Genomic DNA, 57,671 nt, shown 5'->3' on the forward strand with positions numbered 1-57,671 from the left:
TGGTTGAAAGCACCGGTCTTGAAAACCGGCATACGTTAATAGCGTATCTAGGGTTCAAATCCCTATCTCTCCGCCACTTTTAAGAAAAACCGCTGTTCTTACAGCGGTTTTTTTGTATCTGTTGTTTTTAAACAGCCTTGCAAATAAAAGTTCTGTAACGTCTTGCTTATCAAGTAAGTACTTCTTCTAAAATTTACCTTTCTCGAATCTCTTTCTGTACATTTGCTTTCGAGTTAAGTTCTTAAGTTCGCGTCGATTCTTTTCCGTGCAATAGTTTCTTCATTGGCTAGTAAGATTTCTGTGAAGCGGTGCTTTATAGGGTCCTTAATAGCATTTTGGTAAACTTAACAGAGAGATAAAGTGTGTTACTTATTTGGAGGATGAATGAAGTTACTGTACTGGTTAGATGAATGGCGAACGTATACCCGTATTGAACAGCGGTCTAAACTACCGATTTCCGGGTTTGATTTACTTGACGATGTGTATGTTAGGTATGAGTTAGTCGACCCGAATAAGCCTTTACTGTTTACCTTTTCTCCTTCTGGTACTGATGTTCAGGTACAGGATTTAAACCCGAATTTTAAACCCTGGGGTTATCAGCTCGCAGAACAGCAAGAAGTGAACATTATTGCTTTCCAGCATTTGGGTAAAAGTAATTGGTTCCGAAGTCGTAATTTGATTTTCTTTCTTGAGCAGTTATCCGAGCTATTAGCGCCCTTTAAGTGTCGTTTGGGTTATGGTCAGAGCCGAGGTGGCTTTGCTGTTGGTGCATTTTCAGAGTTGCTAAAGTTGGACCATGTCCTGCTGTTTTATCCTGTTAGTACGAAGAATAAGACTATTGTTCCATGGGATGACAGACCTAGCACTGATTTAGCTCAGCAGTTTGACTGGGAGAGTGGCTACCATGATCGAGATTTGGGTGATGCCAAAGGTTACGTTATTTATGACCCTACCAATTGCATCGATCGTCTGCATGCAGAACGTTACCCGGAACTCACGCACTTAAAAGTTGTTGGAATGGGGCACGGAACCCAATCCAACCAATTGGATAAATTAGAATTTTTTAATTCAGTGGCGGAGGAATTTATCCGCCATCAACAGATAGATATTGCCCAATTTAATGAGCAAACCAAGACTTTGTTTTTAAAAGAGGACTGATATCAGAGCCCCCTGCGATAGGGGGAATGATCACGCACTAAAAATTAAATTTTTAATACAATTGCTAGGCGCAATTTAGATGGAGGATTAATGAAGTTACTGTACTGGTTGGACGAATGGCTGACTCTTTCTCGTAAAGAGCAGGAAACCAGACTACCAATATCCGGGGAGGACTTGCTTGATGATGTCTTTGTTAAGTATGAGTTTATTGATCTTAACAAACCACTATTGTTCACCTTTTCTCCTGCAGGTACTAACTTGCAAGTACAGGACTTACATCCCGATTTCGCGCCTTGGGGCTATCGTCTAGCCCAAAAACAAAAAGTAAATATTATTTCTTTCCAGCATCTAGGTAAAAGCAATTGGTTTCGCAGCCGTAACTTGATTTTCTTCCTTGAGCAACTGTCAACGCTGCTGGCGCCTTTCGAGTGCCGTTTAGGTTATGGACTGAGTCGGGGAGGTTTCGCGATAGGGGCATTCGCCAATTTGCTTAAGCTCGACCAAGTTCTGCTGTTTCATCCGGTTAGTACCAAAAACCAAGCACTGGTGCCTTGGGATAACAGATCCAGTACTGAAATAGCTCAACAGTTTGATTGGGATGGTGATTACCACGATCTGGATCTAGGAGATGCAAGAGGCTATATCATTTATGACCCGACGAATGATATTGACCGACTTCATGCTAAGCGCTATCCAGAGCTGAAGCATTTTCGTGTTTACGGCATGGGACATGGAACTCATGCTACGTATATGAATAAATTTGGTTTTTACAAACAAGTGGCCGCTGACTTTATCCGTCATCAACAGATAGACATTGCCCAGTTTCGCCATCAAACCAAAACACTGCGCTTAAAAGAGGATTACTACCATTGCCTAAACAAGGCGAACGCAAGCTCACAACATCGTTTGAACTTACTGAGTACTGCTCATAATGTGTTAATTGATGAGAAGAAAGAGCATGTGAAAGAGCATCAGGCGCAGATTGATATTCAGCCACTGGTAGACATTGCGCTTAAGCATGAGCATGACAATCCACAAGATACGGTGCAGCTTCTAGAGGTTGCTCAACAATTGGTTCCTGGTGATCCTTTAGTTGAACATAAGCTTCAGCAATTGACTTAATCTCTATTGCAAAGCCTCGTTAGAAATAGCGAGGTTTTCCTTTCATGTGCTAATTACATTCTTATTAGCGAGCATTTTTCCTAAGTAAGAACTAGGCCACTAACCTATTCGATTGGTAGAAAATAAAAAGCCCGAGTTTTTGGACTCAGGCTCAATATAAACGTTGCACTAACTCGAATTAAAACTCTTTTGGTGCAAAGCCAGTCATTACATCCAAACGTAGCTCTTTACCGATTTTGGTCATAGGGTGAACGATGACAAGTCCGCGCACGCGTTTTTTGAGTTTGCCAATGTCCGCTTGCTCAGCTTTGGTGATTTCACGAGAAAATGGCATATCTAGCAAGCTCTTACGCTCTTTGTTCAGCTCATAACTCTGTTTGTGTTTAAGCTGATTTAGCTTTTTGGTTAATTGCTCAACTTCGTCGGTAAACTTAGAAATCATTTCGTGATCACCACGAGAACGCGCTGCATCGAGCTTACGTTGGCAGTTATCTACGCGGTTATGCAGCTTTTGAATATCAGTTTTAATGCTCATGGTAGTTAGACTCTAATTTTCAATGGCCGAGGAGTATAGCATAGCTAAAATTCTACGCTCTACTATCCTCCTCGATTCCTTATTTAGTTGATCAGTTCATTGCCTGAAACTTGCCCAGAGAAGAATACTTCTACGTTATTTAGTGTCACTGACGCGATGTTGTTGAGCGCTTCGTGAGTTAAGAAAGCTTGATGACCCGTGAACAGCACGTTATGACATGCCGACAGTCGGCGGAAAACATCGTCTACGATAATGTCGTTTGATTTATCCTGGAAGAACAACTCTTTTTCATTGTCGTACACATCCAAGCCTAGTGAGCCGATTCTGCCTTGTTTTAGCGCTTCGATTGCTGCTACAGAATCCAATAGCTCTCCACGACTCGTATTAATGATCATCACCCCATCTTTCATTTTCGAAAATGAGTCGGCATTGAGGAGGTGGTAGTTTTCTTTACTCATCGGGCAATGCAAAGTAATAATATCCGCATTGGCGTATATATCTTCAAGAGAGCAGTAACGTGCTCCCATCTCTATTGCCAGTGGGTTTTCGTAAGGATCATGGCAAAGAATTTCCATGCCTAACCCCTTAAAAATTCTCATCGCAGCAATGCCGATTTTTCCAGTACCTATTACCCCGACAGTCTTACCAAAAAAGTTGAAGCCAACTAAACCTTCCAGAGAGAAATTCGCATCCCGGGTTCGCTGATAGGCTTTGTGTAGTCGACGGTTTAGACACATCATCATACCAACCGTATGTTCGGCAACCGCTTCTGGTGAATAGGCGGGCACACGTACCACTTGCAAGCCTAGCTTTTTAGCCGCTTGTTGGTCGACCTTATCAAATCCCGCACAACGCATCGCTATAAGCTTAGTCCCGCCCTGAGATAGCTGTTTTAAAACGGGTTCTGACAGATCATCGTTAACAAATGCACAGACGACTTCGCAGCCGTGAGCCATTTTCGCCGTCTTCGTGGTCAACCGAAAATCGTGATAATGAAACTCTAAATCCCGTTGATTTTTTACTTTGTTAAAAGAAGCTTCGTCGTAGGATTTGGCGCTAAAAAAAGCAATGTTAATCATGGTTCTCTCTCGAAATCATTGTGTTCTCTAATACCGTAATGCAACTTAGGTACAATGAATAGATAAATCTGCAATACGGGCTCTGTCATACCAAAATGCCATTAACATAGGTTTTTTACGTCCCCACGTTATAATCAGATTGCTTTGTCATCATCAACTGACTAGCATATCCCTTCTCTTCTTTCCTTGTTGGCTTCTTTATTTATTAGGCGTTCTGGCGATGTCAGTAAAATGGTGTTCTTTACTTGTATGTTGTGCGTTCGTGTTCGAAGCGCAGGGTGCCGTCGATCTTGTTAAAGTCGACAAGTCGAAGCGTCGAATGTACTTGATGGAAGAAGGCGCTGTGATAAAGGAGTATCGAATTGCGCTGGGTGCTAATCCCAAAGGTCATAAACAAGAAGAAGGAGACAATCGTACACCAGAAGGTGATTATACTCTGGATTACGTGATCTATGACTCTGCTTTTTACCGTTCAGTACATATCAGCTACCCCGACCCTATTGATACGCTTGAGGCCCAGCGTCGCGGTGTCTACCCTGGTGGCAACATTAAAATCCATGGCTTAAAAAATGGAGAAACTCAAGATCCAAGCTTTATACAAAGTTTTGATTGGACCAACGGGTGTATCGCGATTACTAATGACGAGATGGATGAGTTTATTCAATTGGTTAGAAGGGGAACGCCTATTACCATTGAGTGGTAGCAGCATATCCCCCTCATGATCTAAAACAGTCTGTTACGGAAGAAACCGTGTAGGGTAATCACTGAAGATGCCATCTAAAGGTGGCAGATGTTTGAGTTTATGTGGGTTGTTCACGGTATAGCACATCACTTTATAGCCATGTTGTTGGAGTTTTTTAATCTGACGGGAGCGCACCCAATTGATGTTTAAGTTACAGCTGTAAGCGTTGACTTCTTCAAGCAGCAATTGGTCTTTTCTGGTAAGAAACTCACTCAATACACCTAAACGGTAGCCTCTGCAGTGCTCAAAGAGCGCTCTAATCACATCATGACTAAAACTAGAAAGTAAAATACTCTCTGAGGGCAGAGGGCTACCAGAAAGCACTTTGGCTAATAATTTTGCAACTGGCTCTGCGGGATGACGATCAACTTTAACTTCGATGTTTAAATTGAGGTTGTGCTCTGCGGCCAGTTCAAGAAGCTCTTCCAACGTCATGATGGTTTCACCCTTAAACTTATCACTAAACCAACCACCAAAGTCTAAGCTTTTGAGTTCATCCAATGTCAGTTCATCTATTCGCCCTTGCCCGTTACTACAGCGGTTGACCGTGTGGTCATGGCATACCACCAAAATGTTGTCTTTTGTCGGCTGAACATCGACTTCTACCCATTTCAAATCAAGGTTTATTGCAGCCAGAACGCTTATCTTTGTGTTTTCTGGGTAAGACCCTGCCACACCTCGGTGACCAATTAACAATGTATCCATGTTGTCGTTCTTCTCGTTTGGGTTGAACCCGATAGTAATCGATTTTAAGTGGTTTGGTTTAGTGGGCATCAAGTGAGGTCGATGCAACACCTTCATTTACAGCGGTATTCACAGGAATACAAATATGTTGGACTTTTACTCTATCGCAGCTCATTTTTAAAGTAGCGACTAATCTTGCAAGCGCAGAACAATACCCAGAAACGCACGGAGTTGAGCTGAGCATAAGCCTTTATGCATGTCGAAAAATTTGACGATTGGAAGGACTTGAATCCTGTATTTTGCAGTGATTTTTTAGAATTATCAGGGAGAGAAAAATGAAGATCGGTGTCATTGGCGCTGGAGCGGTTGGTGTTGGTGTTTGTAACTACTTACTCACAATGGGTAGTTTCAGCGAGCTAGTTTTATTAGATCAGAATCTGGAAAGAGCCGAAGGAGAAGTGTTCGATTTTCGTCACACAACGGCGTTAACGTTCTCTAAAAACACTCGTATTATCCCTTCGAATGACTATCTGGATTTATTAGAAGCTGACATTGTCATCGTCACTGCTGGCGCACAAATCAAACATGGGCAAACTCGTCTGGATATCGCAGAAATCAACGCCAAGATTGGGGTGGATATCGCACGTAATATAGAGCGTGTGGCACCAAATGCCATTCTTATTGTTGTCACTAACCCATGTGACATTGTTACCCATTTTATTGTCGCTAATACTGGGTTTGAAGCGAGTAAGGTGATCAGCAGTGGTTGTGTTATAGATACTGCCCGCTTGATGAGTATTGTCGCCAACCGTGTCGATCTCGATCCTAAGAATATCTTTGGTTACGTATTAGGCGAGCATGGTAGCCATTGTTTTACGCCGAAAAGCTTGATTTCTATCGCAGGCCAACCAGCGGATTATTACTGTGATACGCACAATATCAAACGAATTGATGCGGATGAGCTGTTGGAGGCGGTGAAACAAGCTGGCTATGAAATATTTCGTCGCAAGAACAATACCGTACACGGCATTGCAGCGAGTGTATTTCGGATAGTGCAGGCAGTTATCATTAACGAGCGCTCGGTGTTGCCTGTCGGAACGATGATAAAAGGGCAATATGGCGTGAATAAAGTCGTACTCAGTTTGCCAACGGTTGTGGGTAAAAATGGCGCAGACTCGGTTCTTACTCATCCATTTAGTGGTGAAGAGCTAAAAACGTTAAGAGCCATCAGTGAGAACTTACGTTCAATCGTAAAGAACGTTGCATCGTCGACCAGTTTAGAGTGTTAGCGAGTTTAAAACGGAAACCCTCGCTTAATTTCACAGAGCCTGCTTTAAAGCAGGCTTTCGTATTTTTGGTACAGATAAGTCCCTATTGCTCAGTTGTTTAACTTACAGGTGAGGAATATAATGAGAACTATTTTTATTTGAATAATAGGTTAGGCATGTCTCGAGTTTTAATCGTTGATGACGACGTTCCTCTGTGTGAACTCTTAGCGGCAGTGTTACAAGACGAAGGGTATACAGTATCTTCTGTGCATTGTGGTGAGAGTGCTCTGCAATACATGGAAAAAACACCTGTCGATTTGGTTTTGCTCGATGTTATGTTGCCGAACTTAAATGGAATGCAAGTTGCGCGTCGTGTTTGTCAGAGATTCGCTACTCCCATTCTTATGCTCACGGCTTTGAATGATGAGAACTCGATGCTTGATGGCTATCAAGCTGGAGCTGACCAATATATCGGTAAGCCATTCAATGTCGCAGAGTTACTGATGCGCATTAAAGCTATCCTTCGTCGAGTGGGTTTGGAGCGCCAACGACAAACCATTTGTAATACCGTTCAGAATATGAGTGATCAACTAAATAGCTTGCCGCTGACTAGCACTGAGGCCGAACTTTTAAGTCACCTGGTTAAAAATCAGGGAGTAGTGATCTCGAAAGCTGAGCTGCAAACGGAAGTTCTGCAAAAAGAACTCAGTCCGTTTGATCGCAATCTTGATATGCATATCAGTAACATCCGCCGGAAACTGGTTGAGGCGGGTCTTTCAAAGCAGCACATCAAAACGTTTCGTGGTAAAGGGTATAGCTATTTAGAAGCTGTGAGCATGTAATGAAGATTGTCTGCCCATCTTACATAGTAAAACGTAAAGACAGCCTTGCGTTTAAGCTGTTTAGCTACATGACGGCAATAGTCATCAGCATATTGCTTGTTCAGGACTTAACCGAACGAGCTTTGGTCAAAGCCATGCTAAAAGTCCCTGATAGTGTCAAATCAGAGATGCTAGAACTTGCCCACCAAGCAAATGAACTGATTGAATACGGTGATATGGATGAATTGGCAGATTGGGCCAACGCACAGCAATTTTACCTGTTTGTATTGAATGAGCAGCTCCAACCCATTACACATCGTTTGATGCATCCACACTTTGAATTTAAGCTTCAGTTTAAACGCAGTCTTGACTCTCAATTGGAAGACAAAGTCAATCAACCCCTTATCAATATTCCTCTGGTTAATGAACACAATTTAGTGATTGAACTCCCGCATCGTCTGCACCCTGCGAATGACTTTATCCTTTATTTTTCTATCATCAAGGTCGTGATTGCCGCGGTAATTTTGTCTTTATTCTCACTTTTAATGGCGCGTAAATTACAGCAGCCACTCGCTCGTCTCAGAGAGGCGAGTAAGAAGCTTTCTAACGGGGATTTCGACGTCAGTGTTGTGCAGGAATTAAAGTCTACCACCCGAGAGTTTAATGAGCTCGCGGAGGACTTTGACCACATGACCAGAGAGATCCACTCACTAGCGGAAAAACAACGTCTTTTGATTCGTGATGTTTCTCATGAGCTCAGAACGCCACTAGCCAGGCAAAATCTTGTGCTACACCTCTTGCGCAAGCGCGTGGGAGAAGATGAACAGGCTCTGGTTACCAGGCTCGAAGAGGAAACTAAAGAGCTAAACCACCTGATCAGCGGCATCTTAGAATTTAGCCGTCTTGAGAATGCCCGTTACGATAAAGCGACTAAACGTAATGATTTAGAAGTGCTTTTGGCACCACAAGTAGAGCGCTGCAAAATCGATCTTAAACAAGAACAAAGCTTGTCATTTGTTTCTCTTGCGACTGAGCCGAGCGCATATTGTGAAGAAACATTGGTGGTGCGTTGTCTTAATAATCTTGTTGGCAATGCAATCAAATACGCAGGCGAACGTGCCCAGATAGAAGTGGCTCTGAGCCACAAAGAAGTCAATGGCCAGCGTTATCTCGTTATGTCGGTATCTGATGATGGGCCCAGAATTGCAGAGAACAAGTTGTCCGAAATCTTTAATCCTTTTACACGCCTAGATGCATCGAGAGATAAAAACGTCGGAGGGTATGGTCTCGGGCTGGCGATTGTCAAAGAATCGATGCGAATAATGGGAGGAAGCGTTAAAGCAGAAAGCCGTCCGCAAGGTGGTTTAAACGTAAGTTTGATGTTCAGACAATAATACGACATGATGCGGCCAAGATTTTTTGTGATCTAGATCTCGTATGAATAATTCGTCATCCAATAGTTCTTTACAAAATTCTGCAAATGCAAAGAATGTAAATTTAATGCAAATGGTAATACTTATCACTTATATTCACTCGCGATATAAATAAGAGGGAATCACATTCATTGTATGTGCGACCCGAAACACAATCGGAGTGAAAGTATATGTTTACTAAGAGCCATTTGGCATTAGTGATCGGTGCGGTGTTAGCAGCACCAGCAGTGGCAGAAATTCAAACGGATGAGCATCTAGTTGTTGAAGGACGCGAGTTCGGCTACAAAGCGGATACCAACAGTACAGCGATGCGTATGGAAATGACGCAGCTAGAAACTCCGGGACAAGTTGCCGTCATTGACGAAACCGTGATTGATGAGCAACGAGCGAGTACGCTGGGTGAGGTACTGCGTAATGACGCGAGTGTAAGCGCTGGCGGCACTAGTCGTAACCGTGAACGTTTCTCGCTTCGTGGATTTGAACTAAGTAGTTCTGATGGTTTTCTAAAAGATGGTCGCCAACACTGGTCACATTACCGTCAGCCAATTGAGCTTTTAGAGCGTGTTGAAGTTTTAAAAGGTCCGTCTGGTCTGCTTTACGGTAAGTCTGAGCCGGGTGGTTTAGTCAACATGGTTTCCAAGAAGCCAACAGCCAAAACACAAGTAAGCCTGAGCCAGGACATCGGTTCAAACGAGCATTCACGTACAGTGCTTGATGTAAGTGGCTCTTTAAACGAAGCCGAGACGCTGCGTGCTCGTGCGATTTTGGCGAAGGAGAACTACAGTTCTTGGCGAACATACGGTGATGGTACAAAGCCTCAAACTGACCGTTTTGTTGGTGGTTTAGTTGCTGAGTATGACATTACCGAAAACGTTATGGTGTCAGCGCACTATGACCGTACAAAAGATGAAGGTAGCGTAGACTCAGGTGCTTACGTTGTGAATGGTAAGCCTGCGCGTGGTGACAAATACATTTGGGATGCGCAGTGGTCGAAGATCGATAACGACGTCGAAAACTATGGCATCGACATTAACGCTCAAGTAGTTGAGAACGTTAATGTCAAAGCGGGATACAACCGCCAGGACTTTGAGCGTTTTGACGTAGAGTCGTACCCGAAGTTCAATGAATACGATGCAGGTAACGTCATTGTTCACCGTGGCAACGATCGTTCAGATAACTGGGTGTTCGATACCGCTTATTTGGACGTCACGACGGGCTTTGCTCTGTTTGGTACGGAAAACACACTGTTAGTCGGCGCTAACTACTTAGATTACAGTTACGATCGCTTTATGGCGTTTCATAATGAAGCTCAGATTGCTCCGGGAGAAACGGTGCCAAAGCCTGACTATCGCAGTTCTAGAAAATGGCCAACGAATGAATACGATACTTGGGGAATCTACGCGCAAAATATGATGACCATTAACGATTACTGGCAGGTACTTGCGGGTGTTCGTTATGATGAAAAACGCAGTGATGAGTTAACAGAGAGTCAAATATCTCCGAAGTTTGGTGTGACTTTCCACCCAACATCGAATGGCTCTATTTATGTGCAATACTCTGAAAGTTTTATGCCACAAGGGCAGGTAAATGGTGAGGATTATACTAACGATGGTGAAGAACTAGACGCAGAACGCGGCATTTCTTACGAAGTTGGTACTAAGTGGGAGTTGTTTGATCAACGTCTTTACTTAACAGGCGCTTTATTTGATATCACCTTAGAGAACGTAAAGCTAACGGTGGATGCGCCAAATAATCCGGGCAAAGAGACGATTACGCAAGATGGTGAGCAAGTTCACCGTGGAGCAGAAATCCTAGCGCAGGGCTTTGTGACGGATAAGTTGTCGCTTACGGCTTCTGCAATGTATTTAGATGCAGAGATTACACAAAGTAAAAGTTACAAAGGTAATCGTCCGGCAGATGTACCTGAGTTTTCGGCGAGTGTTTGGTCTAGCTATAAAGTGCAAGACAACACTAACCTAAACCTAGGTTTGATTTATGAGGGTGATCGCTACGGAGATGCAGCGAATACCTTCGAAAAAGATGGGTATGCACGCATTGATATGGGTGTGTCATACAAGCATAAGTACGACGAAAACTTGGATATTATTGCTCGATTCAATGTAGAAAACCTATTTGATACTGAGTACTTAGCAGGTGGTGGTAGTACCGACCCTCTAGAGTATGAAGGAGCGAGCGGTGTAGTGGTTGGTGAAGGCCGAAACTACATGGCGACAATCCAGTTTAAGTACTGATAACAATCTGATTAATAAAGGGGAAGGGTCGAATTCCCCTTTAGTCGTTTTAGGAAATAGCATTTAAACTCGTATGAATCTAATTAAATCAAGTATCGCTCTGTTGATTTCATCGGTTTTGATTCCCGTTCACGCGGAAAATCTCAGCGGTGCACAAGCAGTGCAAAGTAAAACCAATCAAGCATCCGCGGCTAGTCAAAAACGCATTGATACCAGTGCGGAAAAGGCGTTGACCTTGGAGGCAGAAATCGAACAGTTGCAAGAAGAAGTCAGCAATTTAAAGATTTATCGCGATCACCTTACCAGTCTTGTGAATAGTCAGAATCAAGAAGTAAATAACTTGAATGACCAAATTGAGCAGATTGCGCACACTCGCCAAGGTGTTGTGCCGTTGATGTATCACATGCTTGACGGGTTAAAAGAGATCGTGGCGAACGATAAGCCGATTCGTAAAGCACAACGCGAAGAGCGTATTGCAAAGCTTGATTCGATGATGACTCGTGCGGATGTTGCCGATGCAGAAAAGTTTCGCCGAATCCTGGAAGCGTACCAAATCGAAATGGATTACGGCACTCGACTTGGCGTTTACCAAGGCAAGATTGATTTATCTGCGAACGAAACAGTCGAGGCCGACGTCCTTTATTTAGGTCGAGTATCGTTGATCGCACGTAGCTTATCCGGAGAAACGTTCTGGAGTTGGTCGCAACAGCAAAAAGCCTGGCAGCCACTTGGTTCTGACCAAAAAACAGAATTGGACAAAGCGTTTGCCATGGCAAACAAGCAAATCGCACCGAGCATGTTAACGTTGCCAGTGTCGCTGACCGTTGCGGAGGGCAAATAAATGATCAAAAAATGGTTATCGGTTGCATTAATCTCAGGCACTGCGTTGATGCCTCACACCACATTTGCCAGCGACACTTTGTTGCAAAAAGCGCAGCAGGAAAATCGTCAACAGCAATCACACAACGTAACGCGTGAAGCCGGCTTTAAACAATCAGAACAAGAGTTACAGTCGCTTAAAAATCAACTGGCTGCAGAGCGTGCAGCTTTACAAGCTGAAGCTGACGCTTTAAGCGCGATGTTCAGTGAAAATGAAGCTGAATTGGCACAACTTGAAGAGAAACTTCGTTTAGAGACAGGCAGCCTTGGCGAGCTATTCGGTGTTGTACGTCAGAATGCAAAAGAACTTGAATCTGAGCTTAAACATTCCGTAACGGGAGTTGACCGTAACACTTACCAGAAAGACATCGAGGCTATTGTTGCTGCGACCTCTTTGCCTACTTTGTCACAGCTTCAGGCCATGTGGCGCAGTATGGAAGAGCAGGTGAAGGCAAGTGGTGAGCTCGCGAATGTATCATTCACATTGCTTGATGGTGAAGGTCGTGAGCAGACGATTTCGGGCGCACGCCTAGGCGCGATGGCGTTACTGGATGACAACGGTTATGTGAACTGGAATGGTCAGCGTGGCGATGCGGTTAACTACCTTCGTCAGCCTGAAAATGGTCCGACAGCAAGCACACTCACTTCGGGCGAACTAGAGAGCATCGTTATTGATCCATCACGCGGTATCCTTTTGGAGCAACTTGCGAACTCGCCAACCCTGCAAGATCGCATCAGCGCTGGTGGTGTCGTGGGTAAGATCATTCTTGGCTTACTAGCTATCGGTTTAATTATTGCGCTTGTTCGTGGCGTATCGCTAATGATTGCACGTCAGAAGATCGCACAGCAACTGAAGAGCCCTGCTCAGCCACAAGATAATCCATTAGGCCGTGTTCTTGCGGTGTATCAGAAAGACAAACATCGCAGTGTGGAAGCATTAGAATTGCGTCTGCTTGAAGCGGTGGTTGATGAACAGACGCATCTGGAAAAAGGCTTGTCGATGCTGAAACTACTGGCGGCACTGGCTCCTATGCTTGGTCTGCTTGGAACCGTAACAGGCATGATCGAAACCTTCCAGGTGATCACTCAGTTTGGTAACGGCGATCCAAAAGTCATGGCTGGTGGTATTTCAATGGCGCTGGTAACGACAGTACTTGGTCTGGTTGCTGCAATGCCTCTACTTCTGGCTCACAATGTGTTGAGCTCACAAGCAGAAAATATTCGCAATATTCTTGAGAAGCAAGGCATCGGCTTAGTCGCAGAACAGGCCGAGCGCGATATGCCGAAAGGAATGAATAAAGTGAACACTGTCGCGGAGAATGCAGCGTAATGGAGCAGATCTTACTCAACACATTGGGTTTGATCAGTGAAGATTGGGCCACAACCTTGATGAGCTTTATGCAGCAAGGTGGCCAGATCTTATGGTGGCTGGCTGCCGTGGTTGCGGTGTGCTGGTTATTGGTCATGGAGCGGGTGATTTACCTGACTACGGTTTTTCCTAAAGTAAAAGCAGAGCTTCGTGATCAGTGGCTGGCAAGGTCAGAACATCACTCTTGGTACGCGCATCAAATCCGCGAAGGATGGATTGCAAAGGCGCAGATTGAATTGCGTCAGAACTTATCAACGATCAAATTGCTTGTGGCTATTTGCCCAATGCTTGGCTTGTTAGGCACGGTGACGGGCATGATTACCGTGTTTGATGTGATGGCTTCACAGGGCAGCAGCAATCCAAAATTGATGGCTTCAGGTATCTCGCTTGCCACTTTACCGACTATGGCTGGAATGGTAGCGGCGTTGGCGGGGATGTTTATTCATGCACGATTAAGCAAAGTGTGTGAACGCAGAGCCATCCAATTAGAACAATCTTTAAGGAATCAGAAGTGAGACTCGGACGCAGACCTAATCAACAAGACGAAGCTCAAGTCGATTTAACATCCATGCTTGATATCGTGTTCATCATGTTGATTTTCTTTATTGTTACTAGCTCATTTGTTCGTGAGTCAGGGGTAGAAGTCAATCGCCCGCAGGCTTCAAACGTGGTGAGCCAGAAAGATGCTGGTATTTTTATCGCGGTAACGGCAGCAAACGATGTGTATATTGACAAGCGTTTGGTCGATATCGAGCGTGTAGAAGCCTCTATCGAGCATTTGCTGCTTGATCAGCCTGATGCATCGCTTGTCATCCAAGCGGATGAGCATGCTTATAATGGTACGGTTGTAAAAGTAATGGATGCAGCAAAAGGCGCAGGCGTTAAGAACATTGCATTGGCAGCGGAGACACCTTAATGGGTAGGCTGTTACTTGCATTACCTGTGTCTTTGTTGATTTCAGTCAGCTTGTTTAGCTTTATGGCGTGGATGGTAGACAATGGCAACCAGCGTGCGCCCAAAGCTTCTGAAGCGGTTCGCTTTGACATGGTCATGGTGGAAAACGATGCAGACATACAGCGTCGTCAACGCTCGGTTCCAGAGCAGCCTGAGCCGCCGAAAGCACCAGAGCCGATGGATTTGTCTCAAGCGAACACGCAAGTTGAGCCGATGAGCCAAGTCACGCCGACCAGCGCTTTGGGCCTAAATACGGCGTTGGATGGTATTGCGATTAGTGCGCCAAATCTAAAAGGCACGATGGGTAATCAACAAGCGCTACCTCTTTATCGCGTGGAACCTCGCTATCCGAGCAAAGCTCAGAAACGTAAAGTAGAAGGTTACGTGGTGTTGCGCTTTACTATTGACGCGACTGGCCGTCCAAAAGATATTGAAGTGGTTGAAGCTGAGCCAAGTCGCATGTTTGAGCGTGAGTCGATACGTGCGCTTAGAAACTGGAAATATCAGCCAAAAGTTGAGAATGGTGTGTCAATCGAGCAGTTTGGGCAGACCGTAAGACTGGAGTTCAAGTTACCGAAATGATGAAGAAATTCCTAATTGGTGCCGTCTTATGCTTAAGCGCTTTTACGACCACCGCTAACGAGTTAAGTCAGTACACGGCTTCGCGTGTCCAGCGGGCACATGCTATGGCGCAGGAAGATAACCTCAAAGAGGCCATTTCTACACTTGAAGGATTAGATCTTTCTCGTGGTTATGATCAGGCTTTCGTCGCTCGTATGTTGGGTATTTTCTATTGGCAAAACCAGCAAATTAAGCCTGCAATTAAACAACTTGAGTATGCAGTGAACAGTGGTTTGTTGCAGGATGAACAGGCGTGGCAAACCCGTAAGATGCTGGCTGATATGCTGCTTAACGAACAACAGTTTTCCAAAGCGTTACCGCACTATTATGCGTTAAGTAAGAACGTGCCTAACAATCACAAAGCCCATGATGTTTGGTTGCGTATAGCACAGTCGCATTACCAACTAAGAGAGTGGAATAAAGTGATTTCAGCCATGGGGCGCTATGAGCAGTTTGGTCAGCCAGACAAGACAGGCCCGCTTTCGATCAAGCTTTCTGCTGAGCTGGAACTCAAAAAGTGGAAGCCAGCGATTGGCACAATAAAGCGTTTGATTGCGATTGAACCTGCACGTGTGGAATGGTGGCGTCAACTGGTCGCTTTACATCTTCGCATTAATGATAATAAGCGTGCTTTAGATTCTTTGGCTCTTGCTAAGCTTCAAGGTGTCGAACTCAGCCAGGATGATTTGAAGCTGTTAGCGCAACTGTATGCAAATCGAGGAATTCCAGAACGTGCTGCGTTGGTCTTGGATGAGCTCAATGAGATTAATTCAGACAGTAAATTGAAAGCTCAGCAAGCAACGTACTGGCAAATGGCCAAAGAGTGGGATAAGTCGATAGATAGCTGGCGCATAGCCGCGAAACTCGACTCACAGTACAACTGGAACTACTCTCAGCTACTCGTACAGGAAGGGCAGTACCAACAGGCATTGGCCGTTTTGGATGACGTTTCTGGCAGACCATCTGACGTCGCGCTTATCAAAGCTCGGGTTTATTACAAGTTGAAGCGAATTGATGATGCGCTCGCAAACGCGAAACGATCTTATGAAATGAAGCCATCCGATCAGGCAAAAAGTTGGGTGACTTATTTGTCTCAACTTCGTAAAGCAGAATCCAGTTTAAATTCTTAGATAGCTGTCAAGAACACTCAAAAAGCTCGAGGTAACACTCGGGCTTTTTTGCATTTTAACCCTCCATATTTCCAATAATCTATAGCATTTATGCAAGAGAGTTAGACTGAGTAGTCTGTACCGATCAGTAAAAATCAGCGAATTTATCTAACAAACTAGGCTGATTTCGATACAAAGCTCTGCATTGGTTAGGCAAAGATCATTAATCCAAACTCACTGGTTTTTACTTAATAACACATCATACTGCAAAGGTATCAGCCAATATTTTTCTATTGATAGAATTAAAATTAATAGATATCGGTACATTGAGAGAAGTAGCACGCAAAAAGCACAAATTTTATGCATATGAATGAAAAGTTCACTATTTTTATGTGACATTGTTCATATATTAATCAATGGGTGGATTGGTTGCATAATAAGTTGTTTGTTTTATTTAAATTTCATTACTACCTTGTTATCTGTTCGTTGCAAATGATGCAGGGTTATTCTGTTTTTGAACGAATCGGCACAAACAACTATATGGATGTTAACAATGAAAATGAAAGCTCTAGCCGTAGCAGTGGCGGCACTAGCATGTGGTACACAGGCATTCGCAGCAGAAGTTTACAACAGCGATGGTACATCTCTATCAATCGGCGGTCATGTATCTGTGGGCGTGGGTGAGTATTATGACGAGGACGTAAAGGTTCACCAAGTATCTCCTCGTATCAACGTGGCGGGCAAAAAAGACATCGGCAATGGTGTGACTGTTGATGCTAAAGGTGAGTGGGCACTTAACTACCTAAACGGTGGCGATCAGTCTTTTTCAACTCGTCTTGGCTACATTGGCGCAACGCATGAGCAACTTGGTCGTCTGGTTGTAGGTACGCAGTGGACTCCATACTACGATGTAGGTGGTGTTGCTGATTTGCCAATCGCGTTTGCGAACGACTTCCTATATTCAAACTACTACGAGCTTGGTTCTGCTCGTGGTGAAAAAATGGTTAGCTACCGTAAAGGTTTCCAATTCGGTGAAGGCTTTGCGTTCAATCTAGGTCTAGGTTGGCAAGGTCAAAACGGTGATTACGATGACCGTGGCCAAGTTTCTATCAGCACTGAGTTAGCAGGCTTCGGTCTTGGCTACGCATACAGCGGTGGTGATGTTGAATTTGGTGGTCAAACTGGTAAAGAAAACGCAAGTTCACATATTTTGTCAGCATACTACGGCTCTTACGGTTCAGGCCTTTATGCGGCAGTTGTATACGGTATGAACGAATACTTCTTTGAAGGTCTAGAAGACACTACTCAGCTAGAAGCACTTTTAGCGTACGGTGTTAACGATTGGACTTTCAGCGTGAACTACGAAGGCGTGGAAGACGATGATCTAGACACTCTTTACAGCGAAATGGCACTACAAGCAGAGTACGCTGTTACTCCTTCATTCTACACATTCGCAGGTTACCAAATTGACCTAGGTAACGACATTGATGAAGATGAGAACGACTACTGGACTATCGGTGCTCGTTACTACTTCTAATCAATAGGACAGTATCTACTGCCTAAACACAGTTATTGTGTTAGCGCCTACTTCTTGCTTTGTAAAAAGGATTAAGGGAGTAGGCGTTTTTATTTCGGCCGATTATTGTGCTGACGCTGATCGTAACAATGCCCGCAAGTGCGGGCATTGTTTTTCTGTTACTTTGTTTCTAGCAGATCTAGGAAGAAAGCATATTCCAGTGCATCTTCTTTTAGGCGTTTAAATCGACCGGAAGCGCCACCATGTCCTGCCTCCATATCGGTCTTAAACACCAGCACGTTGTTATCAGTCTTCATTTCGCGCAACTTAGCTATCCACTTCATTGGCTCAAAGTACTGAACCTGAGAGTCATGCAAACCCGTGGTGACGAGCATGTTTGGGTAATCCTGCGCTTCAATATTGTCGTAAGGCGAATAACTCAACATGTAGTCGTAATAGGTTTTGTTGTTCGGGTTACCCCACTCATCGTATTCATTCGTGGTTAATGGAATCGATTCATCCAACATCGTCGTCACAACATCGACAAAAGGTACATGCGCACCAATGCCGCGGTATAACTCTGGCGCTTGGTTAATAACAGCGCCCATTAACAGGCCTCCTGCTGAACCGCCCACCGCGAACACTTTATCTTTTGCCCCGTAGTTCTTCTCGACTAAGCCTTTCGTTACATCGACAAAATCGTTAAAGGTGTTTTGCTTTGTCAGCTTTTTACCATCCTCATACCAAGGTCGGCCGAGCATTTCAGAGCCGCGAATATGGGCAATGGCGAAAACGAAACCACGATCCAGTAAACTTAAACGTGTTGAGCTGAAGGTTGGCTCTATTGTCGCGCCATAAGAACCGTAACCGTATTGATAAATAGGATTGGTACCATCTTTGTTAAAGCGATCTTTGCGATAAACCAGCGAAACAGGCACTGACTTGCCATCACGAGCTTTGATCATGATTCGTTCAGACTGGTAATTATCTGCATTAAAGTCACCCAGGACTGGGGTTTGTTTCATGACCTCAGATTCACCCGTTTTCAGATCGAAATCATAGTAAGTACCCGGCGTGGTTAAGCTACTGTAGTAAATGCGTACTTTATTGTTATCTAACTCGTAGTTTCCAGTTAGGTACGCTGCAAATGCGCTATCGTGAAATTGGAGGGGGAATTCGTTACCGCTGGATAGTTCACGCACAGTGACCGTGGATAAGCCATTTGCGCGTTGCTCATAAACCAGATGGTCATCGAACAACTCAAAATCGACCAGCTGAGTATCATCGTCTGCCGGAATAACATCTTGCCAATGAGAACGGTCGTGCATGTTGTCTTTATGTACTTTCATCAAACGGAAGTTAATTGCCTCATAGTTCGTGTAGATGTAGTACCAGTCGCCAAGCTTTGCGATGCTGTACTCGACGCCTGTTTCGCGCGGGAAAAAGGGTTCAGCTTTCGCATTTGGGTTGTTTGCATCAAGGACTGAAACACCACTGGTTTCTGTACTGGAGTGCCAAATGTAGACCTCTTCTCCATCCTTACTCTTGCTGATGTAGGTGTAGTACTCACTATCTGTTTCTTCGTAAATCAGCTTGTCTGTACTTTGCGGGGTTCCCAGTACATGGCGATAGACTTGGTAGCCTAACAGTGTTTGTGGGTCCTTCTTTATGTAATAGAACGCTTGGTTATCGTTTTGCCAGGCAATGGCACTAGAAGCGCCTTCGATTTCGTCCTCAAGGTATTTACCCGTCTCCAGATTCTTGATTTTGATGGTGTAAATACGGCGACTTAACGTGTCTTCGCCATAAGCCAAAAGCGTTTCATCAGGGCTGACATGTAATCCACTAACATTAAAGAATTCATGACCTTTGGCCAGTTCGTTGACATCTAAAATCACTGATTTATCAGTGCCAGCAAAGTCTTTGGCACGCAGATGAACTTCATATTCGTTATCTCCAGAGACTTCACTGGAATAAAAGTAACTGCCCTTACGAACTGGAACGGAGTTGTCGTCTTTGGCTATTCTGCCTTTGATTTCTTCAAACAGTGTTTTCTGAAGCGTTTCGGTATGCTTGAGAACGGTTTCGGTATATTTATTCTCTGCTTCAAGATGCTGCAATACCTCCGAATCTTTGCGCTCGTCGTCTCGCATCCAGTAGTAGTTATCGATACGGGTGTCGCCATGAATCGTCATGGCATGCGGCACTTTCTTTGCGACAGGCGCTTGTGTTTGCTGGGCAATGAGCTGTGACTGAGAATAATGGTTCATAGTTGAAGTTCCTTGATTACTGCATCCGGCCAAAATTGCGACTGATACGGCCAACGTCGTAAGAGTAAAACGCATCTGTTTATCCTTGTATTTTATACCCAAGTCATCGTTTTTAATGGAATCTAATTGTATATGGCTTGAGCGTGCTTTCAGGTTTGTTACCGATGTTTTTGATCTTCCAGTGATCGATATGAAACTTCATTGTGTAAGCAGTTGTTATACAAAGCAAACAGTCTTTTGGAATGTGAGTACAAAAAAGGGACATACTACATAGTATGTCCCTAAGAAAATGCATATTGAGTTTGGTTATATAACCTGTGGTACTTGGTTGGAATGATCCGGCGTGCGGTTAACCCAGCGTAGCCCGAGCATTGCGATAACTGACATCGCCATCATCAAAATACCCAGAGGCATTTGGTTCTGAGCGGGGAATAATGATGCAAGTAAGGTTGCGATACCCGCGCCCAAGTTTTGCATACCGCCCAACGTCGCACCCGCAGTACCTGCATGGTATGGGAACGGAGAAATCGCCCCCGTTGTGGCTGCCGGAAAGAGTATACCTGCACCCAAAAAGTAAATAGTAGCGCCGCCAATCAAGGTTAACGCGGTCGTTAAGCCAAACAGGCCTGGGATCAACACGACGGCTGAACCGATAAAAATGGCAACCAGACCAACATTCAGGGCTCGGCGCATTGAACGGCGCTGAGCGATGTAGCTCGATAAGCCTGAACCAATCAGGTATCCCGGGATCGGAATAATAAACAGCAAGCTGACGGTTGTCGCTGGTAATCCCAACACGCCGCCTAGTAGCACACCTGCAGCTGCTTCAATGACGCCCACACCCGCGAATGTGGCCACAAGGCAGATCAAAAAACCTTGGAAGCGTTTATCGGATAAAACGTATTGATAGCTCTTAGTCACTGGCTCATTTTTGCGCTTTTCGACAGGAAGAGTCTCCATCATGCTCGTCATCATGGTAATGACCACAGCAATACCAAATAGCGCGAGAAATAGGTAGCTAGAACGCCAACTGAACGCTTCTGTTAAATAGCCACCCAGTAATGGTGCCATCAAAGGTGAGAAGAGGATACACATGCTGATCAAGCTATTCGCACGGTGTAATTCTGCACCTTCAAAACAGTCACGAGTTAAGATACGTGCCATCGCACCACCACAGCCAATGCCCAAGCCCTGAATAAAGCTACCAACTAAGAACCATTCAAACTGGTGGGTAAATAGAGCGACTAACGTCCCCACGATGTAAATGAGCAAGCCAGCAATAATAATTGGTTTACGTCCAAGACGATCGGACAACGGACCATACACAAACTGTGACAAGCCATATGGGATCAAGTAACAGGCCATAACGGCTTGAAGTGAAGACGCAGAAACCAAAAATTCACTCGCCATATGACCGATTGAAGGCACGTACATCGTTTGGGTCATCTGACCTACGGCAGTCAATATTGCGATTAAAAACGTAAGTTTCACTAATGGAAACGAAGCCGGCATTTACGTGTATCTCCAATAAATTTAAGGTGTAAGAAGTCTTAGCTCTCCATAAAGAGTGCTAATGTAATTTGTTATATTAGGGGATGATTCGTGCGAGATATTAGTGCTTGAATCTGTGCTTGGCAATCTAAACTTTTGTCGTCAAGCAAGATTAAAATCTATGATTTGGATTAGAAAAAATAATCCGAAAGTTTGGTGTGCGAAAAGACAAAAAAGGGAGCGAATGCTCCCTTTGAAAAATTTATGCTTGTTCTCGACCTGATGCGTAAGCGTACAGCAGTTCTAGAGCAATGGTCGCGCCTGCTAATGCGGTGACATCACTTTGGTCATAAGGTGGTGATACTTCTACCACGTCCATGCCTACGATATTCATGCCAGCCAAACCACGAATGATTTTAAGCACCTTGTCAGTATTTAAACCGCCGCAAACCGGCGTTCCCGTTCCCGGAGCAAATGCTGGATCTAAGCAGTCTATATCAAAGGTAACGTATACTGGCTTATCAGCAACGGTACGACGAATCTCGTCTAGAATCTCATTCACAGACATGTCATTGGCTTGCATCGCATTAATAACGTTGAAGCCGTGATCTTGCTGTTTGTATTCAGTACGAATACCAATTTGTACTGAGTTCTTCGCAGAAATTAGCCCTTCTTTCGGTGCATGGTAGAACATCGTACCGTGGTCGTATGAGCTGCCGTTCGCGTATGTGTCTGTATGAGCATCGAAATGAACTAGCGCCATTTCGCCATAATGTTTCGCATAAGCACGCAGAATCGGAAGGGTGATGAAATGATCCCCCCCCAGTGCAAGCATTGTTTTCTCGCTTTTTAAGATCTCGCTTGTCGCCGCTTCCAAACGGTAAGTGAAGTCTTCTGCGTCACCGCAATCGAAGACCAAGTCTCCGGAATCAATGACGGTTAACTTATCAAATACGTTGAAATCCCAAGGGAATTTTTTACCTTCCCAGGCTAAATTCACCGAAGCGCGACGGATAGCATCCGGACCCATGCGAGCCCCTGAACGACCAGATGTTGCCATGTCGAGAGGAACGCCGAGTACCACAACGTCTGCCTCTGCAGTCACCGGATTTTTAATGTACGGAAGACGCAGAAACGACATTGAGTTGGAGTAAAGCGAATAATCAGTTTTAGTAAACAAATCATTCATATCAGAAATCCTCTAAATAGGTGTATCCCACCAAACCTTGTTCCAGTTCAGCAAGGATTTGTGTTTGTTCACCGGCTTCAACTCGTTCTGAAACCAGTTGTTTGTAATTATCTCGAATCGCTTCAACGTCGATATGAACATAACGCATCATGTCCTCTACGCTATCACCTTCGTTGATGTAGCTAATTTCAAACTCACCGTTCTCTTCTACGTTAACAACCACACTGTGGGTGTCACCAAATAAGTTGTGCATGTCACCAAGAATTTCCTGGTATGCGCCGACTAGGAAGAAACCCAGCAGGTATGGCTTATCTTTTGTCCACGCTGGAACTGGTAACGTACTTTCTATACCTTGACCATCAACATAAAGATCAATCGCACCATCAGAGTCACAAGTGATGTCCAACATAACTGCTCGACGTTCTTCGGCGTCGCCTAAGCCAGAAAGCGGCAATACAGGGAATACCTGATCGATCCCCCATGCATCTGGCAGAGACTGAAAGAGCGAGAAGTTGACAAAGAACTTGTCTGCGAGACGTTCGCTCAACTCATCCAGAATCGGACGGTGGAAGCGGTTCTTCGTGCTCATCTTACGACTCAATTCGAAGTAAATGCGCAGTGACAGCTGTTCTGCCCAAGCGCGCTGCTCAAGGTTAATCACGCCAGTTGCAAAATTAGAATGTGCTTCTGCCAAGTCACTTTGCGTGTCGTTGTAAATCTCTATCAGTGCTCGAGCGTCAGTGCCATTTTGCAAGTTTTCCCAATTACGCCACATGTTTTGCAGCAACAAAGGGGCATCATCGGCTGGAGCAAACACGTCTTCAGGTTGGTAAGCTTCTGTGCCAATTACATTGGATACCAACACGGCATGATGCGCCGTCAAAGAGCGACCGGACTCAGAAATAATCACCGGCATCGGCTGCTCATATTGCTGACATACATCACCAACCGTGTTAACGATATTTCGTGCGTATTCAGCAAGGCCATAGTTCATCGAGTTGGATGATTGGCTACGTGTTCCGTCATAATCTACAGCTAAGCCGCCACCCACATCGAAGTAATCAATGCTGGCACCCATTGCACGCAGCTCGCAGTAAAAACGTGCAGACTCATTCACACCGTTGCGTACATCACGAATGTTCGCCATTTGTGACCCGAGATGGAAATGCACCAATTGCAAAGCATCGAGGTTACCGCTGCTTTTCAGGCGGTTAATCACGCTCAGCACCTGTGACGCAGACAGACCAAACTTGGACTTTTCGCCACCACTTGATTGCCACTTACCGGCTCCCTGAGAAGCAAGGCGAATACGCAGACCCAAGCGAGGTTGCACGCCCAAACTTTCCGCTTCTTGCAGCACAAGATCAAGCTCTGATAGCTTCTCTAAGACGATAAACACTTTATGTCCGAGCTTTTCGCCAATCAGCGCAAGGCGCACGTATTCGCGATCTTTATAGCCATTACAAACAATCACGGAGCTAGCTTGTTGAGCCAGGGCCAGTACGGCTAATAGTTCCGGTTTACTGCCAGCTTCGAGGCCGAGTTGTTTTGTCTCGAGCTCTGCTTGGCTGGCGAGTATTTCATCAACCACTTCACGTTGCTGGTTTACCTTAATTGGGTATACCAACAAGTATTTATTCGGATACTGATAATCTTCAATCGCTTGGTTGAAAGCATCACAAAGACCATGCACACGCTGATGCACGATCTGTGGGAAGCGAACGAGAACAGGCAAGTTCAGTTGCTTCGCTTCTAGCTCTTTTACAATGGCACTGAAAGGGATTTGATGTGCACGGTCACTTCGAGGAGAGACGTATACCTCGCCTTGGTTATCTATACCGTAGAAGCCTTGGCTCCAGTAGTGAACGTTGTAGTCCGCGCGAATGCGGTCTAATTTCGTTGCTTTTTCCAACTCAATTCTCACAAAAATGTACTTAACCCTTTAATTTATTAGAAGGAAAAGTACCAAAAAGCAATTCATGAGGCATTAATACCAATCACAGTGAGTAAGTGATCAGAAATAGCGCAGGAAAAATGCATGATAACAAGGCACAACTTTTTGATAAGTAGTTACTCTACAGTCAAAAATTGTAACGCAGTTATCGAACATTTTAACCAGCTAGAATGACCAGTTATTTGCTACGATTGGTATCACCTCATACCCTGACACGAACTCCGTGTGCGCGCATTAACGGACAAAATTTGTTTAGAGTCTAATGATTAAAATCTATCTTATCGATTAGGCTTTGTTGTCGAAGATTGGTGTAAATATTTATACCCAGTTTACTTCTTGAGGGGGGGATTCAGAGTGCTGTTACTGGTGTTAAATTAACTTGGACAACATATATTTAACAATTTAATGTTTCTACTGTTATAGTTGGTCTGACCAGAAAGGATGTGGTCTTAAAACAGTATAAGGATAGATTTTGCAGCTACATAGAATTCAGGGGTACATACAGACCATGTACCTGGCCGAGTACGCCGATAAACTCATGTTGCTTGATGGTGCAAGCCGAGCTGATATCCCTCATCTTAAAGATTTTATTGAGTATCAACTTAAGCGACCATTTACCGATCTCAAGCTGGTGGTCGTAACCCACATGCACCCGGATCATGCGGGAGCGGCGCATAAGCTTAGAGCGTTGACAGGATGCAAAGTCTTAGCGGCCAAACGTGACGTTCAGTGGTATAGCGGTATTGATGGCTGGTTGATGCATTTGACAGACTTGGCGTTGGCTAGGTGGATGGCAAATCGAATGCACAAACCCAAACGCAACCTGTGGTATTCAAGGCAACTGAATCCAGATATTGAGCTGGTGGACGGTGAAACTATTCCTGGTTTTGAAGATTGGCAGGTATTGGAAACGTTGGGGCATACCGACAGAGACTTATCGGTCTATCATTCAGAACAGAGCGTGTTGTACGTAGCGGATCTGATAGTAAAAGTGAAAAAGCACTTGATTGCACCATTTCCTATTTTTCACCCCAATCAATATCGTCTTTCCGTTAAACGGGTTTTTGAATTGCAACCAAGCTGTTTGTTGCTTGCGCATGGAGGGGAAGTGTTTTTGGATGAAAAAGCCTATCGGCATATTCTGGATACAGCGCCGACCAAGCCGCATACCCATTGGCGGGCGACGAAAATAAAAGCGAAAGGGTTGTTGAGTGTGTTGCTGCGGAGAAAGAAGAGATAAGTGACACCTTGTAGAAGGGTCACTCATCGATAAGATAGCGTTATGACGCTAATAAGTGTGACTGGCTTGGATCAACTAATACTTTATCTGCCATTGCCTGACGGCCTAGCAGCATCATGTATGTCATGTTTTCGCGGTTAGTCAACGTAATGTCTATTGGCCACTGTTGATCGTTCATGCGTAGCATTGTGGTGATCACGCAGCGGTGCTCGAACGTCCCGTTTGAGGATTTCACTTTACGGTTCGCTTTTAATGGCGCTGTACAACGAACGACCTGTTCTAAGTGATAAACATCCGGGTGAAGATCGAACTCTACGTACGAACGGCCGTTTTTCTCAAAGCACTCGATATTATCGACGTGAAGAGAAGAAGTTTGCGCCCCAGTATCAATACGAGCTTCAAGATGGGGAATTCCTAACTCTGGTAAGCAGATTGCTTCGGCATTCCCAATGACAATTTTCTGATTCATAGTGTCATCCTAGCGACGGGTCGCATAAAGAGGCGAAGTCACCTCTTTATACTGTTTGGATAGTGATCAACCTTTACCGCGAGTACGGTTTGAATTTGGTTTTGCGTTTTTTTCGATAAAGTCGAAAATCATCCCTGCAATGTCTTTATTTGTTGCTAACTCGATGCCTTCAAGACCTGGCGAGGAGTTCACTTCCATCACTACAGGACCGTTTTTCGATTGCAGGATGTCTACGCCACATAGGTTTAAGCCCATTACTCTTGCTGCATTAACCGCCGTTGCACGTTCTTCTTTACTCAATCTGACAAGTTGAGCAGAACCACCGCGGTGAAGGTTCGAGCGGAACTCACCTTCTTTTGCCTGACGTTTCATTGCTGCAATCACCTTGTTGCCCACAACGAAACAGCGAATGTCAGCGCCTTTAGCTTCTTCGATGAACTCTTGAACCATGATGTTCGCTTTTAAGCCCATAAAGGCTTCAATCACACTCTCTGCTGCTTTATTGGTTTCAGCAAGAACAACACCAATACCTTGAGTACCTTCAAGTAGCTTAATGACAAGAGGAGCACCGCCAACGTTTTTGATCACGTCCTGAATGTTGTCAGGGTGGTGAGCAAAACCAGTACGTGGTAAGCCGATGCCTTTGCGAGATAAAAGCTGCAAAGAACGTAGCTTGTCACGTGAACGGCTGATCGCTACCGATTCATTGACACAAAATGTACCCATCATTTCGAATTGGCGTACCACAGCTGTGCCGTAGAAAGTGATTGAAGCGCCGATACGTGGAATAACCGCGTCGTATTGTGGCAATTCTTCACCCATATAACGAATCTTAGGGTTGTTACTCGTAATGTCCATGTAGCAGTGCAGAGTGTCGATAACATCAATTTGATGTCCACGCTCTTCGCCTGCTTGCTTTAGGCGCATGGTTGAATATAAATTCTCATTACGAGAGAGAATAGCAATACGCATGGCTGTTCCTTTGTAAGTCAGTACCAGGTTAAAAATATAAGTATAGAGTATAGAATGCAGCAGGCTGATGATATTGATATGACATAACCTACATACTTCAACGAGTTAGAATGGTGGTTGGACAACCACGTCGTTGAGGGTGTGCACATTAGATTTTTTCGCTGGCAGATGAAAACGAAAAAAACTCGTCGTGACGACAAATATTTTTTATCGAACCGGAGCGAATTACGATGGGTAATCTCTAGCAAAGAGCAACGATGATGGGTGGTAAAAATGATAAAACCCCGCCTGGTTTCCCAGACGGGGCTTATTCTTTTTCGCAGCAATCCGGCTACTAAATAGGTGCTCCCTGCATCTATCCTTGATAATGGCTAAGTCCTTTAACCGAGTTCCCTGTTCATCGCCTTCCTAGCGGTGTCCATTCTAGCCTGTCATCCTGACGGGCGAACTCTATCCTAGAGCTTAACTACATCCTTGCTGACAACTCATCCTAAGCTATCAAATCTTCATCCTGAAGATACCTAATCCTTTAGGCTTTTTCCTGTTCCTGCCAACATCCTGTCGACACATTCAGTATTCATGGTTTGTGGTTTTGACTCAATCCTCTATTTGCAATTATTTTTGAAATCGATTGCATGAATGAAATTATTTTTATTTATAAACAATAAGTTAATGTTATTTTCTGGCTTTAATCTTAGTGTGCTTTAATCCATTTGCTTACACGCTATGTAAGAGATCTCGCACAAGTTGTTGGGCTAATATCTTAAATGTGAGGGTTTTGGATAAGCTGGCTGATTTGCTCTCGATCACAAACCGGTCTATATATCTCTGGGAGATCAATATTCTCTGCTCAGCAAAGTTTTCCTTGTTCTAAGAGAAGTAGTAAGTGAGTTCGATGGAAGACTTTGTTGTATCGCAGGTTTTTATCTCTGAGTGCTAGACTTTTGCGTTAAGAGTGTGGTAATTGATTATATTCCACCTCGGAAATTCTTATTAAGATTTGGTGACAGTAAAAAGAAGGAACTTGATTGCCATTTTTCTGTCATATCAGGTGAGTAGGTTGACCGTGTAAGGAAGATAATATTTGGTTTGCTCAAATATTATCGATAGTAAAAAGACCATTATTGTCATTATGTTGTGAATTTGGCCACGGTTAATTGGTTGATTCCTATATAGATTTAACGGAATTGCAAACCTTAGACAATAAGCTCAACGTGAGCGTTACTTATATAAATAAGGGAGATTACTATGAAAAAGATGAGAAGAGCTCAGTTACATCGTGTTCGTATTCAGTATTGGAAAGATACGAAAGATGAGACAGCTAAAAAATCATAGTTAACTACTTTCGACGTCAATGGGCTGGCAGTGGAATACAATATTCCCAGCAATTGCCAGCTCTAAAATACCCTCCTAGCTTTACTTTCCTTCAGACAAAAAATAAAAAAGCCGATCCGAAGATCAGCCTTTGTATAATTTCCTAGCTCAGTTTCCCTGTCTGGAATTACAAGTAGTTGGCATCTACCAATTCGCCAGCTTTTGCAGTTTTTACTTCAGGGCGTGCTTCCAGCCAAGCCAGAACTTGTGCTTTTTGCTCTTCAGTTGCATTGCCGTAGCGCTCAGTTGAGCACAGGAAGCCTTCAAACAGTTCCAGACCACCACCGCCAAAGCACAGACCCAAACCGTCAATGTAGTCAACAAAGTCATCAACGAATACATCGTAGCGGTCGAAGTCATTGATGTCTGTTTCACAGCTGATTTCGAACCCTAGGATTGCGAATTCGCCTAAGAACAGTTTTTTACGGATACGACGGCTTTTGTTATCGATTTTTTCTAATTTCATAACTATCTCTCGTAGATGATCTTATTACGCACACGTTATACCTTCTATAGAACCATATCCCAAGTAAAATTCTATTAATACGACATGTTTGGTTGTTCTTTGTGCAAGCGATGTCTCGTATTCTTCCGTATTGATAGAGTGTTTAACCGCGCTAGAGTCGATTTGGTGAAGAAATAATTCAGCAACATAACCTTCATTTATCTTAATTATTATTGTCACAATGTTTCTCCAAACTTCCCCTCGTTCAACTACTTATAAAATCTAATTTAAAATTAAATCAAATATCGGGAAAGTGAGATCATGAGTAAGGAAACGTTCAACGCAACGCGCTTTAACCACAGCAACAACAAACCTTTTGAAGAAGTATTAGAAGCGAGTCTATCTCGTCGTAGCATTTTGAAAGGCGGCTTGGGCATCAGTGCGATGACTGCGTTTGGTGCTTTTGGCTTGGCTGGGTGTAATTCATCTAGCTCAGGTACTTCGACAAGTGCTGCGTCTGGAGTATCAAAAGCAGTACTCAACTTTGAATCGATTCCTGGTTCGTTAACGGACGCAGTTTCTATTCCATCAGGTTACACCGCGCAGGTATTGGTTCCGTGGGGGACACCTCTAAATGCTCAGGGTAACGCATGGAAAAATGACGGTTCAAACACCAGTTCTGACCAGCTGAACGCGTTAGGCATGCACCATGACGGTATGCATTTCTTCCCATTGAATGACAGCACGACTGATGGCTTGCTATGTATCAACCATGAATACATCGATACAACAGCGCTGCATCCGAATGGCCCAACGGTTGAGAACAATGTTCGAACCATCGTTGACGAAGTTCGTAAAGAAATCAATGCTCACGGCGTATCTGTGGTTCGTATCCAACTTGAAGACAACATGTGGAAGCTGGTTGATGCTGATCCACTTAACCGCCGTTACACGGGTGCGACAGTGATGGATCTATCTGGTCCAGTTGCGCACACTGAATTGACGGTAACACGCTTTTCTCCAGACGGCAGCCAAGCTCGCGGTACGCTGAACAACTGTGGTAATGGTTACACACCTTGGGGAACTTACCTAACTTGTGAAGAGAACTGGCCTGGCTATTTCGTTAACGCGGGTACTCGTACAGAAGAGCAAAACCGTATTGGCATTGAGTCAGGAAGCACTCGCTACTTATGGGAAACTCTAGCTGGCAACGCTGAAGAGCGATTGGATGAGTTCACTCGTTTTAACTTAGCACCAACAGGCGCAAGCTCAAGTGACGATTACCGCAACGAAGCTAATGGCCATGGCTATATTGTTGAAATTGACCCATACACGCAAAACTCTCGTGCGAAAAAACGTACTGCGCTAGGTCGTTTCCGTCATGAAGGCTGTGCATTCGGTAAGCTGGAAGAAGGTAAGCCGGTTGTATTCTACTCAGGTCACGACTCTCGCTTTGAATACCTGTACAAGTTCGAGTCAGCTGCTGCTTGGGATCCTGCTGATGCAAACCCAGCAAATCGCCTGGCAACAGGTGATAAGTACATGGACGAAGGCACGCTTTATGTTGCGAGATTCAATGAAGACAGCACTGGTACGTGGTTGCCATTGACGCTAGATAGCATCACAGCTTCTGGTGGCACACTGGCGGATCATTTTGACTCTTTAGCAGAAATCATTCTCAACACTGCAGGCGCTGCTGACTTAGTGGGTGCAACGCCGATGGACCGTCCTGAGTGGTGTACAGTTGACCCATTCACTGGCACGGTTTATCTGACACTGACTAACAATACTCGTCGTACAGAAGATACCAATGCGGCAAACCCACGCTTAAACAATAAATTTGGTCACGTGATTCGCTGGGATGAAGGCGATTCTGCTACCGAGTTTAGCTGGGATATCTTTGTGTTTGGTTCTCCAGCAAATGGTGATGCCGACACTAACCGCTCAAGCCTAACGGAGTTAAACCAGTTCGCAAGCCCGGATGGTTTGTCTTTCGATGGCCGTGGCATCCTTTGGATTCAAACGGATAACGGTGCAGACGAAGTGACCTCTTATACCAACGATCAAATGTTGGCAGTCGTACCATCGAAACTGACGGATGAAAATGGCGACCAAGCGACGATTGGTGCGGATAACCAAGCCGAACTGAAACGTTTCTTTGTTGGTCCAAACGGTTGTGAAGTGACTGGCTTTACCATTAGCCCAGATTACAAATCATTGTTTGTAAATATCCAGCACCCGGGTAACTGGCCATACAGCGATGATGCAGCAGAAGAAACACCTGCTGGTACAACGGTTCGTCCTCGTGCATCGACAGTTGTGATTCGCCGTGAAGACGGTGGTGAAATCGCAGTATAACTGCCGCCAGTAAACGGTTTTAAAAAGCCCTGCTTGTGCAGGGCTTTTTGTTTTGTAATCAATGCAGAAATCTACTTAGAAAGAGAAAGTGTGCTGGTGAGCGTGTGCATAGGAGCCTCCGGGAGGTCATGATATTGACCAAAAAGCGTAACTTGATTACGGCCAGAATGCTTAGAGTGGTATAGCGCTACATCAGCTTGAGTCAGTGCCCTGTCCATCGTACTGCTTTGTACGAGTTCACTGACCCCAAAACTCATCGTAATTTTGAACTCAAATGACTGAAGGGATGCTTCATTTTCTATCGCCGTTCTAATCTGCTCTGAAAAATTTTTTGCCTGATCTAATTTGTCTAAAATAATCATCAAGAACTCATCACCGCCCACACGAACGACACATGCGGATTCAGGCAGTTGTTTTTTAAGTATGTTGGCTATCTTTTCCATCACCTGATCGCCAGCATTATGTCCAAATTGGTCGTTAATTGCTTTAAATCGATCAATATCGGCCATCACGACACTAACAGGAAGGTTATGTTTACTCGCGTCTTTGAGCAGGCACGGGACGATATCTTCCAACGCTCTGCGATTATAGAGACCGGTTAACGCATCGCGTAGAGATAAGTCATTAATCGATGCAACAAGGCGGGCATTAATTAACCACAAAATGTTAAAACTTAAAGCAACGATCAGACAGATACTAAATAAGAAAGTAAGTTGATGGATAACGCCTGCATTCATAAAGCTAGCCATCTCTGGTGCGAATATACTCCAAAGTGCTCTTGCTCCCATAAAAGCGCTATAACAAAAGAAAGAATAGGCCATGGTTTTTACAGGAAGGTTTAGATCATTTTCTTTACCTTTGAGCATCGCAATGCCACTGCATAATGTCACCAAACACAGATAAACACTCAGGTAGATAACGCGACTTTTGACCGAAGGTTCGTAAAAAGTGAAGTAATAAAATGAGGCGCTAATCAAGGGGATAAAACACGCCATAGTGTGGGCGAGTTTAAGAGGAAAAGAACGGAAAATACTCACACTATAAAGCGTGAGTAAGAAGCCTATTAAAATAAGCGTATTGGCCACGATAATGGTGACCCAGTCGGGAGCGGAATCTCTGAGTCCAAGCAAAAATGGTCCGAGACCAATAAACAACAAAGAGACAGAAAAAGTGCTCAATCCTTTTATTTTATTCTGTGTGTATTGGTAACATAGGAGGCTAATAGAACAGATGCAAGAAAACAAAATAACAATAAAGTTAAGTGTTCTTACATCTAAATAGTGATTGTCCATAGGCGCTCCGTAATGAGTTATCACTCAGGTAACTCCTTTACCTGAGTTTAACAAATAAGCCCCTAATATATTAACGTAATTATAGATAGTTGTCTTATGTGTGACCGCTATTCTTTGACCAACGCCAGAGTCTCCCCTTTGTTTTCGTTTGGTTTAAACAACAGGCCGAGCCCAGCAATGACGACGCTCGGTACAATCCAACTGGCAAATTCATTGTAGAGAGGCAGGTGAGCGCTCATCCATTGATCAATGGATTCAGGCATATTACCCAGAATATGCATTGCATCGACACAACCAAATAGTAGTGCGGTGAACGCTGTGAATACCACCATTAGTTGGGACATTTTATTACGCAGTGGAGCCATCATCATTAAGGCAATCGCGACTGGATGCAGGGCAACCACTACCGGTAAGGTAATTGCCAGAAGTTGTTCTAGTCCAACATTGGCAATCAATCCTGCCAATACCATTGTTGTGATGACACTGCCTTTGTAGCTTACTTTATTAAAGGTCTTGTCATAGAACTCGCTTCCTGCCGTGGTGACACCAATAGCCGTTGTCAAACAGGCTAAGACCATGACTGCGCCTAATAAAAGCGAGCCAAAAGCGCCAAAATGACTGAAAGTAAACGCTGTTAGAATCTCACCACCGTTACTGAATTCATTGCCCAGGTAAGTACTCGTCGAGCCAATGTAAGCCAAAGAAATATACACAAACGCCATGGCAACGGCATACATAAGAGCGGCGATTAAAGTGTATTTTGCCGTTGCTTTTCGGCAGTTTATTCCCATGCTTCTAATTGCGCGGAAGATGATCCAACCAAAGCCAATTGATCCCAGTGCATCCATCGTCATGTATCCCTGAGTCAGGCCTTCTGCAAAAGCACCTCCTACGTATGGTCCCGTTGCGTGAGTGGAATCACCGGCAGGGTAGACCAGTGCCGTCACTGACAAGACAATTAAGATTGCCATTAAAGCGGGTGTCAGAACTTTTCCGAGATTGTCTATCAACTTACCGGGATATAGAGCAAACAAAATGGTAACTACGCAGAACACGGCGGTGAAGGGGATTAATGCTGCATCACCAAGCATCGGCGCAAAGCTAAATTGATAAGCCACGGTAATAGCGCGTGGAATTACGAATGCCGGACCAATGACGATGAAAACCATTACCCAAAAGCTGGTGGCTAATGGTTTGGGTAAAGCAGCGGTTAATTTATCTGAGCCATTAACAATCGCGACGATCACCAATGCCATTGCAGGTAATCCCACTCCGGTCAAAAGAAAGCCTGCCATACCGCTGAGAAAGTTTTCGCCAGCCTGATACCCCAAGAATGGAGGGAAGATAAGATTACCCGCGCCTAAATACATGGCGAAAGTCATAAAGCCTAAAGCAGCGATATTGCGTGCGCTTAACATTGTTATTCCTCTTGTGTTTCGCTTGAAAGAAACTGAAAGGAATGGGGAGTGTGTAGTGACCCGTCAGCTTCTTATCAAGCTGACAGAAAGTGTGGTATTGCCTGTCAGCCCTGAATCAGTTTCAGAGAGAGCAGGAGGATCGCAGCAGCAACACCTGAAGGGCGTTTTAATGCAAATGTTGATTGCATGGTCGCTGACATGAGAGATCCTTATATAGTGAAAAATGCCAAGGGACACGTTTGCCTTGGCTTATCGCTACACTAACGAACATTACGACCTTGGCACAACCCTGCAGAGGAAAATAAGTTGATACGGTTAAGGTTTGTTTTTAGGTTGGGATTATAAACTGGTTTTTTAGAGTTAAACTGGAATATATAACTACTAGGTTTTGGCTTGGCATTTTAGGTTATGGCTTTCTGCTCTCCATTTGGATTTTTTCGCTACAACAAATTGTTCAAAAGGTAAGCAGATTCCCATTGTCCTAATCTGTGCTTTACGATGAAGACATTTTTTCAGCAGAATTTTAATGAAAGTGTAGTTTGGGGTGTGTTTTTTATAGTGACCCTGGAGAGCCGTGATAATTTCTTATGTCGGATAAACCAATGTTGTTTCGTGTGGCAGGCTACGCGGTATTCTCTGTCAATTTTGTTTACAGTGGCGGTAATTTAAGTTGCAGCAGTCTTAACTCTGGGTTTTTATTTGAGGTCGTATGAAATCAGTTTATGACTATATTGTCGTCGGCGGTGGTATCGTTGGCGTGTCTACCGCTTGGCAATTACAACAGCGTCATCCTGATCGTTCCATTTTGCTGGTGGAGAAAGAGTCTGGTTTCGCAATGCATCAGACCGGACACAATAGTGGCGTGATTCACGCTGGTGTTTACTATGCTCCGGGCAGCCTGAAAGCCGAATTTTGTAAACGAGGCGTTGAGGCTACCATCGCATTCTGCACCGAGCACGGCATTCCGGTTGAGAACTGTGGCAAACTTTTAGTGGCGACCAGTGAGCAGGAAGTCGAGCGAATGAATGCGCTCTATGAACGTTGCCACATCAATGGCATCGAAGTTGAGCTACTTGATCAAGCGCAGTTAAAGCTGGCGGAGCCAAACATCACGGGGTTAGGCGCGATTTATGTCAAAGACACAAGTATTGTTGACTATCGATTAGTGACGAAACACATGGCGAAAGCGTTCCAAAAGCTCGGTGGGCAAGTTAGCTTGCGTACTCAAGTGGTTGCGATTGAAGAAAAAGATCAAGAGGTACAGCTTACTTGTGTTTCTGACGGCCAGTCGATGCAACTGAACTGCAAGATGTTGATGACTTGCAGCGGGCTGATGGCTGATCGCATGACTAAAATGATGAAGATTAAGACCGATTTTCAAATCATCCCGTATCGTGGTGAATATTATCGTCTGGACAGCAAACACAATCATGTTGTGAATCATCTTATTTACCCCATTCCCGATCCTGACCTACCGTTCTTAGGCGTTCATCTGACTCGCATGATCGATGGCTCTGTTACTGTGGGGCCGAATGCGGTTCAAGGCTGGAAGCGGGAAGGATACGCTAAATTGAACTTCAGTTTTCGAGATACATGGAGAATGCTGCGCTTTTCGGGTTTTTGGAAAGTGTCAAAAAAACATCTTAAAACGGGTTTAGAAGAGCTGAAGAACTCTTGGTGGAAGTCTGGCTACTTACAGCTGGTCAACAAATACTGCCCCATTATCCAAGTTGAAGATCTTAAACCTCACCCAGCAGGTATTAGGGCTCAGGCTGTGTTATCCGATGGCACATTAGTGCATGACTTCCTGTTTGCAGAGACTGCTCGTAGCCTGCATGTGTGTAATGCGCCGTCACCAGCCGCAACGTCAGCAATACCTATCGGAGAATACATTTGCGATAAAATCGATGCGAAGATAAAAGCGAAAGTCGATATAGGCGAAGAGCGCTATTGATGAGATGTTTGTGAGAGGCTCTCGGGTTATGCAAGCTCGAGAGCAATACGTACGAACTGCTCATCTTGATATTGAACAGCGTAATTAAACGTGTTGTTGGCGTAAATACTACCAAGGAATAGTGAACGCTGACTCATAGGGCCACGGAAAAGCATCGAAATAGGTGCAATTAGGGCATTATTGTCGTCGAAATGCTGGTTTAAGTTCTCAGAGAGGACGCACAGCAGACAGCCATGTTGATCATGCGACAGATCGACATCCTCCGGACGAGAGAGCAATACGGTAGTGCCTAATTTCTTTTCGATTTCGTTAATAAGTAGCAGGTAGCTATCTAAATGTGGCTGAGGGTTACTTGGCTTGTCTGCTCCCACACAGCGTTCCAGCAATACTTCTAGATTACCGTTTTCCCCTTTAGCTTGCTGAGTCAGCGACTTTAATGGCTTTTTAATCAGCTTGTAGCGATTGCTTTTCAGCTTTGGTTTAAGCCATTTTTGCAGCAGATCATTACGTTCTTTTAAAGCGATAGGGCGAGAAGATGCTTGAATTTTAAAGTGTAGATGCAGTAAAGCATGCACAGCAAGTTCGCTCAGAAGTTGGTTTGCATCTGCGGATGGTCTTGCCTGCTTAGAACTTTGCATTACTCTCAAACGAAATCAAAAGAAGAAGGATAATGGTGCCGAGAGAGGGACTCGAACCCTCACACCAAAGGCACTAGCACCTCATGCTAGCGTGTCTACCAATTTCACCATCTCGGCATCATGATGCTCTGTAGTTACAGAGGCTTCGGAAAGAAGCGATTCAAATTGTATAACCAAATTCCATCTCTTGGCGAGTGTAAAGTTAAGCATTTTTGGCCATTCTAGTTTGATTGCGCATTTATTGGCCGTTTTCCGCTTTTTTAGCCAAAGGAATTTTACTTATAGCCCTGATTTAGATATGGACATTAACGAAAAATGTCTGGATTGCATGAAATATGAACGCTTGAACGTTTGCTTTTATAAATGTGATGAATATCTCTTTTTATTGACTATACTGTCGTCCCGTTTAAACGGGATTTAGGGTTTCGTTGTTCAAGGCCCTTACCCATACAAGCCGTCACATGGAGCAGGCAGAGTAATCAACTCGCCAGCAGTGAATGACCCCACGGACCGGACCAGCTCCCTTTAATTGCTTGTATAAGGTAAAAATAAGATGTCGAACTATTCGCTCTGTCTATATTCACATTCGCTGAGTGTGCCATCACTTAATACGTTGAGTCATTCTTTCACCAAGCTCTTTGGTGCTTCTCTTTTCGTTCACGTAGTGTAGGCCGAGTCATGAGTATCCTATTTAGTTTATTTGGTATCGCTGCACTCATTGGTTGTGCTGTTCTTCTTTCCGAGAGTCGTTCATCTATTAACTGGAAAACGGTACGCCGTGCATTACTGTTACAAATGGCTTTTGCGGCGTTAGTGCTTTACTTCCCGATGGGGCAGGCGGCACTTGCGAGTTTGAGTAGCGGTGTTGCCGGTCTGTTGAGCTTTGCAGACGAGGGCATTAAGTTCCTGTTTGGTGACTTAGCTTCTACTGGCTTTATCTTCGCTATCCGTGTCCTGCCTATCATCATCTTCTTCAGTGCGCTTATCTCCGCCCTTTACTATTTGGGCATTATGCAAAAAGTTATTCAGTTTATTGGCGGTGCTATCCAAAAGTTTCTTGGTACTAGCAAAGCTGAGTCTTTGGTTGCAACGGGTAATATCTTTTTGTCTCAAGGTGAATCACCGCTTTTGATTCGTCCATTCTTATCCAGAATGACACGATCTGAGCTGTTTGCGGTTATGGCCGGCGGCATGGCATCTGTCGCGGGCAGCGTCTTAGGTGGTTACGCAGGATTAGGGGTCGAGCTGAAGTATCTGATCGCAGCGAGCTTCATGGCTGCACCAGGCAGCTTGATGATGGCTAAAATCATCGTACCTGAGCGCGAACAGCCGAGCGATTACAGCAATATCGAATTGGATAAAGCGGACGAAAGCAATGTCATTGATGCGCTAGCAAGTGGCGCAATGGGCGGTATGAAAGTTGCGGTTGCAGTAGGCACCATGCTGATTGCATTCGTCAGTGTCATTGCTATGGTGAATACCGGCCTTGAAAACTTAGGTAGCGCGTTTGGCTTCTCGGGCGTGACGTTGCAAGCTATTTTTGGCTATATGTTCTCGCCTTTGGCTTGGTTAATTGGCGTCCCAACTCATGAAATTCTTGCGGCTGGTTCGTATATTGGCCAAAAAGTTGTGATGAACGAGTTCGTTGCATTTATTGATTTTGTACAGCACAAAGCGGCGTTGTCTGAGCATACTCAAGTTATCATTACCTTCGCTTTGTGTGGCTTTGCAAATATTGGCTCGATAGCGATTCAGCTGGGTTCCATCGGAGTTATGGCTCCTGAACGTCGTAAAGATGTTGCGAATATGGGACTCAGAGCGGTTGCGGCGGGTACGTTAGCTAACCTGATGAGCGCATGCTTAGCGGGTATCTTTATCTCTCTGTAAAACTCTCGCTTCATTTAGTACGAAAAACCCGCCGTTATGGCGGGTTTTGTTATTTTTGCTCTTTCGGTACCAAACCATAGGGTATCGATTGAAACGATTTGGGAAATGATTGGTAACTCGGCCCTTGGCTCACGCCTTTCCAGTCCAGCAGCATGATGGCTAACACGTTTCGATGCTCACCAAATTTAAGATCAAAACTCCCTTCGACAGACGGGATCAACCCTTGCTCTTTATCCAGAGCTGCTCGTATCGCATTTCGTGTCTTTTCTACCACAGGGTCATGCGTTAGCCCTGCTAGAAGGAAAGAAATGCCAACTTCCGCAATGACATCTTCTTTGCATCGAAGCAGTATGGTATCGATGTTTTTGCGCAAGTAGTCGAAAATCCACTGATGCTGTTGTTCACTTACTTGTTTTTGGTAGTACTGAGAATCGGCAAAAATAATGTGCGTCATGCCGTAAATTTTGTTCGCATACTGTTGAGTCGATAGCTTCTTATCTTTTTCGTCGGGATAGGTTGCTTGAAACGCTTGTGTAAACGCTTCAACCACATCTTGCTCTCCGAGCTGTTTTAGCCAATACACTTGATTGGCTAACTGCGCCGCCCAAGCTTCGATCATCTCTTGGTCAGTGGCGTATCGAGTAAAATCATACCTGCGCAACACTTCTCTGAGAGTGGTATCGTTTTTGTGTTTCAAACCGTATTCGTCTGCTCTTGCCATTGCGCCGAGCAAATCAATGCCAAGGTATAAGTACTCTGGGTGGTGCTTTGTCACCGTATATCGCAGCTGGCCTCGCTCATCGTCTTTATTTTGATAGCTTGTCAATCGATGTGACGCATACAAAATGATCTCTTCGGGCTGGATGACTTCGGAGGACAGTTTATTTAACCGGCTCGCGACTTGCGCCATATCCGTCCAAACTGCGGGTAGGTATTTTGGGTCCTGCGTCTGTCTGTACATACGCAGACCAAAATGCCCCTCTTTAAATGGAGGAAGAGTGAAAAGTTCCCGTTCATAAGTATCCCGAATTACTTGCGCTGATTGAGCGTAGCTTAAGGGAGGAGATTCAACCTCGTTGGCTTGAGTTTGAAAAATGAGAGAGCATGATAGTAAAAACGCTAAACTAATAGGCTTGATACGCATAATTTCATTCCATGAAAATCTTTTCTAAAGTTATCACCAATACTTACATGAAGTGTAAAAGGTTGGTCAATACTACAAAATATGTCGAAAAGTCAGGTTGATGCGCTCACCTTTGGGCTTTGAGGTTTTAGGAACGCAGTGGCGCCAGTGGTGTTGAAGCTCTCCGGCCATGATCAATAAAGCACCATGAGAAAGATCGTATTCAATCTGGGTTTTACAATGTAAATTCCTTAGCAAAAATCGTCGACTTTCACCTAAATTTAGCGAAGCGATCACCGGATTTCGGCCTAGCTCGGGCTCGTTATCTTGATGCCAACCCATAGAATCCTGACCATCGCGGTATAAATTGGCCAATACCGAGTTGAAAGTGACTTCAGCGATGGCTTCACAACGCGCTTTGAGAGTAAGCAGTTCGGGTGTCCACGGATAAGGGATCATTGTCAGCCCTGAATAGGTGTAAGCGGCGTCGCCATGCCAAGCTTGCAGCCGAGGTTGCAGGACTGAGTTGCCAAAGATGTTAATTCGTTCTTGCTGCCATGGTAATGTTTTCCTGAGGATAGCAAAAAAGTTGTCGGCCTCGGCAGCTTCAAGAAAGTTTGGATGATAATAGAGTTTACCTTGCTGCACTTCTTGCCAGAATGAGCTGCTAAATAAGTCATCTTGTTGCATTTTTTACCGCTCTACGTATAAATTTTTTAGATTATTGTTACCTTTATGATAGCTATTGAGTATTATTTGATTAAATAAGAATTTTAACAATAAATGAAAGCGTCTCGCAGCGGTATGCGAGATAGTGGGGAGCCAATGCGCCACTTTCCCAAGAAACAGTATTATTTTGCCTTATTCTTCCTGATTTTTTTCGTTTTGTTTGTCGGAGTTGTTGAACTATTACATCAAAACCAAAAAGAACATAACCGAGAGCAATTACTCGCTGAAGCCAAAGATCAACTTTCTATCCTCCGATCCAACCTGGAGGCAGGCCTTATGGCCGACATTTACCAAGCCAGCACTTTAGGTACGTTAGTGACATTGCTACCTGAAAGTGGTGCGCGCGAGTTAGGTATCGCCGCAGAACGTATTCTGAATAAAAGTAAGAATATTGATGCCATCGGTATCGCGAAAAATGACGTTATCAATCATATGTTTCCACTCAAAGGTAATGAGGGTGCGCTTGGGCTGGACTATAGAACAGTTCCGGAGCAATGGGCGCAAGTAAAAAAAGCCAGAGAGATTCAAGAGATATTCATCGCGGGGCCCGTTACGCTGGTGCAGGGTGGGCGAGGGTTGATTGTTCGAGTACCAGTATTCCGAGATCCACCAACAAACAGTGATTACTGGGGTGTCATCAGCGCGGTTATCGATTTTGATAGTTTGCTGAAAGAAACAGGCATTCTCGAGTTTTCTCATCGTTATCCTTTGACGATAAGAGGCTATGACAGTAGTGGTGCATCTGGCGATATCTTTTTTGGGGTGCCGAATTTATCAAAGACAAGATACGCGACAGAGACGGTTTACTTCCCTTTTGGAAGTTGGAGTTTGTCTGTATTCTCAAGTGATACATTGGAACAGCAACTGCCGTGGTACGAATTCCATTTGGTCAGAATTTTTGGCTATTCGGCTTTGTTGGCTTTGAGCGTTACGTTTATTGTTATTTATCGTCTGTATATCATCGCCGACACTCGTGCCTTACATGATGAGCTGACAAAATTGCCAAATCGTCGTTATTTCATGCAGTCCTATAAGCAGCAGTTTGAGCTCGCTCAGCGCTATAAAAAACGATACCACTTTGCTTTGGTGAACATCGACCTCGACCACTTCAAACACATCAATGACACGCATGGACATGATGCTGGCGATACCGTTTTACGAGAGACAGCGGAACGCATTAAAGGCAGTTTACGTCGTTCTGATATGGTTGCTCGCATGGGGGGAGATGAATTTTTAGTTGTCGTTTATAACCCAAAATCAGAACAGAGCTTGTTGGCTTTACTACAGAAAATCGAATCAGCGATTTGCACGGCTCCGGTCATTTACGGGCAGGAATTCATTAAACTGCATGTGAGTATGGGTTATGCGATGTTTGAACCTGGAATGACCTCGCCAGAACAAATGTTGAAAATTGCCGACGAAAGAATGTATCGACACAAGCATGGTAAGCATCAAGCGGCTAAAGCTAAATTAGGCTAATCGGAAGCCGTTCTCGTTTTAAGACCTGGCGATCACTGTGATTTCGCTGCTTGGTTGGGCGGTGTTCTTTTTGAGAAAGTAATTAGTAGCAATGCGGTTGGTAGCATATTTGCATTACGTTGCGTTTTGCAATTGCAATTTGCAAAAATTCTGGTTAATAAAACAACGATATGCATCTGGATCGTTTAAAATACGGGATTTAAAAGTTGGCACGCATCGTGCTTGTATATAAGTGACCCTTATTAAGCCGAGGGTCACCTAGCCAACTGACGTTGTTAGTGAATGCAATTTGTTCACAAGTATATACCGCCAATCACGATTATTGTGATTGGCGTTTTTTCTTTCTAGAGGTTGAGAATGTTCACCTCATCTCCTGTTTGATCTGCTTCACCACACTTGCTGTAACAACTTGGCTGTCTTGGACAAACCGCACCTCTCGAGCAGATCAGTCTTGCCTGAGTCTGTATTCCACGCTCTATCCAGTTAATATTTAAAATTTTGGCGATGGTCGTTAAATCCTTTTTGATGTGTGTCGGAATAACACTACTGCCACCTGACGCCACACACAGGGACTTCAACTCTTCTGCGATAGAAACGGCATCACCACCTTGCGCAGTGATCGCTGGATTTAAATCGATACCAGCACACAACACGCGGTTATTCCCTGCCGGATCAAATACATTGACTGACTCACAGCAGTAAATGCGTGGTTCATCACCGACATTAAGAATCGAGATTTGAGCCGAGCTGGTATCCAGAGGCTGCGCTAAACGGCGGAACACTGCCCAATGTTGGCAAGGATCGTTTACTTTGCGCATGTTGCCCCACGGTAAAGGAATACCATTCCCTCGATATACCGCTTTGAGCTTTCCTGGGCCGTAGGCATCAAAATAATGCCAATGCGGGTAAGGTGAAACCACCGTCATTCGGCGCATGGCCACAGAAGGAGAAACCCCGGCTTTTTTGTGTACGTCGATTTCGTATCCAGAGCGGTCGAGCAATTGACGAAACGGTACTTTAGGGCACAGCAGCGCACCCGCAAAGAAGCTCGATTCAAAATCACGCCAAGCCTGTAGAATATCTTGTGAATTCAGCTCTGAGTTGGACATTGGGCTGTCCATTTGCTCCCAGTTGTTCTGATGCCCAATGGTGAGTACGTTGTTCATCGCATCACTACTGTGCAGAACTCGGTGACCAATGTAGACCGCCAGATCATATTTCAGTCTGGTCGGGTAATCGCGCATTCGCTTGTTGAGGTAAATCGTCCCTGGCGCTTCCATAAACGAGGTGATCAACTGTTTAGCACTCACGCCAAGCTCATCGATCACATCTTGAGGTGCTCGGTCTACCCATCGGATGTCGAGCCCCATGCTCTTGGCAATATCGATCAAGTCTTCGACCGAAAGGTTCAAGCGTTTAAGACCGACTTCTTCAGCCGCTCGCTCTAGATCAGGAAAGTGGTTCTGATGATTCTCTTGGTGAGCTCGAATCAGTAAGTGAGCAAACTGGCGTCCTGTAATTCCTGTTTGGGAGAGCATTTCAGGAATCGCAATCTGAAGAATATCATTAGAAAACAGGAAACTTGGCTCCAACGCCATGCCACTAATACCACCACGGTTACCTTTATTCGGGGTAATAGCTTCGAGTTCCGGTTCATCATCTAAAAACCAAGCGGGATCTTTTTGGAAAACTTCCGCGATCACTTCCAGCATATCGATGCTCGGGACACGTTTTCCACGTTCAATCATAGAAAGATAAGAAACCGAAGGCGCGTACTCTGGATTGATCCTTACACAGCGAGCAGACAAATCTTCCATTGTTAAATGGTTGTTTTTTCTCAGGTTACGTATTTTCGTACCAAGAAAATGAGACTGACGAATTAAGCTTTTTGACACAGACATTTTTGTAAAATTCACACTGTAAAATTTTTGTTGTGAAATTGTAGTAAATTATTCGCTAGTCTACATACTAAGCAGACAAGGAAATTAACCATCAACTTCACAGAATTGTCTGAAACTTAAACAACAGAATTAAGTAAGTACTCTAGGACGAGTTTTTAGTGCGAGGATATGACGATGAATATGCTGAACTTCGATAATAAAGAAATGCAACAACAACAACGCCCATTTATCGCTGAAGCTGTATTTGCCGTCGAAGCGGTGAGTGCTGAGCAACAGAGTGAAAAACAAGTAAAAGCGAAGCAACTACTAGACCGTATGTTCCCTTTGGAGAACGGGTCACACCAAGACGTATCAAGCTACGTAATTGATTACCGTCATGTACTAGCTTACTTCAAAGACGGTTCTCACAGCGGTCTGGCAAGTCCGAAACATTTTGTGGCATACACTGGTGAGAAAGAAGATCCTAAATCGATTTTGCTTAAAGATGAGTCAGGTAACCATGTTGAAGTAATGTTCGGTTGTCACAAAGGCACGGGATGTGTTGAACTGATGGACATTGATGACATTCAGTTAGAAACCCGCATCACGTTTAACCCTGAACTGACTGGTAATGCGCCAACGGCAATGCGTCACTGGATTAGCCTGGTAAAAGGTGACAAGAAAGGTAAGCCGATGGCTTGCAGTGAAGACAAAGAATACACGGCTAAAAATGGTGAAGATTACGTTCTGAGCTACTGCTACAACGTAGACTAATCTTCTGAATAAGCCAGATAAACAAAACCCTGCACAATATGCAGGGTTTGTTGTTTTTAAAGCGAGCAAGGTAAAGCCGTCGCACACCTTTGCAAGCTTTGATGCTAGATAGGCATGACTCGATTTCGACCTAACATCTTGGCATCATAAAGTTGCTTATCTGCTTTGGAAACCAAGGATTCCGCTGTTTCTCCAGGTTCAAATTCTGCCACACCAAACGACGCTGTTATGCTGTGAACCTGAGTGCCCGTGCGTTTATCTTTTACTCGTAGTTTTTCAATCATACGGCGCAGCGTATCAGCATATTGACGTGCAATACGCAGCGATTTGTTCGGTACAATTAACGCAAACTCTTCACCGCCAAAACGATAAGCGCAGCTTCCATCACGACAGCTCTGTTGCAGTCGTCGAGCAATCGATTTAAGAACGCTGTCACCGAAAAGGTGGCCATAACAATCGTTAAATTCTTTGAAATGGTCGATATCAAGCATTATCAGACTCATCGACTGATTTGCATCGACTAACGCGGCGAGATCTGAATCGAAAGCGCGACGGTTGTAGAGGTTGGATAGCCCATCAAATAGGGCGTCTTTTTGTACTTCTGCCAGTTGGGTTTTGAGGCGAGAAATCTCTTCACTGGCGTTGGTGAGCTGACTATTTAAAAACTTAGTTGAATGACGAATCTCATGCGCATCCTCTACGAACTGATGGACGGCGTTCATGACTTCCTCAATGCTCACATTGTTATCTTGAACTTTTTCTAGCTTGTTGACGCTCTTGTCTACCATGTCTGAAAATGTGGAGGTATCTGAAATCGTATCATCCATTGAACTTGATATTTCGTTCAACAACACTTCTATATTGTTTCTTAGATCGTCAAGACTGGTTTCCGCTTTATTTGCCACATAACGCTTATAGAGATTCTTCGTGGCAGCTGGCGGACAAACATCGTAGCTTTTTAACACCGTATCCATCTCTAGATTGAGATCTGGAATGGCGTTATCCACGTAGGTATACCAAAGCGCGTAGTTAGCTGGAGTTGCTGCTACGTAGTTTTTGATCATTAGTGGCACCGCTTTTTTTAAGTTAGCGGTTGATTTCTTAAACTCGTCAGTCATTTCTGAGATGAAAGTAACAAAATGGAATTAGTCTTAGAGTAGCGGAAAATGGAAAGTATCGCTTTAAATATTTGAATGCTTTATACAAAAATGAGTGATTAGGGTAATTATTGATAATTTAAAAGGCAGAAAACCCAAACCAATGACTAGAAGCAATAATTATTCGCATAAGGAATGATAGATGCGATATGAGACAGTTAGACTGATACTGGGTGATCAGCTCAATAGTGAGCATTCATGGTTTCAGCAAGTGGATGACAACGTACTTTTTCTGATAGCTGAACTGAAGCAGGAAAATACTTATGTGACGCATCATATACAAAAAGTATGTGCATTTTTCTCTGCGATGGCGCGGTTTGCGAAAGAAAAACAGAGTGAAGGCCATCATGTATTGTATTTGACTTTAGATGACACCCAGCCTTTTGAGAACCTAGAGCAATTGTTAAAGCACTACGTTAAAGAAGTGGGTGCGATTAAGTTTGAGTATCAAAGACCGGATGAATACCGGCTATTGGAACAGTTAGCGAATGTAAAACTAGAAGGCGTGGTTACGCGTTGTGTCGATACTGAGCACTTTTTACTGCCATTTGAGGAAATAGAGCTGCAGTTTCCGAAAGGGAAACACGTCACGATGGAACACTTTTATCGCCGCATGCGTAAGCGTTTCAATATTTTGATGCAAGACGGCAAACCTCTGGGTGGAAAGTGGAATTACGACGCCAACAATCGCAATAAACTCAAAGTAAAAGACATCGAACAACTGCCTAATCCTCTGATGTTCAGCTTAAACGTGGATGAGATTATTGCGCGCTTAAAACGACACGATATCCAGACGATAGGCAAACTCGACGCAACTCTGCTGTGGCCAGTTAACCGTACTCAGAGCTTATCTCTTCTGGCGCATTTCTGTCAGGTCTGCCTCCCTTTGTTTGGACGATTTCAGGACGCCATGACGGGCGAGCATGATTCGAAGTGGAGCCTTTACCACAGTCGATTGTCTTTTTCGATGAACAGTAAATTACTGCATCCGAAGGAAGTGATTGATGCTGCGCTTCGTGCCTTTGAGGCGAACCCCAATATCGATATTTCTCAGGTCGAAGGCTTTATTCGTCAAGTTTTAGGCTGGCGAGAGTACATACGCGCCATTTATTGGGCGAATATGCCACAGTATCCGCAGAAAAATGAGCTTGGGGCGTCACGCCAACTGCCCGGCTACTTTTGGAGTGGTGAAACGAAAATGGCTTGTATGCGTAATGCGATTGGACAGTCACTTGATTACGCCTATGCACACCACATCCAGCGTTTGATGATCACGGGTAATTTTTGCTTGCTGACAGAGATAGATCCAAACCAAGTTGATGAATGGTACCTTGGTATATACGTCGATGCGATTGAATGGGTGGAAATGCCCAACACCCGAGGGATGGCCTTGTTCGCCGATGGTGGCATTGTTGGCACTAAGCCCTACGCCGCCAGTGGCTCCTACATTAATAAAATGAGTGACTATTGCAAAAACTGCCATTACAACAACAAAGCTCGCAGCGGAGAAGGCTCATGCCCATTTAACAGTTTGTACTGGCGCTTTATGCACAAACACGAGAAGCGCTTAGCCAGCAATCCGCGAATCGGGATGATTTTCCGTTCGTGGGACAATATGGAAGAGTCGCAACGTCAAGCCATTCTGGATACTGCTGAGCAATACATCTCAGACTTGGAGAACTTGTAATGAAAATTCTGGTTGCTGGTGGAAATGGTGGAATCGGGTGGGCGATAGTGCAAGAAATAGGAAGACGATTTCCGACTGCGGAGGTTCATGCTACCTATCGTCGACAAAAGCCAGACGTTCATCAAAGTGGAGTGATTTGGCATCAAGTAGATGTCAGCGATGAATCTCAAATAAGAAGCTTGAGTGAGTCTGTCTGCGAGGTCGATTGGGTGATTAACTGCATTGGTATGCTGCATACCAAGGACAAAGGGCCAGAAAAGAATTTGAGTTCTCTCGACGCCGAGTTTTTTCTTCAATCGGTCGCGGTTAATGCCTTACCAACTCTGCTGTTGGCGAAATATTTCACACCTGCCCTGAAACGCAGTCACACTCCAAAATTTGCTTCAATATCGGCAAAGGTTGGCAGCATCAGTGACAATCAACTTGGCGGCTGGTACAGCTACCGAGCTTCCAAGGCCGCGCTCAATATGTTTCTTAAAACTATGTCGATTGAGTGGCGTCGCACGGTAAAGCATGGCGTGGTTTTAGCGCTTCACCCCGGTACGACGGATACGCCTCTATCTGCACCTTTTCAGGCGAATGTGCATCCAAATAAGCTTTTTAAGCCACAGCGAGTCGCGTCTGATTTGATTCGGTTGATAGAAAAAGCAGCCCCGCAAGAGAGCGGGGCGTTTTGGGCGTATGATGGGGAGAGTTTACCTTGGTAACTTCTTTTTACTACGACGCCGTTAGTGAGGGCTTACTACGGCGACAGCGCTCGGAACAATAAACCACTTCTGCCCAATTTCGTTGCCATTTTTTGCGCCAGGAAAACGGCCGTTTACAGATAGGGCAGGTTTTAGTCGGTAAATGCGCTTTAAACCCCTTCATACTTTTCCCACTATTTGAAAAGATACAAGTAATCGCCGTAACCTTGCTGCGCCATTTTATTTACAGGAACAAATTTCATCGCAGCAGAGTTCATGCAGTAACGCAGGCCGGTTGGTTTTGGTCCGTCCTCAAACACATGACCAAGGTGTGAGTCTCCGAATTTACTGCGCACCTCTGTCCTCGGATACAACAGCTTGTAATCGGTTTTTTCCACGATGTATCCGGGATTGATTGGTTTAGTAAAGCTTGGCCAACCGGTGCCGGACTTGTATTTGTCGGTTGAAGAAAATAGCGGTTCACCCGTGACAATATCCACGTAAATACCCGCTTTTTTGTTATCCCAATACTCGTTATCAAACGGCTTTTCTGTCCCTTCTTCTTGTGTGACGTAATATTGCAATTCCGTCAGGGTAGACTTGATTTTAGCTTGGGTAGGTTTGTTGTAAGCTTTGACCGTCGACAATAGCTTTTTTTCTTCGATAAGTTGGCGAAGGGTTTTCGGACGTTCTTTACGATCATCGCCGAACACTTCATCCAGGTACTGATCTCGTCCCGAAGCGTAACGGTAGTACTTGTATTTCAAACTGCTCTTTTTGTAATAGTCCTGATGGTACGTCTCGGCAGGGTAGAACTTCTCAAATTTGATTAACTCAGTTTTCAGCGGCTTTGGGTAAATCATCGCTTTGTCGATTTCCATCATGAAGTCTTCAGCAATCTGCTTTTGCTGCGCATTGTGATAAAAAATCGCTGGGCGATATTGAGGACCGCGATCAACAAACGAACCTTTATCGTCGGTCGGATCAATGTGTCTGAAAAAGTAGTCCAGAACTTGCTCGTAGCTCACCACGCTTGGATCGTATTTTACCTCGACCACTTCAATGTGCCCGCTCTTACCCGAAGACACTTGTTTGTAGGTTGGGTTTTTAACGTGACCACCCGAATAGCCAGAAACCACGTCCAACACACCGGTTAGTTGCTCTAAATCTGACTCTGTACACCAAAAGCAGCCGCCCGCAAGTGTAGCAACCTCTACTTTTTCCGATGTGTTCGTTTTGCTCATCGTATCCGCGCTGCTTACCGTACTGAGTAGTAGGAACAAGACTGGCAGCCCGAAAGAGAATCCGATTATTAACTTAGATAACGTCTTCATAGCATCCTCTATAATTAATTTCTCAACTGTTACGTAAATAGAAAGGTAACAGAGCGAAAAAATTGCACGAATCTTGAAAATTACGTTGTCCTTTTTTCTAACAAAGATAGAGTATCGGCACGAAACATACCTGCTCTTTGATACGAGGGTATTAACGAACGATGCAATATGAGGTAAACCATGCAAGCAGAAGTTAAATGGGTCGAAGATTTTAAATTCCTAGGTCAGTCTCAGTCCGGCCATTCTGTCGTGATGGACGGGAATGGTGGCGCGACGGCTCCAAGCCCAATGGAAATGGTACTAATGGCGGCGGGTGGTTGTAGCTCTGTCGACGTTGTAGATGGCTTAAAATCTGCAGAGCAAAAGGTTGAGTCGGTCAACGCGAAGTTAACCACAGAGCGTCGCGAAACGGCACCGCGTATTTTTACCAAAGTGAATATCCACTTTGAAGTGTCTGGTAAAGATCTGAATCCAGAAATTGTTGCTCAAGTTGCGGCAGATTCCCTCGAAAAATATTGCTCAGTTTGTTTGATGCTTGGAGAAGGCGTTGAGATGACCCATAGCTGGGAAATTGTTTAACCCCGCATAACGCCAAAAATCAGAAAACAGGAAGGAGAAAAGCGTCGTCTTTTCTCTTTTTTTATTTCTGAAATCACGTACGGTGAGCGGTGTTTTAAGTAGTAGGGTTTTCCAATGACAGAATTAGAGAAAATGATGTCTGGCCAAGTGTTTAATGGTATGGATGAATCAATCGATGCCATTAGAACGCACGCCACTCATGCATTGCGCGCGTTTAACAACAATACCGATGAAAGTCAGCGTGATGCGCTACAAAAGCAGCTGTTTGGTAAAGCGGGGTTATGTATTGTTCAAGCACCGTTTCACTGCGAATTCGGTAAAACCATCGAAATAGGTGAAGAAACCTTTATCAACATGAATGTGGTTATGCTTGACGGTGCAAAAATTACCATTGGAAATAACGTCCTGATTGGCCCAAGTGCCCAGTTTTACACCGCTTCACATTCATTGGATTATCGCAGTCGCCGACGCTGGGAAACCTTTTGTAAACCGATCGTAGTCGAAGACGATGTATGGATTGGCGGTAACTCCGTCATCAATCAAGGGGTGACGATTGGTGCTCGATCCGTCATTGCCGCAAACTCAGTTGTAAACAGTGATGTTCCGCCCGATTGTCTTTATGGCGGGACGCCAGCGAAATTGATTCGTCGTCTGGACGAAAAGGACTAGTTTCAAAGCGATCTTCCATCAACCGAGTAAGATATGGTTGAAAATTGCGACTAAGTGCAAAAAGTTGCATTTGTCGAGGTAAGTATGAGTTATGCACTATATAGTTAGTGTTAGCAAACTTACCAAGTCGGGAGAAAAGAGATGGATTGGTACTTAGCAGTATTAAAGAAATATGCAGTGTTTAACGGAAGAGCAAGAAGAAAAGAGTATTGGATGTTCTTTTTATTCAACCTTCTGATTACGATTGTTTTAGAAATTATTGATGGCCTATTAGGCACGGCTTTGATTGGCGCTGTTTACGGGCTCGCTGTGTTGATTCCTAGTATTGCTGTTACCGTACGTCGATTACACGACATAGGACGAACAGGCTGGTGGGTATTGATTGGCTTGATTCCTTTGCTTGGTTTGATCGTACTGATTATTTTTGCTGCGACTGAAGGTAACAGAGGCAGGAATGAGTACGGCTCAGATCCGAAAGAGTCAGGTGAAGCCTTTGCCTAGTAGCTCTTCTCTTAAGGTACTTTAACGCTTAGAGCCTTGTGTTCACGTTGGAGAGTTTGGCTAGCACTGCCAATTTGTCTATCGGTGCTAGCCACCCACAATGGGTATGGATTCGCCCCTCCGCGAAATTAGGCATGTCACATGATAAGAGAGCAGATCAGTGCAATAAACTCACCTTGTTGGGTTATTTATCTGGACTACTGTATCGATCCCAGTAGGGTAAATCAGTCCCCAGCTTTTCGCTGATATAGTCGATAAATACCCTCACTTTTAACGGCATATGTTTACGTTCTGGAAAAACGGCGTAAATGGCGTGCTCTGGTAGCGCGTAATCTTCCATGACTACTTTGAGGTTACCAGCAGCGATGTCTCTTGATGCGATAAAAGTGGGTAGCTGCGCAACGCCAGAACCTCTCAGCAGAAGTTGGCGAATGGCTTCGCTGTTATTCACAACAAAGTTACCTTTTGGCAAAACGCGGTACTCACTGCCATTGTTAATGAACATCCACTCTACGCCACCTCGAAAATACGAATACAGCAGACAGTTATGGGCAACCAGATCACTTGGCTTTTGCGGAGTACCGAACTCAGCAAGGTAATCGGGTGATGCGCAAAGCACACTTTTACAAGGTGCGAGACGCTTGGCAACTAAGTTAGAAGAGGCTAATTCTCCAATGCGGATACCCAAATCAAAACCGTCTTTGATCAAGTCGACCATCTTATCTTCGAGGTTCAAGTCCACTTCGATCTTAGGGTAACGAGAGAGAAACTCACTGATTAGAGGCGCGATATGCAGCACGCCAAATGACATCGGCACAGTGATTTTAAGCCGCCCTTGCGGAGAGCCTTGCAACTCGGAAACCGCATCGACACCTTGTTGAGCAAGATTCACCGCTTGAGACGCATATTCAAAGTAGCGTCTGCCCGCTTCGGTCAGGCTTAATTTTCTTGTGGTGCGGTTAAGTAAACGAATGCCGAGATCGTCTTCCAGTTGATTGATGCGCTTACTGACGGCAGATTTTGTCAGGTTAAGTTGTTTGGCTGCAAGCGAAAAGCTGCCGCACTCTACCACCGCCACAAATACCGGCAGGGAGGCTATCGCATTCACATCAATCTCCTTAAATTGTTGATTCAAAGGATACAATTAATTTCCAATTATAGTGATTATCTTCCAGAAGAAAACAATCTAGACTATGTACCCATAAGATTATCGACGACCTTGAATTTTGGGATGAAAAAATGAAGTACGATTGGATTTTGTTTGACGCTGACGAGACCTTGTTTCACTTTGACGCTTTCAAAGGTTTGCAACTGATGTTTTCTCGTAAAGGCGTAGATTTTACGGAGCAAGATTTTGCTCACTACCAAACGGTAAACAAGCCACTATGGGTTGACTATCAAGATGGAAAAGTGTCAGCGGATGAGCTTAAACACAAACGGTTTACCGAATGGGCAGAAAAGCTCAACACGACTACCGCAGAGTTAAACAGCGCGTTTTTAGAAGCCATGGCTGACATTTGTAGCCTGCTGCCAGGGGCGAAAGAACTGATGGAAGCGCTACAAGGTAAAGCTAAAATGGGCATCATCACCAATGGCTTTACTGAGTTGCAGGCTATCCGTCTTGAACGTACCGGGATGACCGACTACTTTGAGCAAATCGTGATCTCCGAGCAAGTTGGTGTCGCAAAACCGGACTTAGGCATTTTTGAATACGCCATGCAGCAAATGGGTCACCCATGTAAAACGCGTGTATTGATGGTAGGTGATAATCTGCACTCAGATATTTTGGGCGGTAATAATTTTGGCATTGAAACCTGTTGGTTGAACACCACCGGCGCAAGTGTTGACAAACGTATCGCACCTAGCTACACCGTAGAATCATTGAGTGAACTAAAGAACATTTTGATTGCGTAGAGAGTCAGTAAATAGGCTTTAATAAACAAGGAATAACCATGTCAGATATCAAGCAGCTCGACAGTAAAATTGTCTATCAAAATAAGTGGATGACGGTTCGTGAAGACAAAATTTTGCGTCCAAGTGGCGCGGAAGGCATCTACGGTGTTGTCGACAAACCAGACTGTGCGGCGATACTTGCTATCGATAATGAAATGATTCACTTGGTTCAACAGTTTCGTTATACCGTAGGACAGCGTTGCTGGGAGATCCCGCAAGGTGCCTGGGAATCCAGCCCGGATGTTGATCCGCTGGAGCTCGCAAAAGGCGAACTTCGGGAAGAAACTGGCATGTTAGCGGGAACAATGGAGTACGTGGGTCCTCAGTTTATTGCTTACGGTTTTCTGAATCAGACTTGCCACGTTTACTTTGCAAGCGATCTTACTGAAGTGGGCAATAAGCTTGATAGCGAAGAAGAAGATCTTATTTCCCGGGCATTCTCTGTAGAAGAATTCGAGCAGATGATGATAGAAGGGGCAATCAAAGACAGTGTGACGATTGCCGCTTATGGTTTAGCGAAACTCAAGAAATTCATTTAATTCCACACGATTATTAGTTGCTTTTGAATTTTTACAGCGGCATGGTGCCGCTGTATCAGACATGATATGTCGTTTATTCGTCGACTTTCTTACCTAATATTTCCACATGTGCTTTTTTAGTCACACCAGTGACTTGCAGCGCAGTATTGCCAACAGATTCGTAATTCAATTCGATCTTATCTAGTTTAGCGTCATCTTTTGTTGGAAGGCTCAGGCTACGTGATGACATGCCACTGGTGAGTACCCCCAAACTGTCGAATGTTTTTTCTTTGCCGTCCTTCATGATGACCTTAATGCTCTTTAGATTCACGGTACCTTGCGTACATTTGATCTTTATGTGACTAAAACGAGCATTCGCAAACGGAGATAGAGGGTTTACAGTGTCTGTCTCTGATTTAAAGCTTACGGTTTTCTCCGCAATTTTGTCCCAATCACTATCACTCGCGACCGATTGAAATGACGCACAGGCCGCTAAAAGGCAGAGTGAGATGGTTTTCAGTAGTTTCATATCTTTTCCTCGCAATAAACTTAGACGTTTTTTAATTCAATTCGATGGGTACTGTGCTCTTTTCCTGTCAAAAACTGGTGTTGTCTTAAAGACAAGACCAGTTTTTACTTGGGCAGCTTAAGCCGATTTTCTTATTGTAAATCCATCGCTTAGTGTAGTTCAGGAATGAACATCTCACGACTTAATTTAGCTAGGTTATCTAGATTTCGGGGAGAAGAATCTTGACGATACTTTACTTATCTTTACGACTACCTGCCTATACGTCTTGATTAAATCGCAGTATAAAATAATAACGATTACTTACTTCACATCTTTTATGAAACTCAAGAAAAAATGGCTCGCATTGTGTGGTGTTCTTCTCGCTGGTGCGGCTGGAGTGTACTTTTTACAACCTCCGGAAGAACTCTCTTCTTATGCCACAGAAACGGTACGCAAAGGGAACATTGAAAAAGCCGTTTTGGCGAATGGAATGTTGCAGGCATCGAAGCTGGTTAATGTTGGTGCTCAGGTCTCAGGACAGATTCAAAGTTTGGCGGTCAGTCTCGGTGACGAGATAAAACAAGACGATCTTATTGCCCAAATTGACAGCCTGACTCAACAAAATAGCCTCAAAGAGGCGCAAGCATCTCTGAACAGTCTTAACGCGCAATACAAAGCAAAGCAGGCTGAAATCAAACAGGCAAACTACGAGTATGTGCGTCAAAAAGGCATGCTAGCGGCAAAAGCGAGCTCAAGAGCTGATTTTGAAAATGCAGAAGCCTCATTAGCGATCTACAAAGCAGAACTTGCACAGCTCGATGCCGAAATTGAAAAAGCCAAGATTAATGTCGACAGTGCTAAAGTCGATTTAGGTTATACGACCATTAATGCGCCGATGGATGGCACCGTGGTTTACACCTCTGTTGAAGAAGGACAAACCGTCAACGCCAATCAGACCACTCCAACCATTATCGAACTTGCCAAGCTGGATACGATGACGGTAAAAGCTGAAATCTCGGAAGCAGATGTTATCTTCGTTCATCCCGGTCAAACGGCGGTGTTCACAATTCTTGGTCAACCTAATCAGCAATATCAGGGAGTCTTACGCGCTATTGAGCCTGGGCCAACGATTATGGATGGTGATGACAGTGATTTAACGATCTCTGATAGTGATGCTATCTATTACAACGCCGTTTTTGATGTTGATAACCCGCAAGGTGTTCTGCGCATCGGTATGACGGCTCAAGTCTCGATTGTTCTGGAAGAATCTCAAGATACACTCATTATCCCGGCGCAAGTACTGCAAAAATCGGTTGGCAAAAACGCTTATATGGTTCCGGTTCTGGAAAACGGTCAAGTGGTGCAAAAGCCGGTTAAAGTCGGTATCAATAATAAAGTGAATGTTGAAATTCTTTCTGGCCTGCAGGAAGGCGATCAAGTGGTATTGGGCACAGCAACGGCAGGTGGTTCGTCAAGTAGCAGACGCCCTGGACCTCCAATGGGGTTATAAGATGAGCCAAGTTCTATTAAAAGTAGAGGACTTAAGCCGGAGTTTTGTGTCCGGTGATGAGTCACTTACCGTACTTAATCACATCAATTTAGAGATTAAGCGCGGTGAGATGGTGGCTATCGTTGGTGCCTCTGGTTCTGGTAAGTCCACGCTGATGAATGTACTGGGCTGTTTGGATCAACCTACGAGTGGCCGTTATTTCATTAATGGTCAAGACGTTTCGACGCTGGAGTCTGATGATCTGGCTGAGCTAAGACGTGAATATTTTGGCTTTATCTTTCAAAGATATCATTTGCTTGGCGATTTAACGGCTGTGGGTAACGTGGAAGTTCCTGCGGTGTATGCGGGTGTTCCTCATCGTCAACGAGAAGAGCGTGCCAAATCATTGCTGACACGGCTGGGGCTTGGAGAGCGCCTGACTCACAAACCGAGCCAATTAAGTGGTGGCCAACAGCAGCGCGTGAGTGTCGCGCGTGCGCTGATGAATGGCGGTGAAGTTATTCTGGCGGATGAACCGACGGGAGCGCTGGACAGCCACAGTGGTGAAGAGATGATGGCTCTGCTCAAAGAGCTACACCAGCTTGGGCACACTATCATTCTCGTCACTCATGATATGAATGTGGCGAATTTTGCTGACCGAATTATCGAAATCAAAGATGGGGAGATCATCTCCGATAAACAAAACGTCAGTGAAGCCAAAAATGCTCAGGCAGAAGTGAAGAAACAATCGCAGCAGGATGCCAGTAAATGGTGGAAGTGGGATAGTTTCGTTGATGCATTAAAAATGGCGTTGCTCGCTATGTCCAGCCATCGAATGCGCACGTTTTTGACCATGCTAGGGATCATCATTGGCATTGCATCCGTCGTATCGGTGGTCGCTCTCGGTAACGGTACTCAGCAACAGATTTTGTCGAATATTGCTTCTATGGGCACCAACACCATTGATATCAGGCCCGGAACCGGTTTTGGTGACAGACGCTCAGGAAGAATTCGGACTCTGACCGCGGATGATGCTGAATCACTAAAGAGCCTGCCATTTGTGGATAGTGTAACGCCTTCAATTTCGAACAGCTTAACCGTTCGATACGCCAACCAAGATGCGTCGGCAACCATCGAGGGTGTGGGTGAAGATTATTTCCGCGTTCGTGGCTATGAGATTGCTCAGGGTCAGTTTTGGGATGAAGATAGTGTCAGTTCACTCGCACAAGAAGCGGTGATTGACGACAACACCAGAAAAGAGATGTTCGCTGATCGAAGCCCGATAGGTGAAGTGATATTCCTTGGCTCACTGCCAGTGCGAATTGTTGGCGTTACGCAAAAGAAAGATGATGCATTTGGTAACAGTGAAGCACTTAAAATCTGGGTGCCATACACCACGATGTCTGGCCGTATGATGGGACAACGCTATTTGAATGGCATTACTGTCAGGATTGATGAAAATGCCTCTAGCAGCGCCGCCGAGCAAAGCATCATCAGCTTGCTGAAAATGCGCCATGGCACTGAAGATTTCTTTACCATCAACACAGACACAATTCGTCAAAATATTGAGAAGACGACGGCCACGATGACGCTGCTCATCTCTGCGATTGCGGTGATTTCTCTTATCGTTGGGGGGATCGGAGTGATGAATATCATGTTGGTATCAGTCACCGAACGGACCAAAGAGATTGGTGTACGAATGGCGGTTGGTGCAAGGCAGGCAGATATTCTCAGGCAATTCTTGATTGAAGCCGTACTGGTCTGTTTGTGCGGCGGTATAACGGGGATTGGTTTAGCGTTTTTGATTGGCTTCGCGTTTAGCTCATCAGGCAGCAGTTTCCAAATGATCTATTCGATGAACTCTATCATTGCGGCATTTATCTGTTCGACTCTGATTGGTATTGCGTTTGGTTTCTTACCTGCGCGTAACGCCGCAAAACTCGATCCAATTGAAGCACTAGCGAGAGACTAGCATGACGAATACAATAAAATTTAAAACTCGCTTTCTTGCCGTCGCATTAGGCGCAGCCTTGCTTGCTGGGTGTGGCTCAATGATGCGTTCTGATTATCAGGCACCTGAAGTTCAGGTGCCGACAAACTGGCAGCAGGTGC

At 44.5% G+C, this 57,671-nt stretch carries 52 protein-coding genes and 1 tRNA gene (1 of these 53 running past the window's edge); 31 read left to right on the forward strand and 22 right to left on the reverse strand.

All coding sequences use genetic code 11. The features are described 5' to 3' along the window. Window positions 1–384 precede the first annotated feature (384 nt). Window positions 385–1,158, forward strand: coding sequence for a cytosolic protein (locus V1U08_RS12805; protein ID WP_065300664.1), 774 nt, complete (start codon window positions 385–387; stop codon window positions 1,156–1,158). Window positions 1,159–1,248: 90 nt separating this feature from the next. Next, window positions 1,249–2,280, forward strand: a complete 1,032-nt coding sequence (locus V1U08_RS12810) for a cytosolic protein (RefSeq protein WP_330470732.1) — start codon at window positions 1,249–1,251, stop codon at window positions 2,278–2,280. A 178-nt stretch (window positions 2,281–2,458) separates the two neighbouring features. On the opposite strand, the gene V1U08_RS12815 is transcribed toward V1U08_RS12810, so the two are convergent. Together V1U08_RS12815 and V1U08_RS12820 are read right to left on the reverse strand one after the other, a co-directional pair. Beyond that, window positions 2,459–2,815, reverse strand: coding sequence for a YibL family ribosome-associated protein (locus V1U08_RS12815; RefSeq protein WP_014233515.1), 357 nt, complete (start codon window positions 2,813–2,815; stop codon window positions 2,459–2,461). A gap of 83 nt (window positions 2,816–2,898) precedes the next feature. After that, complete coding sequence (locus V1U08_RS12820; protein WP_014233516.1) at window positions 2,899–3,894, reverse strand: 2-hydroxyacid dehydrogenase; 996 nt, start codon at window positions 3,892–3,894, stop codon at window positions 2,899–2,901. 220 nt (window positions 3,895–4,114) lie between these two features. On the opposite strand from V1U08_RS12820, the gene V1U08_RS12825 reads away from it, so the two are divergent. Next, a complete protein-coding gene (locus V1U08_RS12825) occupies window positions 4,115–4,597 on the forward strand; it encodes a L,D-transpeptidase family protein (protein WP_176292301.1) in 483 nt (160 codons plus the stop codon). A gap of 33 nt (window positions 4,598–4,630) precedes the next feature. Here V1U08_RS12825 and V1U08_RS12830 read toward each other — a convergent pair whose 3' ends face one another. Next, window positions 4,631–5,341 (reverse strand): glycerophosphodiester phosphodiesterase family protein, encoded by a 711-nt coding sequence (locus tag V1U08_RS12830; protein WP_330470733.1) that lies wholly within the window; start codon window positions 5,339–5,341, stop codon window positions 4,631–4,633. A gap of 314 nt (window positions 5,342–5,655) precedes the next feature. Between V1U08_RS12830 and V1U08_RS12835 the strand changes: the two genes are divergently transcribed. The 11 genes from V1U08_RS12835 to V1U08_RS12885 all read left to right on the forward strand — a co-directional run bounded on the left by V1U08_RS12835 (window position 5,656) and on the right by V1U08_RS12885 (window position 17,563). Continuing rightward, a complete protein-coding gene (locus tag V1U08_RS12835; protein ID WP_330470734.1) occupies window positions 5,656–6,609 on the forward strand; it encodes a lactate/malate family dehydrogenase in 954 nt (317 codons plus the stop codon). 155 nt (window positions 6,610–6,764) lie between these two features. Next, window positions 6,765–7,430 (forward strand): response regulator transcription factor, encoded by a 666-nt coding sequence (locus V1U08_RS12840; protein ID WP_239948067.1) that lies wholly within the window; start codon window positions 6,765–6,767, stop codon window positions 7,428–7,430. Continuing rightward, window positions 7,430–8,803: a histidine kinase sensor domain-containing protein gene (locus V1U08_RS12845; RefSeq protein WP_330470735.1), complete on the forward strand. Its 1,374-nt coding sequence runs from the start codon at window positions 7,430–7,432 to the stop codon at window positions 8,801–8,803. The genes V1U08_RS12840 and V1U08_RS12845 overlap by 1 nt, the downstream gene beginning before the upstream one ends. A 209-nt stretch (window positions 8,804–9,012) precedes the next feature. Next, the gene (locus V1U08_RS12850) at window positions 9,013–11,094 is read left to right on the forward strand and encodes a TonB-dependent siderophore receptor (RefSeq protein ID WP_268669443.1); all 2,082 of its coding nucleotides are present in this window, start codon (window positions 9,013–9,015) and stop codon (window positions 11,092–11,094) included. A gap of 73 nt (window positions 11,095–11,167) precedes the next feature. Further along, window positions 11,168–11,935 (forward strand): DUF3450 domain-containing protein, encoded by a 768-nt coding sequence (locus V1U08_RS12855; RefSeq protein WP_014233523.1) that lies wholly within the window; start codon window positions 11,168–11,170, stop codon window positions 11,933–11,935. Next, window positions 11,936–13,303, forward strand: a complete 1,368-nt coding sequence (locus V1U08_RS12860) for a MotA/TolQ/ExbB proton channel family protein (RefSeq protein ID WP_330470736.1) — start codon at window positions 11,936–11,938, stop codon at window positions 13,301–13,303. Further along, complete coding sequence (locus V1U08_RS12865) at window positions 13,303–13,857, forward strand: MotA/TolQ/ExbB proton channel family protein (RefSeq protein WP_330470737.1); 555 nt, start codon at window positions 13,303–13,305, stop codon at window positions 13,855–13,857. The genes V1U08_RS12860 and V1U08_RS12865 overlap by 1 nt, the downstream gene beginning before the upstream one ends. Continuing rightward, window positions 13,854–14,258, forward strand: a complete 405-nt coding sequence (locus V1U08_RS12870; protein WP_014233526.1) for an ExbD/TolR family protein — start codon at window positions 13,854–13,856, stop codon at window positions 14,256–14,258. The genes V1U08_RS12865 and V1U08_RS12870 overlap by 4 nt, the downstream gene beginning before the upstream one ends. Then, the gene (locus tag V1U08_RS12875) at window positions 14,258–14,878 is read left to right on the forward strand and encodes an energy transducer TonB (protein WP_014233527.1); all 621 of its coding nucleotides are present in this window, start codon (window positions 14,258–14,260) and stop codon (window positions 14,876–14,878) included. Before V1U08_RS12870 ends, V1U08_RS12875 begins: the two co-directional genes overlap by 1 nt. Beyond that, window positions 14,875–16,047 (forward strand): tetratricopeptide repeat protein, encoded by a 1,173-nt coding sequence (locus V1U08_RS12880; protein ID WP_330470738.1) that lies wholly within the window; start codon window positions 14,875–14,877, stop codon window positions 16,045–16,047. Before V1U08_RS12875 ends, V1U08_RS12880 begins: the two co-directional genes overlap by 4 nt. 532 nt (window positions 16,048–16,579) lie before the next feature. Next, a complete protein-coding gene (locus tag V1U08_RS12885) occupies window positions 16,580–17,563 on the forward strand; it encodes a porin (protein WP_014233529.1) in 984 nt (327 codons plus the stop codon). 158 nt (window positions 17,564–17,721) lie between these two features. Here the strand turns inward: V1U08_RS12885 and V1U08_RS12890 are convergent, their stop codons facing one another. The 4 genes from V1U08_RS12890 to speA form a co-directional block, all read right to left on the reverse strand. Then, window positions 17,722–19,887 carry a S9 family peptidase gene (locus tag V1U08_RS12890; RefSeq protein ID WP_330470739.1) on the reverse strand — a complete coding sequence of 722 codons (2,166 nt, stop codon included), beginning with the start codon at window positions 19,885–19,887 and terminating at the stop codon, window positions 17,722–17,724. A gap of 231 nt (window positions 19,888–20,118) precedes the next feature. Then, entirely contained in the window at window positions 20,119–21,324 is a 1,206-nt protein-coding gene (gene emrD / locus V1U08_RS12895; protein ID WP_020334640.1) for a multidrug efflux MFS transporter EmrD, read from the reverse strand. A gap of 241 nt (window positions 21,325–21,565) precedes the next feature. Then, window positions 21,566–22,492 carry an agmatinase gene (gene speB / locus V1U08_RS12900; RefSeq protein ID WP_014233532.1) on the reverse strand — a complete coding sequence of 309 codons (927 nt, stop codon included), beginning with the start codon at window positions 22,490–22,492 and terminating at the stop codon, window positions 21,566–21,568. A gap of 1 nt (window position 22,493) precedes the next feature. Beyond that, window positions 22,494–24,404 carry an arginine decarboxylase gene (gene speA / locus V1U08_RS12905; RefSeq protein WP_330470913.1) on the reverse strand — a complete coding sequence of 637 codons (1,911 nt, stop codon included), beginning with the start codon at window positions 24,402–24,404 and terminating at the stop codon, window positions 22,494–22,496. Between the two features lie 550 nt (window positions 24,405–24,954). On the opposite strand from speA, the gene V1U08_RS12910 reads away from it, so the two are divergent. After that, on the forward strand, window positions 24,955–25,686 hold the full coding sequence (locus V1U08_RS12910) for an MBL fold metallo-hydrolase (protein WP_330470740.1): 732 nt from the start codon (window positions 24,955–24,957) through the stop codon (window positions 25,684–25,686). 40 nt (window positions 25,687–25,726) lie between these two features. Here V1U08_RS12910 and V1U08_RS12915 read toward each other — a convergent pair whose 3' ends face one another. The 3 genes from V1U08_RS12915 to V1U08_RS12925 all read right to left on the reverse strand — a co-directional run bounded on the left by V1U08_RS12915 (window position 25,727) and on the right by V1U08_RS12925 (window position 28,967). Further along, window positions 25,727–26,155: an ATP-dependent zinc protease family protein gene (locus V1U08_RS12915; RefSeq protein WP_330470741.1), complete on the reverse strand. Its 429-nt coding sequence runs from the start codon at window positions 26,153–26,155 to the stop codon at window positions 25,727–25,729. Between the two features lie 66 nt (window positions 26,156–26,221). Beyond that, on the reverse strand, window positions 26,222–27,127 hold the full coding sequence (gene rimK, locus V1U08_RS12920) for a 30S ribosomal protein S6--L-glutamate ligase (RefSeq protein WP_014233536.1): 906 nt from the start codon (window positions 27,125–27,127) through the stop codon (window positions 26,222–26,224). A 1,501-nt stretch (window positions 27,128–28,628) separates the two neighbouring features. Next, window positions 28,629–28,967, reverse strand: coding sequence for a YggL family protein (locus V1U08_RS12925; RefSeq protein WP_014233538.1), 339 nt, complete (start codon window positions 28,965–28,967; stop codon window positions 28,629–28,631). Window positions 28,968–29,267: 300 nt separating this feature from the next. On the opposite strand from V1U08_RS12925, the gene V1U08_RS12930 reads away from it, so the two are divergent. Then, a complete protein-coding gene (locus V1U08_RS12930; protein WP_330470742.1) occupies window positions 29,268–31,304 on the forward strand; it encodes a PhoX family protein in 2,037 nt (678 codons plus the stop codon). Between the two features lie 71 nt (window positions 31,305–31,375). Here the strand turns inward: V1U08_RS12930 and V1U08_RS12935 are convergent, their stop codons facing one another. Both V1U08_RS12935 and brnQ read right to left on the reverse strand, forming a co-directional pair. Then, entirely contained in the window at window positions 31,376–32,596 is a 1,221-nt protein-coding gene (locus V1U08_RS12935; protein ID WP_243977471.1) for a GGDEF domain-containing protein, read from the reverse strand. 107 nt (window positions 32,597–32,703) lie between these two features. Further along, entirely contained in the window at window positions 32,704–34,014 is a 1,311-nt protein-coding gene (brnQ, locus tag V1U08_RS12940; protein WP_065297934.1) for a branched-chain amino acid transport system II carrier protein, read from the reverse strand. Between the two features lie 55 nt (window positions 34,015–34,069). Here brnQ and V1U08_RS12945 point away from each other — a divergent pair, with 55 nt between their 5' ends. Next, a complete protein-coding gene (locus tag V1U08_RS12945; protein WP_155521828.1) occupies window positions 34,070–34,216 on the forward strand; it encodes a hypothetical protein in 147 nt (48 codons plus the stop codon). 507 nt (window positions 34,217–34,723) lie between these two features. Further along, the gene (lhgO, locus tag V1U08_RS12950; RefSeq protein WP_330470743.1) at window positions 34,724–35,968 is read left to right on the forward strand and encodes an L-2-hydroxyglutarate oxidase; all 1,245 of its coding nucleotides are present in this window, start codon (window positions 34,724–34,726) and stop codon (window positions 35,966–35,968) included. 26 nt (window positions 35,969–35,994) lie between these two features. Here the strand turns inward: lhgO and V1U08_RS12955 are convergent, their stop codons facing one another. Continuing rightward, on the reverse strand, window positions 35,995–36,606 hold the full coding sequence (locus V1U08_RS12955) for a DUF2913 family protein (protein WP_065297932.1): 612 nt from the start codon (window positions 36,604–36,606) through the stop codon (window positions 35,995–35,997). 33 nt (window positions 36,607–36,639) lie between these two features. Then, a tRNA-Leu gene (locus V1U08_RS12960) sits at window positions 36,640–36,723 on the reverse strand. Window positions 36,724–37,284: 561 nt separating this feature from the next. Here V1U08_RS12960 and V1U08_RS12965 point away from each other — a divergent pair. Beyond that, window positions 37,285–38,493 carry a NupC/NupG family nucleoside CNT transporter gene (locus V1U08_RS12965; protein ID WP_020334653.1) on the forward strand — a complete coding sequence of 403 codons (1,209 nt, stop codon included), beginning with the start codon at window positions 37,285–37,287 and terminating at the stop codon, window positions 38,491–38,493. 49 nt (window positions 38,494–38,542) lie between these two features. Here the strand turns inward: V1U08_RS12965 and V1U08_RS12970 are convergent, their stop codons facing one another. Further along, window positions 38,543–39,637 (reverse strand): DUF3541 domain-containing protein, encoded by a 1,095-nt coding sequence (locus tag V1U08_RS12970; RefSeq protein ID WP_330470744.1) that lies wholly within the window; start codon window positions 39,635–39,637, stop codon window positions 38,543–38,545. Window positions 39,638–39,709: 72 nt separating this feature from the next. Beyond that, window positions 39,710–40,306, reverse strand: coding sequence for an alpha-ketoglutarate-dependent dioxygenase AlkB family protein (locus V1U08_RS12975; protein ID WP_330470745.1), 597 nt, complete (start codon window positions 40,304–40,306; stop codon window positions 39,710–39,712). A 135-nt stretch (window positions 40,307–40,441) separates the two neighbouring features. Here V1U08_RS12975 and V1U08_RS12980 point away from each other — a divergent pair, with 135 nt between their 5' ends. Beyond that, window positions 40,442–41,824, forward strand: coding sequence for a diguanylate cyclase (locus V1U08_RS12980; protein ID WP_330470914.1), 1,383 nt, complete (start codon window positions 40,442–40,444; stop codon window positions 41,822–41,824). Between the two features lie 344 nt (window positions 41,825–42,168). Here V1U08_RS12980 and V1U08_RS12985 read toward each other — a convergent pair whose 3' ends face one another. Continuing rightward, a complete protein-coding gene (locus tag V1U08_RS12985; RefSeq protein WP_014233550.1) occupies window positions 42,169–43,725 on the reverse strand; it encodes a DUF3612 domain-containing protein in 1,557 nt (518 codons plus the stop codon). Between the two features lie 174 nt (window positions 43,726–43,899). Between V1U08_RS12985 and V1U08_RS12990 the strand changes: the two genes are divergently transcribed. Beyond that, window positions 43,900–44,478 (forward strand): malate synthase, encoded by a 579-nt coding sequence (locus V1U08_RS12990; RefSeq protein ID WP_014233551.1) that lies wholly within the window; start codon window positions 43,900–43,902, stop codon window positions 44,476–44,478. A gap of 104 nt (window positions 44,479–44,582) precedes the next feature. Here V1U08_RS12990 and gefA read toward each other — a convergent pair whose 3' ends face one another. Then, a complete protein-coding gene (gefA, locus tag V1U08_RS12995; RefSeq protein ID WP_020334344.1) occupies window positions 44,583–45,596 on the reverse strand; it encodes a diguanylate cyclase GefA in 1,014 nt (337 codons plus the stop codon). A 181-nt stretch (window positions 45,597–45,777) separates the two neighbouring features. Between gefA and V1U08_RS13000 the strand changes: the two genes are divergently transcribed. Together V1U08_RS13000 and V1U08_RS13005 are read left to right on the forward strand one after the other, a co-directional pair. Then, window positions 45,778–47,322 (forward strand): cryptochrome/photolyase family protein, encoded by a 1,545-nt coding sequence (locus tag V1U08_RS13000; RefSeq protein ID WP_330470746.1) that lies wholly within the window; start codon window positions 45,778–45,780, stop codon window positions 47,320–47,322. Next, the gene (locus V1U08_RS13005) at window positions 47,322–48,029 is read left to right on the forward strand and encodes an SDR family oxidoreductase (protein ID WP_330470747.1); all 708 of its coding nucleotides are present in this window, start codon (window positions 47,322–47,324) and stop codon (window positions 48,027–48,029) included. Before V1U08_RS13000 ends, V1U08_RS13005 begins: the two co-directional genes overlap by 1 nt. Window positions 48,030–48,039: 10 nt before the next feature. On the opposite strand, the gene V1U08_RS13010 is transcribed toward V1U08_RS13005, so the two are convergent. Both V1U08_RS13010 and msrB read right to left on the reverse strand, forming a co-directional pair. Continuing rightward, window positions 48,040–48,192 (reverse strand): DUF2256 domain-containing protein, encoded by a 153-nt coding sequence (locus V1U08_RS13010; protein WP_081281043.1) that lies wholly within the window; start codon window positions 48,190–48,192, stop codon window positions 48,040–48,042. Window positions 48,193–48,202: 10 nt separating this feature from the next. Continuing rightward, window positions 48,203–49,342, reverse strand: a complete 1,140-nt coding sequence (gene msrB / locus V1U08_RS13015; protein WP_330470748.1) for a peptide-methionine (R)-S-oxide reductase MsrB — start codon at window positions 49,340–49,342, stop codon at window positions 48,203–48,205. 180 nt (window positions 49,343–49,522) lie between these two features. Here msrB and V1U08_RS13020 point away from each other — a divergent pair, with 180 nt between their 5' ends. The 3 genes from V1U08_RS13020 to V1U08_RS13030 all read left to right on the forward strand — a co-directional run bounded on the left by V1U08_RS13020 (window position 49,523) and on the right by V1U08_RS13030 (window position 51,091). Beyond that, the gene (locus V1U08_RS13020; RefSeq protein ID WP_065297924.1) at window positions 49,523–49,921 is read left to right on the forward strand and encodes an OsmC family protein; all 399 of its coding nucleotides are present in this window, start codon (window positions 49,523–49,525) and stop codon (window positions 49,919–49,921) included. 114 nt (window positions 49,922–50,035) lie between these two features. After that, entirely contained in the window at window positions 50,036–50,590 is a 555-nt protein-coding gene (locus V1U08_RS13025; RefSeq protein ID WP_014233558.1) for a sugar O-acetyltransferase, read from the forward strand. Window positions 50,591–50,731: 141 nt separating this feature from the next. After that, the gene (locus V1U08_RS13030) at window positions 50,732–51,091 is read left to right on the forward strand and encodes a DUF805 domain-containing protein (protein WP_065300691.1); all 360 of its coding nucleotides are present in this window, start codon (window positions 50,732–50,734) and stop codon (window positions 51,089–51,091) included. Window positions 51,092–51,275: 184 nt separating this feature from the next. Here V1U08_RS13030 and V1U08_RS13035 read toward each other — a convergent pair whose 3' ends face one another. Beyond that, window positions 51,276–52,199 (reverse strand): LysR family transcriptional regulator, encoded by a 924-nt coding sequence (locus V1U08_RS13035; RefSeq protein ID WP_065297920.1) that lies wholly within the window; start codon window positions 52,197–52,199, stop codon window positions 51,276–51,278. A 131-nt stretch (window positions 52,200–52,330) separates the two neighbouring features. Between V1U08_RS13035 and yjjG the strand changes: the two genes are divergently transcribed. Both yjjG and V1U08_RS13045 read left to right on the forward strand, forming a co-directional pair. Further along, a complete protein-coding gene (gene yjjG / locus V1U08_RS13040; RefSeq protein WP_020334357.1) occupies window positions 52,331–53,005 on the forward strand; it encodes a pyrimidine 5'-nucleotidase in 675 nt (224 codons plus the stop codon). 38 nt (window positions 53,006–53,043) lie between these two features. Further along, on the forward strand, window positions 53,044–53,583 hold the full coding sequence (locus V1U08_RS13045; RefSeq protein ID WP_330470749.1) for an NUDIX hydrolase: 540 nt from the start codon (window positions 53,044–53,046) through the stop codon (window positions 53,581–53,583). 73 nt (window positions 53,584–53,656) lie between these two features. Here the strand turns inward: V1U08_RS13045 and V1U08_RS13050 are convergent, their stop codons facing one another. Beyond that, on the reverse strand, window positions 53,657–54,091 hold the full coding sequence (locus V1U08_RS13050) for a hypothetical protein (RefSeq protein ID WP_014233569.1): 435 nt from the start codon (window positions 54,089–54,091) through the stop codon (window positions 53,657–53,659). Window positions 54,092–54,407: 316 nt separating this feature from the next. Between V1U08_RS13050 and macA the strand changes: the two genes are divergently transcribed. The 3 genes in view from macA to V1U08_RS13065 are tightly spaced (at most 1 nt apart) and all read left to right on the forward strand, a layout consistent with a single transcriptional unit that may run on beyond the window. Continuing rightward, window positions 54,408–55,580, forward strand: a complete 1,173-nt coding sequence (gene macA / locus V1U08_RS13055) for a macrolide transporter subunit MacA (protein ID WP_330470750.1) — start codon at window positions 54,408–54,410, stop codon at window positions 55,578–55,580. Between the two features lies 1 nt (window position 55,581). Next, on the forward strand, window positions 55,582–57,531 hold the full coding sequence (locus tag V1U08_RS13060) for a MacB family efflux pump subunit (RefSeq protein ID WP_065303248.1): 1,950 nt from the start codon (window positions 55,582–55,584) through the stop codon (window positions 57,529–57,531). A gap of 1 nt (window position 57,532) precedes the next feature. Next, window positions 57,533–57,671: the 5' end (the start) of an efflux transporter outer membrane subunit gene (locus V1U08_RS13065; RefSeq protein WP_330470751.1), read on the forward strand. It continues 1,250 nt past the right edge of the window; 139 of the gene's 1,389 nt are visible here — the first part of the coding sequence; its start codon is at window positions 57,533–57,535; the stop codon falls past the right edge of the window.

It is taken from the genome of Vibrio sp. YYF0003 (assembly GCF_036350715.1).
In the GTDB taxonomy this organism is placed as follows: Bacteria; Pseudomonadota; Gammaproteobacteria; order Enterobacterales; family Vibrionaceae; genus Vibrio; species Vibrio natriegens.

Coding starts and splice junctions, on each gene's coding strand:
- V1U08_RS12805 (WP_065300664.1), top strand. CDS start 385: ATGAAGTTACTGTACTGGTTAGATGAATGGCGAACGTATACCCGTATT.
- V1U08_RS12810 (WP_330470732.1), top strand. CDS start 1,249: ATGAAGTTACTGTACTGGTTGGACGAATGGCTGACTCTTTCTCGTAAA.
- V1U08_RS12815 (WP_014233515.1), bottom strand. CDS start 2,815: ATGAGCATTAAAACTGATATTCAAAAGCTGCATAACCGCGTAGATAAC.
- V1U08_RS12820 (WP_014233516.1), bottom strand. CDS start 3,894: ATGATTAACATTGCTTTTTTTAGCGCCAAATCCTACGACGAAGCTTCT.
- V1U08_RS12825 (WP_176292301.1), top strand. CDS start 4,115: ATGTCAGTAAAATGGTGTTCTTTACTTGTATGTTGTGCGTTCGTGTTC.
- V1U08_RS12830 (WP_330470733.1), bottom strand. CDS start 5,341: ATGGATACATTGTTAATTGGTCACCGAGGTGTGGCAGGGTCTTACCCA.
- V1U08_RS12835 (WP_330470734.1), top strand. CDS start 5,656: ATGAAGATCGGTGTCATTGGCGCTGGAGCGGTTGGTGTTGGTGTTTGT.
- V1U08_RS12840 (WP_239948067.1), top strand. CDS start 6,765: ATGTCTCGAGTTTTAATCGTTGATGACGACGTTCCTCTGTGTGAACTC.
- V1U08_RS12845 (WP_330470735.1), top strand. CDS start 7,430: ATGAAGATTGTCTGCCCATCTTACATAGTAAAACGTAAAGACAGCCTT.
- V1U08_RS12850 (WP_268669443.1), top strand. CDS start 9,013: ATGTTTACTAAGAGCCATTTGGCATTAGTGATCGGTGCGGTGTTAGCA.
- V1U08_RS12855 (WP_014233523.1), top strand. CDS start 11,168: ATGAATCTAATTAAATCAAGTATCGCTCTGTTGATTTCATCGGTTTTG.
- V1U08_RS12860 (WP_330470736.1), top strand. CDS start 11,936: ATGATCAAAAAATGGTTATCGGTTGCATTAATCTCAGGCACTGCGTTG.
- V1U08_RS12865 (WP_330470737.1), top strand. CDS start 13,303: ATGGAGCAGATCTTACTCAACACATTGGGTTTGATCAGTGAAGATTGG.
- V1U08_RS12875 (WP_014233527.1), top strand. CDS start 14,258: ATGGGTAGGCTGTTACTTGCATTACCTGTGTCTTTGTTGATTTCAGTC.
- V1U08_RS12880 (WP_330470738.1), top strand. CDS start 14,875: ATGATGAAGAAATTCCTAATTGGTGCCGTCTTATGCTTAAGCGCTTTT.
- V1U08_RS12885 (WP_014233529.1), top strand. CDS start 16,580: ATGAAAATGAAAGCTCTAGCCGTAGCAGTGGCGGCACTAGCATGTGGT.
- V1U08_RS12890 (WP_330470739.1), bottom strand. CDS start 19,887: ATGCGTTTTACTCTTACGACGTTGGCCGTATCAGTCGCAATTTTGGCC.
- emrD (WP_020334640.1), bottom strand. CDS start 21,324: ATGCCGGCTTCGTTTCCATTAGTGAAACTTACGTTTTTAATCGCAATA.
- speB (WP_014233532.1), bottom strand. CDS start 22,492: ATGAATGATTTGTTTACTAAAACTGATTATTCGCTTTACTCCAACTCA.
- V1U08_RS12910 (WP_330470740.1), top strand. CDS start 24,955: ATGTACCTGGCCGAGTACGCCGATAAACTCATGTTGCTTGATGGTGCA.
- V1U08_RS12915 (WP_330470741.1), bottom strand. CDS start 26,155: ATGAATCAGAAAATTGTCATTGGGAATGCCGAAGCAATCTGCTTACCA.
- rimK (WP_014233536.1), bottom strand. CDS start 27,127: ATGCGTATTGCTATTCTCTCTCGTAATGAGAATTTATATTCAACCATG.
- V1U08_RS12925 (WP_014233538.1), bottom strand. CDS start 28,967: ATGAAATTAGAAAAAATCGATAACAAAAGCCGTCGTATCCGTAAAAAA.
- V1U08_RS12930 (WP_330470742.1), top strand. CDS start 29,268: ATGAGTAAGGAAACGTTCAACGCAACGCGCTTTAACCACAGCAACAAC.
- V1U08_RS12935 (WP_243977471.1), bottom strand. CDS start 32,596: ATGGACAATCACTATTTAGATGTAAGAACACTTAACTTTATTGTTATT.
- brnQ (WP_065297934.1), bottom strand. CDS start 34,014: ATGTTAAGCGCACGCAATATCGCTGCTTTAGGCTTTATGACTTTCGCC.
- lhgO (WP_330470743.1), top strand. CDS start 34,724: ATGAAATCAGTTTATGACTATATTGTCGTCGGCGGTGGTATCGTTGGC.
- V1U08_RS12955 (WP_065297932.1), bottom strand. CDS start 36,606: ATGCAAAGTTCTAAGCAGGCAAGACCATCCGCAGATGCAAACCAACTT.
- V1U08_RS12965 (WP_020334653.1), top strand. CDS start 37,285: ATGAGTATCCTATTTAGTTTATTTGGTATCGCTGCACTCATTGGTTGT.
- V1U08_RS12970 (WP_330470744.1), bottom strand. CDS start 39,637: ATGCGTATCAAGCCTATTAGTTTAGCGTTTTTACTATCATGCTCTCTC.
- V1U08_RS12975 (WP_330470745.1), bottom strand. CDS start 40,306: ATGCAACAAGATGACTTATTTAGCAGCTCATTCTGGCAAGAAGTGCAG.
- V1U08_RS12980 (WP_330470914.1), top strand. CDS start 40,442: ATGCGCCACTTTCCCAAGAAACAGTATTATTTTGCCTTATTCTTCCTG.
- V1U08_RS12985 (WP_014233550.1), bottom strand. CDS start 43,725: ATGTCTGTGTCAAAAAGCTTAATTCGTCAGTCTCATTTTCTTGGTACG.
- V1U08_RS12990 (WP_014233551.1), top strand. CDS start 43,900: ATGAATATGCTGAACTTCGATAATAAAGAAATGCAACAACAACAACGC.
- gefA (WP_020334344.1), bottom strand. CDS start 45,596: ATGACTGACGAGTTTAAGAAATCAACCGCTAACTTAAAAAAAGCGGTG.
- V1U08_RS13000 (WP_330470746.1), top strand. CDS start 45,778: ATGCGATATGAGACAGTTAGACTGATACTGGGTGATCAGCTCAATAGT.
- V1U08_RS13005 (WP_330470747.1), top strand. CDS start 47,322: ATGAAAATTCTGGTTGCTGGTGGAAATGGTGGAATCGGGTGGGCGATA.
- V1U08_RS13010 (WP_081281043.1), bottom strand. CDS start 48,192: ATGAAGGGGTTTAAAGCGCATTTACCGACTAAAACCTGCCCTATCTGT.
- msrB (WP_330470748.1), bottom strand. CDS start 49,342: ATGAAGACGTTATCTAAGTTAATAATCGGATTCTCTTTCGGGCTGCCA.
- V1U08_RS13020 (WP_065297924.1), top strand. CDS start 49,523: ATGCAAGCAGAAGTTAAATGGGTCGAAGATTTTAAATTCCTAGGTCAG.
- V1U08_RS13025 (WP_014233558.1), top strand. CDS start 50,036: ATGACAGAATTAGAGAAAATGATGTCTGGCCAAGTGTTTAATGGTATG.
- V1U08_RS13030 (WP_065300691.1), top strand. CDS start 50,732: ATGGATTGGTACTTAGCAGTATTAAAGAAATATGCAGTGTTTAACGGA.
- yjjG (WP_020334357.1), top strand. CDS start 52,331: ATGAAGTACGATTGGATTTTGTTTGACGCTGACGAGACCTTGTTTCAC.
- V1U08_RS13045 (WP_330470749.1), top strand. CDS start 53,044: ATGTCAGATATCAAGCAGCTCGACAGTAAAATTGTCTATCAAAATAAG.
- V1U08_RS13050 (WP_014233569.1), bottom strand. CDS start 54,091: ATGAAACTACTGAAAACCATCTCACTCTGCCTTTTAGCGGCCTGTGCG.
- macA (WP_330470750.1), top strand. CDS start 54,408: ATGAAACTCAAGAAAAAATGGCTCGCATTGTGTGGTGTTCTTCTCGCT.
- V1U08_RS13060 (WP_065303248.1), top strand. CDS start 55,582: ATGAGCCAAGTTCTATTAAAAGTAGAGGACTTAAGCCGGAGTTTTGTG.